The organism is Carboxylicivirga marina (assembly GCF_016612505.1).
GTDB classification, from domain to species: Bacteria; Bacteroidota; Bacteroidia; order Bacteroidales; family Marinilabiliaceae; genus Carboxylicivirga; species Carboxylicivirga marina.
Genome location: NZ_JAENRR010000036.1, coordinates 1 through 49,350 on the forward strand (window position 1 = coordinate 1; position 49,350 = coordinate 49,350).

Annotated in this window: 44 protein-coding genes and 1 pseudogene; 14 read left to right on the plus strand and 31 right to left on the minus strand. The window is 38.0% G+C overall.

The annotated features are described in order from the left end of the window. Nucleotides 1–312: 312 nt before the first annotated feature. From JIV24_RS14345 to JIV24_RS14360, 4 genes are all read right to left on the minus strand, one after another. Nucleotides 313–708, minus strand: coding sequence for a rhodanese-like domain-containing protein (locus tag JIV24_RS14345; protein ID WP_200465749.1), 396 nt, complete (start codon nucleotides 706–708; stop codon nucleotides 313–315). Nucleotides 709–829: 121 nt separating this feature from the next. Then, on the minus strand, nucleotides 830–2,224 hold the full coding sequence (locus JIV24_RS14350) for an LPP20 family lipoprotein (protein ID WP_200465750.1): 1,395 nt from the start codon (nucleotides 2,222–2,224) through the stop codon (nucleotides 830–832). Between the two features lie 12 nt (nucleotides 2,225–2,236). Continuing rightward, nucleotides 2,237–2,701 (minus strand): regulatory protein RecX, encoded by a 465-nt coding sequence (locus JIV24_RS14355; RefSeq protein ID WP_200465751.1) that lies wholly within the window; start codon nucleotides 2,699–2,701, stop codon nucleotides 2,237–2,239. 38 nt (nucleotides 2,702–2,739) lie between these two features. Continuing rightward, a complete protein-coding gene (locus tag JIV24_RS14360) occupies nucleotides 2,740–4,107 on the minus strand; it encodes an NAD-dependent succinate-semialdehyde dehydrogenase (RefSeq protein WP_200465752.1) in 1,368 nt (455 codons plus the stop codon). Nucleotides 4,108–4,191: 84 nt separating this feature from the next. On the opposite strand from JIV24_RS14360, the gene JIV24_RS14365 reads away from it, so the two are divergent. Beyond that, the gene (locus tag JIV24_RS14365; protein WP_200465753.1) at nucleotides 4,192–5,286 is read left to right on the plus strand and encodes an acyloxyacyl hydrolase; all 1,095 of its coding nucleotides are present in this window, start codon (nucleotides 4,192–4,194) and stop codon (nucleotides 5,284–5,286) included. Here the strand turns inward: JIV24_RS14365 and JIV24_RS14370 are convergent. The 10 genes from JIV24_RS14370 to JIV24_RS14415 form a co-directional block, all read right to left on the minus strand. Further along, nucleotides 5,283–5,735 (minus strand): DUF2147 domain-containing protein, encoded by a 453-nt coding sequence (locus tag JIV24_RS14370; protein WP_234445841.1) that lies wholly within the window; start codon nucleotides 5,733–5,735, stop codon nucleotides 5,283–5,285. The genes JIV24_RS14365 and JIV24_RS14370 overlap by 4 nt on opposite strands. A gap of 77 nt (nucleotides 5,736–5,812) precedes the next feature. After that, nucleotides 5,813–6,085 (minus strand): membrane protein insertion efficiency factor YidD, encoded by a 273-nt coding sequence (yidD, locus tag JIV24_RS14375; RefSeq protein ID WP_394369141.1) that lies wholly within the window; start codon nucleotides 6,083–6,085, stop codon nucleotides 5,813–5,815. Next, nucleotides 6,072–6,473 carry a ribonuclease P protein component gene (gene rnpA / locus JIV24_RS14380; RefSeq protein WP_200465755.1) on the minus strand — a complete coding sequence of 134 codons (402 nt, stop codon included), beginning with the start codon at nucleotides 6,471–6,473 and terminating at the stop codon, nucleotides 6,072–6,074. The genes yidD and rnpA overlap by 14 nt, the downstream gene beginning before the upstream one ends. A gap of 67 nt (nucleotides 6,474–6,540) precedes the next feature. After that, complete coding sequence (locus JIV24_RS14385; RefSeq protein WP_200465756.1) at nucleotides 6,541–7,293, minus strand: uroporphyrinogen-III synthase; 753 nt, start codon at nucleotides 7,291–7,293, stop codon at nucleotides 6,541–6,543. A gap of 48 nt (nucleotides 7,294–7,341) precedes the next feature. Next, nucleotides 7,342–8,379 carry a DUF4271 domain-containing protein gene (locus JIV24_RS14390; protein WP_200465757.1) on the minus strand — a complete coding sequence of 346 codons (1,038 nt, stop codon included), beginning with the start codon at nucleotides 8,377–8,379 and terminating at the stop codon, nucleotides 7,342–7,344. Between the two features lie 53 nt (nucleotides 8,380–8,432). Next, a complete protein-coding gene (locus JIV24_RS14395; RefSeq protein WP_200465758.1) occupies nucleotides 8,433–9,014 on the minus strand; it encodes an LOG family protein in 582 nt (193 codons plus the stop codon). 19 nt (nucleotides 9,015–9,033) lie between these two features. Beyond that, on the minus strand, nucleotides 9,034–9,468 hold the full coding sequence (locus JIV24_RS14400; RefSeq protein ID WP_200465759.1) for a DUF417 family protein: 435 nt from the start codon (nucleotides 9,466–9,468) through the stop codon (nucleotides 9,034–9,036). Nucleotides 9,469–9,479: 11 nt separating this feature from the next. Then, complete coding sequence (locus JIV24_RS14405) at nucleotides 9,480–10,418, minus strand: glutaminase (RefSeq protein ID WP_200465760.1); 939 nt, start codon at nucleotides 10,416–10,418, stop codon at nucleotides 9,480–9,482. An 8-nt stretch (nucleotides 10,419–10,426) separates the two neighbouring features. Continuing rightward, nucleotides 10,427–11,116, minus strand: coding sequence for a DUF6048 family protein (locus JIV24_RS14410; RefSeq protein ID WP_200465761.1), 690 nt, complete (start codon nucleotides 11,114–11,116; stop codon nucleotides 10,427–10,429). Further along, nucleotides 11,091–11,588 (minus strand): DUF6452 family protein, encoded by a 498-nt coding sequence (locus JIV24_RS14415; RefSeq protein ID WP_200465762.1) that lies wholly within the window; start codon nucleotides 11,586–11,588, stop codon nucleotides 11,091–11,093. The genes JIV24_RS14410 and JIV24_RS14415 overlap by 26 nt, the downstream gene beginning before the upstream one ends. Nucleotides 11,589–11,826: 238 nt before the next feature. On the opposite strand from JIV24_RS14415, the gene JIV24_RS14420 reads away from it, so the two are divergent. The 3 genes from JIV24_RS14420 to JIV24_RS14430 all read left to right on the plus strand — a co-directional run bounded on the left by JIV24_RS14420 (nucleotide 11,827) and on the right by JIV24_RS14430 (nucleotide 16,944). Next, nucleotides 11,827–13,158: a M16 family metallopeptidase gene (locus tag JIV24_RS14420; RefSeq protein ID WP_200465763.1), complete on the plus strand. Its 1,332-nt coding sequence runs from the start codon at nucleotides 11,827–11,829 to the stop codon at nucleotides 13,156–13,158. A gap of 73 nt (nucleotides 13,159–13,231) precedes the next feature. Beyond that, entirely contained in the window at nucleotides 13,232–15,289 is a 2,058-nt protein-coding gene (locus JIV24_RS14425) for a M16 family metallopeptidase (RefSeq protein WP_200465764.1), read from the plus strand. A gap of 164 nt (nucleotides 15,290–15,453) precedes the next feature. After that, nucleotides 15,454–16,944, plus strand: a complete 1,491-nt coding sequence (locus JIV24_RS14430; protein ID WP_200465765.1) for a M28 family peptidase — start codon at nucleotides 15,454–15,456, stop codon at nucleotides 16,942–16,944. 62 nt (nucleotides 16,945–17,006) lie between these two features. On the opposite strand, the gene pgi is transcribed toward JIV24_RS14430, so the two are convergent. The 3 genes from pgi to lysS all read right to left on the minus strand — a co-directional run bounded on the left by pgi (nucleotide 17,007) and on the right by lysS (nucleotide 21,565). Then, nucleotides 17,007–18,656: a glucose-6-phosphate isomerase gene (gene pgi, locus JIV24_RS14435; RefSeq protein WP_200465766.1), complete on the minus strand. Its 1,650-nt coding sequence runs from the start codon at nucleotides 18,654–18,656 to the stop codon at nucleotides 17,007–17,009. A gap of 100 nt (nucleotides 18,657–18,756) precedes the next feature. Continuing rightward, entirely contained in the window at nucleotides 18,757–19,752 is a 996-nt protein-coding gene (locus JIV24_RS14440; protein WP_200465767.1) for an NAD(P)H-dependent glycerol-3-phosphate dehydrogenase, read from the minus strand. Nucleotides 19,753–19,843: 91 nt separating this feature from the next. Continuing rightward, nucleotides 19,844–21,565 (minus strand): lysine--tRNA ligase, encoded by a 1,722-nt coding sequence (lysS, locus tag JIV24_RS14445; protein ID WP_200465768.1) that lies wholly within the window; start codon nucleotides 21,563–21,565, stop codon nucleotides 19,844–19,846. Between the two features lie 191 nt (nucleotides 21,566–21,756). Between lysS and JIV24_RS14450 the strand changes: the two genes are divergently transcribed. The 6 genes from JIV24_RS14450 to JIV24_RS14475 all read left to right on the plus strand — a co-directional run bounded on the left by JIV24_RS14450 (nucleotide 21,757) and on the right by JIV24_RS14475 (nucleotide 30,604). Further along, nucleotides 21,757–22,383: an HAD family hydrolase gene (locus JIV24_RS14450; protein WP_200465769.1), complete on the plus strand. Its 627-nt coding sequence runs from the start codon at nucleotides 21,757–21,759 to the stop codon at nucleotides 22,381–22,383. Between the two features lie 68 nt (nucleotides 22,384–22,451). Next, nucleotides 22,452–23,279: a PorV/PorQ family protein gene (locus JIV24_RS14455; protein ID WP_200465770.1), complete on the plus strand. Its 828-nt coding sequence runs from the start codon at nucleotides 22,452–22,454 to the stop codon at nucleotides 23,277–23,279. Beyond that, complete coding sequence (locus JIV24_RS14460; protein WP_200465771.1) at nucleotides 23,276–25,300, plus strand: helix-hairpin-helix domain-containing protein; 2,025 nt, start codon at nucleotides 23,276–23,278, stop codon at nucleotides 25,298–25,300. Before JIV24_RS14455 ends, JIV24_RS14460 begins: the two co-directional genes overlap by 4 nt. A 75-nt stretch (nucleotides 25,301–25,375) precedes the next feature. Further along, nucleotides 25,376–25,822 carry a C-GCAxxG-C-C family protein gene (locus JIV24_RS14465; RefSeq protein ID WP_200465772.1) on the plus strand — a complete coding sequence of 149 codons (447 nt, stop codon included), beginning with the start codon at nucleotides 25,376–25,378 and terminating at the stop codon, nucleotides 25,820–25,822. After that, nucleotides 25,823–27,037 carry an exonuclease subunit SbcD gene (gene sbcD, locus JIV24_RS14470; RefSeq protein WP_200465773.1) on the plus strand — a complete coding sequence of 405 codons (1,215 nt, stop codon included), beginning with the start codon at nucleotides 25,823–25,825 and terminating at the stop codon, nucleotides 27,035–27,037. Nucleotides 27,038–27,040: 3 nt separating this feature from the next. Continuing rightward, entirely contained in the window at nucleotides 27,041–30,604 is a 3,564-nt protein-coding gene (locus JIV24_RS14475; RefSeq protein ID WP_200465774.1) for an AAA family ATPase, read from the plus strand. Here JIV24_RS14475 and JIV24_RS14480 read toward each other — a convergent pair. Continuing rightward, nucleotides 30,594–31,439, minus strand: coding sequence for a patatin-like phospholipase family protein (locus JIV24_RS14480; protein ID WP_200465775.1), 846 nt, complete (start codon nucleotides 31,437–31,439; stop codon nucleotides 30,594–30,596). The two genes, JIV24_RS14475 and JIV24_RS14480, sit on opposite strands and share 11 nt — an antisense overlap. 407 nt (nucleotides 31,440–31,846) lie before the next feature. On the opposite strand from JIV24_RS14480, the gene JIV24_RS14485 reads away from it, so the two are divergent. Further along, a complete protein-coding gene (locus JIV24_RS14485) occupies nucleotides 31,847–33,100 on the plus strand; it encodes a TonB-dependent receptor domain-containing protein (RefSeq protein ID WP_200465776.1) in 1,254 nt (417 codons plus the stop codon). Nucleotides 33,101–33,270: 170 nt separating this feature from the next. On the opposite strand, the gene queA is transcribed toward JIV24_RS14485, so the two are convergent. The 5 genes from queA to JIV24_RS14510 all read right to left on the minus strand — a co-directional run bounded on the left by queA (nucleotide 33,271) and on the right by JIV24_RS14510 (nucleotide 37,188). Then, complete coding sequence (queA, locus tag JIV24_RS14490; RefSeq protein WP_200465777.1) at nucleotides 33,271–34,320, minus strand: tRNA preQ1(34) S-adenosylmethionine ribosyltransferase-isomerase QueA; 1,050 nt, start codon at nucleotides 34,318–34,320, stop codon at nucleotides 33,271–33,273. 154 nt (nucleotides 34,321–34,474) lie between these two features. After that, nucleotides 34,475–35,188, minus strand: coding sequence for a tRNA pseudouridine(55) synthase TruB (gene truB / locus JIV24_RS14495; RefSeq protein ID WP_200465778.1), 714 nt, complete (start codon nucleotides 35,186–35,188; stop codon nucleotides 34,475–34,477). 29 nt (nucleotides 35,189–35,217) lie between these two features. After that, the gene (locus tag JIV24_RS14500; protein WP_200465779.1) at nucleotides 35,218–36,012 is read right to left on the minus strand and encodes an undecaprenyl-diphosphate phosphatase; all 795 of its coding nucleotides are present in this window, start codon (nucleotides 36,010–36,012) and stop codon (nucleotides 35,218–35,220) included. Between the two features lie 14 nt (nucleotides 36,013–36,026). Then, a complete protein-coding gene (locus tag JIV24_RS14505) occupies nucleotides 36,027–36,278 on the minus strand; it encodes a DUF3098 domain-containing protein (RefSeq protein WP_200465780.1) in 252 nt (83 codons plus the stop codon). Nucleotides 36,279–36,309: 31 nt separating this feature from the next. Next, nucleotides 36,310–37,188 (minus strand): cell division protein FtsX, encoded by an 879-nt coding sequence (locus JIV24_RS14510; protein ID WP_200465781.1) that lies wholly within the window; start codon nucleotides 37,186–37,188, stop codon nucleotides 36,310–36,312. A 173-nt stretch (nucleotides 37,189–37,361) separates the two neighbouring features. On the opposite strand from JIV24_RS14510, the gene JIV24_RS14515 reads away from it, so the two are divergent. Then, the gene (locus JIV24_RS14515; RefSeq protein WP_200465782.1) at nucleotides 37,362–38,585 is read left to right on the plus strand and encodes a glycosyltransferase family protein; all 1,224 of its coding nucleotides are present in this window, start codon (nucleotides 37,362–37,364) and stop codon (nucleotides 38,583–38,585) included. Here JIV24_RS14515 and JIV24_RS14520 read toward each other — a convergent pair whose 3' ends face one another. From JIV24_RS14520 to JIV24_RS14550, 7 genes are all read right to left on the minus strand, one after another. Further along, nucleotides 38,586–39,953, minus strand: a complete 1,368-nt coding sequence (locus tag JIV24_RS14520; RefSeq protein ID WP_200465783.1) for a polysaccharide deacetylase family protein — start codon at nucleotides 39,951–39,953, stop codon at nucleotides 38,586–38,588. Between the two features lie 11 nt (nucleotides 39,954–39,964). Beyond that, entirely contained in the window at nucleotides 39,965–40,585 is a 621-nt protein-coding gene (locus JIV24_RS14525) for a methyltransferase domain-containing protein (RefSeq protein WP_200465784.1), read from the minus strand. Then, entirely contained in the window at nucleotides 40,586–41,590 is a 1,005-nt protein-coding gene (locus tag JIV24_RS14530) for a GNAT family N-acetyltransferase (RefSeq protein ID WP_200465785.1), read from the minus strand. 18 nt (nucleotides 41,591–41,608) lie between these two features. Beyond that, nucleotides 41,609–42,556, minus strand: a complete 948-nt coding sequence (locus tag JIV24_RS14535) for a sulfotransferase (RefSeq protein ID WP_200465786.1) — start codon at nucleotides 42,554–42,556, stop codon at nucleotides 41,609–41,611. Between the two features lie 5 nt (nucleotides 42,557–42,561). Continuing rightward, on the minus strand, nucleotides 42,562–44,025 hold the full coding sequence (locus JIV24_RS14540; RefSeq protein ID WP_200465787.1) for a lipopolysaccharide biosynthesis protein: 1,464 nt from the start codon (nucleotides 44,023–44,025) through the stop codon (nucleotides 42,562–42,564). Between the two features lie 10 nt (nucleotides 44,026–44,035). Beyond that, complete coding sequence (locus JIV24_RS14545) at nucleotides 44,036–44,725, minus strand: FkbM family methyltransferase (protein WP_200465788.1); 690 nt, start codon at nucleotides 44,723–44,725, stop codon at nucleotides 44,036–44,038. Between the two features lie 372 nt (nucleotides 44,726–45,097). Then, a complete protein-coding gene (locus JIV24_RS14550) occupies nucleotides 45,098–47,341 on the minus strand; it encodes a helix-turn-helix domain-containing protein (RefSeq protein WP_200465789.1) in 2,244 nt (747 codons plus the stop codon). A gap of 158 nt (nucleotides 47,342–47,499) precedes the next feature. Here JIV24_RS14550 and JIV24_RS14555 point away from each other — a divergent pair, with 158 nt between their 5' ends. Next, on the plus strand, nucleotides 47,500–48,015 hold the full coding sequence (locus JIV24_RS14555; protein WP_200465790.1) for a YkgJ family cysteine cluster protein: 516 nt from the start codon (nucleotides 47,500–47,502) through the stop codon (nucleotides 48,013–48,015). 62 nt (nucleotides 48,016–48,077) lie between these two features. On the opposite strand, the gene JIV24_RS14560 is transcribed toward JIV24_RS14555, so the two are convergent. Next, nucleotides 48,078–48,908, minus strand: coding sequence for a solute symporter family protein (locus tag JIV24_RS14560; RefSeq protein WP_200465791.1), 831 nt, complete (start codon nucleotides 48,906–48,908; stop codon nucleotides 48,078–48,080). Nucleotides 48,909–49,152: 244 nt separating this feature from the next. Between JIV24_RS14560 and JIV24_RS14565 the strand changes: the two are divergent. Next, nucleotides 49,153–49,350 (plus strand): annotated as a pseudogene (locus tag JIV24_RS14565) (IS5/IS1182 family transposase); the annotation flags it as partial.

A 49,350-nucleotide genomic window follows, 5' to 3' on the forward strand; every position in this document is an offset into this window, starting at 1 on the left:
TAGGTGTAATTTTATTCACACTCTCGTGAAAAAATTATGATTTTGAAAAAGCGCTTTGGAGAACCTGAGTTGTCACTCGAAAGTAGTAATTTATACATGTGATTATTATTAATATTTTAAATAGAGTTATCCAAAAATAATAATTGCAGCATGTAATTATGTCTTTGACGTTCAAATGAAAAATGGGAACATAAAAAAAGAGAAGCCTAATGCAAAGTATGTAACGGCTTTGAACCGGTATTTAGAATGAAAATAAATTATTTTAAATACAAACTAATGAAACCAACTGAATTATGGGTGAACTTTCGGTTCTTATTTGTTTAATGATTTGTTATCAATAGGCAAGTCATTCCGTCGCCATGAAATTAAACCGCCTTTTAATTCGATGATATTGGTATAGCCAAGCTTACACAGTGTTTCAGCAGCCGGTTGTGTACGAATGTCTTTTTCGCAATAAATAAAAATGGTATCGGTTTTTGGAAGCAAGCTGGTTAGCTCAAGTAAGTCATTCTTTTCTGGAGCTGGCAGGGCATTTTTAATGCGGTATTGGGCAAACTTTTCAGAAGGTCTGACATCAATAATTAACGCCTGTGGATGTTTTTGTGTAAGCGAATAGAATAATTTCGCATTCACACGTTTTGAGCTTTGTGACTGACTTGTCAGGCAGTTCATCCATAATAATCCGATTAATAATAGTATTGATTTCATTAGTTTGGTGTTTAAACCCGAATTTACGGTTTTATCTGTCAATGGTTACTAAAAAAGCCCGAAGTACATATGCTTCGGGCTCTTCAGTTTATCTATTGTCTCATTTTTGAGTGTATCTTTTTTACATATCAACTTGTTCCAAACGCGGTTCAATGCTCTTTTTAAATTCTTCAATTAATTTAATGCGCGAATCTTTAAGGGCATATTCAAAGTTACCAGGGCGCATGCCTCTAATACCATTAAGGTTATCGGCAAATATTTCGGTTTGGCTTTTTAAATCTTTAATGGCAATGTTAAAGTCGGCAAACACTGTAAATACCGAATAACCATTTCCTTTTCTCTCATCGCCCGATACAAAATTAGAGCTGATTTTTACAACAAAATCTGCCTCGTCCATATTACTTGTGAACGTAAAGAAATTCTCGTTGAGTTCCGTTTTTATCATGCCCGAAAAAGCCCCTTTATCATCCAGCTCGCCAAACACTTTTTCTTCGCTAATAAGATAGGCTTTTGACTTTAATACCTCAATGGCAATACCAATGCTTGGCATTTGCTTTGGAGGAAAGAATACCTGTAATAAGCGCCTTACTTCTTCATCAGTTTCGGATTCATCGATGTGTTTAAAATCAAAGGCAGCTGTAATCTCCTGCAATTTTCTTTTTGAAATTAAACGGGTTATTGACACTGATGTGTAACCATCAAGGTTTGTTTTGCTTTGCGATGATAAAACACCTTCACCTTTTGTAAACTCATATTTAAGCGGAAATCCTGCTAAAGGTCGTTTTTCGCCATTGTTACCTACAAACGATGCATTAACGGCAATTGGCACTTCAAGCTTTTTCGAAAATTGAATCTGGTATTTTGTTTGCACAGGAATTAATTCAATGCGTCTGAATGCATCCTGAATTGTACTGAATATCTCAGTTCCTACATTGTAGGTGCCATCGACTGTTTTGTACGTTAAATCTTCCTCTAAATGGTCTTTTAGGCTAATGGCGCCTTTAGCCAGATAGTTTAATGCTGAGAAGGCATCGTAATTTCCCATGGCTTTTTTAGCATCTGATAAATATGAGCTTGCCATCATTTTTGCTTGGTCAAGCTTCATTTGTTTAGCTCGGGCATATTTCTCCTTCGAGAGTCGTGTCATCACCCAGTATTCCTTACGATTTTCCCAGGTTAATACCTCGTAGCCTTCGAGTGTTTGCTCAACAGATGCTTGTAATTTCGATTCGTATGATTCTTTGTACTGATAATCTGTTTCAATCTTTTGCAATACCGAGTTGGAGGATATGTTGACTTTTATTTCGCTACTCATTTGTTTAAGTGCAGAACCTCGTGCTGATTGTCGATAGTCTACTTCACTACCTTGCTTGGGCTCCATGGCAATGCCAATGTAATAAGCCGGATCATTGGGGCGTTGTTTTACCCATGCTGGTTTTCTTTTGGCATCAATATTTGATGATAACAATAGAAAAGTGAGAAGTGCTAAAAGAGTAAGGCTTGTTTGTTTCTTCATGATGTTTATGCTTCAGGTTATGTCATTTAATAATTGATCGATGGCTCTAAAAACGATATCGGGCTCAAAGCCTCTTGACTGTGCAAAACGTGCTAAAGCGGCTTTTGTTTGCCAATAATCTTTATTTTTGATTTGCTGCTTTTTGCTATGCAATAATTCTGCCAGCTTTTCGGTGTATTCAGCTTCGTTTATCTGTTCCAGGGCATCTTCGATCAGGTTTGATGAGATTTGCTTACCTCTTAGCTGGTAGCGAATTTTAATTTTGCCCCAATTGTTAAAGCGAAATTTATCGCGTACATAATAAGCAGCATATCGCTCATTGTCAATAAACTTTTCATCGATTAACCATTGAAGAGCTTTGTCTGCTTCTTCGTCAGATAAATCCCAATTTACCAGTTTTTTTTGAATATCAGCACTGCAGTATTCTTTGCGCGAACAGAGGGCTGCGGCTTTATTAATGGCTTGGCGATAATCCATGCGTTAGCTTAACAAATGAAAGTGAAAATTGTAAATACCTATTTAATGTATACGCCTTTAATATTCATAAATTCCATCATGCCATGGTGCGATAATTCACGTCCGTAGCCACTTTCTTTGACGCCTCCAAAGGGCATACGCGGATCGGAACGAACAAAGTCATTTACAAAACAACAGCCAGCTTCCAACTCATATTCGGCAATGCGTTGGCCTTTTTCGATATTCTGAGTAAAAACGGCTGCTCCCAAGCCAAAAACTGTATCGTTGGCAATGTGAATCGCATCAGCTTCATCTTTAGCACGAATAAGCGATGCTACTGGCCCAAAAAGTTCCTCATGATATGCTACCATACCTTCTTGCACATCGCCCAGCACAGTGGCCGGATAATATGCTCCATCGCGATTTGGAATATAGCCTCCGGTTAATAATTTTGCACCTTTATTGACACTGTTTTCTACCTGCCGATGAATGTCCTCACGGAAGGTTGAACGTGCCATTGGTCCCATGTTCTTACTTTCGTCAAATGGGTCGCCAAGTGTGATGTCTCTCATCTTATCAGTGAACTTCGTCGCAAACTCATCATAAACTTCATCAACAATAATAAAACGCTTGGCACCAATGCAGCTTTGACCGGCATTTAAAATACGGCCAGCAACGCAGGCATCAACAGCTTCGTCAATGTTGGCATCCTTAAGTATCAGGTAGGGATCGCTGCCGCCTAGTTCGAGCACACATTTTTTGAGATGTTTGCCGGCAGTTGCTGCAACAGCTTTACCGGCAGGCGTGCTGCCTGTTAATGTCACGGCTTTAATGCGCTTGTCACCAATAATTTTCTCGACTTTGCTGCTGCGAATTAATAGTGTACGAAACACATCTTTTGGGAAACCAGCTTCCACAAATACATTTTCAATGGCCAGGGCACAACCAGGAACATTAGAAGCATGTTTTAACAAGCCAACATTGCCAGCCATTAGGGTAGGAGCAGCAAAGCGAAATACTTGCCATAAAGGAAAGTTCCAGGGCATTATAGCTAAAATCGGACCAATTGGTTGCATGGAAGCATAGGATTGTTGAGCTTCTGTCTGGATAGATTCTTTTTTTAAGAATTCAGGCCCATTTTCGGCATAAAACTCACACACCTTAGCACACTTTTCAACCTCGGCCCGTGCTTCGGTAATATTCTTGCCCATTTCAACGGTAATGTTAAAAGCCAATCCCTCTTGCTTATCGCGTAATACTTGGGCTGCTCTTAATAATAGTTCACTTCGTTTGTTAATGGATTCCTTTCGCCAGAGTTTATAAGCCTGGAAGTTGGCCTCAATGGCATTGTTTATTTCGTCCGAATGGAACTCTTCGTATTCTCTAATAACTTCTCCGGTAGCCGGATTTATACTTTTTAAAAACATGCTTTTTCTGATTATAGTAGGCTCCTTAAAAGTACGTCGGAAAAATGAACCTAAAAAGATATTTGTCGGGAAATTGGCTGTATTATGTCTTATATTGGTAAAATGACCATGCCTAAGTTGAATATATATTTATCGATGCAGTTGTTTCTTATGTCAGTAATTGGTATTACGGCTATGGCACAAACGAATCAGTCAGAAGCTCCTGTATTTTATGCTTCATCGCTTTACTATGGCAAGTTTCAGGTGCATACCAAGTCATTGTATCCATACAACGGTACCAATCCTTATGGTGTTGAATTCGAAATCAGTCGGTTTTTACTATCGGAGAATATTCGTGAACGCTTTGGTACATTTATAAAATGGGGAATTGGTTTAAACTATGTGAACTTTGATCATAGTGATTTAGGTTACTCAATATCGAGTGTGGCCTATATTGAACCTTTTATAAAGCCACGTGGTCGCTGGCGTTATTCATTAAAGCTTGGTAGTGGATTAGCCTATATGAGTCATCCATATGATGAGATTAGTAACCCCCAAAATCTGACTTATAGTACTCGTTTTGCTTTTCCGTTGTTTGGTGGCTTTAGTGCTTACTATTTTATACGTAAACAATTGGCAATTAAAGTCACGGCATCTTTTCAGCATATTTCTAATGGCGGCATAAAACAACCAAATTTGGGTATTAATTATCCGGTCTTGGCACTAGGCGTGGAGTTTACTAATCAGCACTACACGATACCTCCTAAAAAAAAATTACTACAGTATAACAAAGAAACACGTCTGGATGTGTTAGTTGGCTATTCTCTTAAAGAAGACACAACTAATACGAATAATCAGAATGTGGTAACTTTATTTATTAATCAAAACTGGCAGGTATCGCGTATTAATGCAATTAATGTTTCGGCAATGTTTGAGTATCATCAGCTAGCTGATAGTTATGGAGAAGCTGAGCAGTGGAGTGTTGCTCCGTTAGTGGGTAATGAGTTTTTGTTAGGTCAATTACGCTTTGGACAGCAAATTGGTTTATATATTATGAAAGGGGCTAAAGCTCCCAACGATGTATTACAGAATTATTATTTGAGGTATAAAGTAAACTCCCGCTTAATGGCAGGAGTTAACTTAAAGGCACACGGGCGTGTTGCCGATTATCTTTCGTTTCAATTAGGACTTATGTTTTAGGCATCGCCTGTAACTCGTGTCCAGCTTACTTTTTTACCAATTAAAGAAAAGCCTATATAACCTTTCACTTGAAGCTTGTTGGGATTGCCATCGAACCACATGTAGCATTTGTAAGTATTGCCACTTTTAGGATCGTAAATGGTACCATCATTCCATTCTTCTTCATCCTCGTCAAATTGAAAATTCTTCAACAGTTTAAGCCCCATTATTTTCCGCTTTTTGAGATCTTCATCTGGGTTATGTTCGTCTAGTTTTTCAGAACCATCCTCTTCGGTAGGATCTTGTAACCAAATGATTTCACCTGTAAAAGAGCCATCATCATTTTGTGATATTTCTACTTTTGAATCACCATCTTGCGTTAGCCAGGTTCCTACAACTTTAGTATTCTTTTGACCAAATGAAGCTAGGGAAAGCACCATAAGTGCAATGCTCAATAAATATTTTCTCATCATCAACTAAATATCATTCAACGTAATCTTCAAAAAATATTGGCTGACAATATAATAAAAATAATAAAAGGAGAAATTTAAGGAACAGGATCATGGCCATGTCCGCCCCATGGGTTGCAACTTAGAATGCGCTTGATGGAAAGATACAAACCTTTAAAAGGGCCATGTTTTCTGAGTGCTTCAACAGTATATTGCGAGCATGATGGTGTGTAACGGCATGAAGCGCCAAGGATTGGTGAAATAAACCATTGATATAATTTCACAGGTATGAGTAAAATGGCTACCAATCCACTTTTCAGAATATGAATGAGTTGCCTGAAGAAATTGATAAACCAATTATTCTTTCTCACGGCATGTGTCTTTAATTAGTTTATTAAGTGCTTTCTTCATGCCTTTTTCAACTGATGCATAATCGAGTATTTCAGTTGGCAGATAGATAAAGGCAACAGCTATATTAAGACCGTTTTTTTGTAAAGAAGTAATGAATTCAGTCTTGTTCAATCGGTAAGCTTCGCGTGAAAGACGCTTTAGTCGATTACGCTTGTAAGCGCGCTTAAAACGCTTCTTTGACACACTAATTAATACTTGTGCATTTGCAGTATCTTCAGCATCAACTCGAAGGTAAGATACACGAAATGGATATTTGACAAACGATTGTCCTTTAGTAAAGAGCTCCTGTATGGTTGTACGACTACACAGGCGTTCGTTTTTTTTTAAGGTAAATCGTTGTTGTTCCATTTTATGAAGATAAAAAAATCCTCTCTGCCAATGACAAAGAGGATTTATCAGCCTCAGGCTGAATGTTTTATTTTTGTCCTTTGTTAAATTTCTTGATGTATTGCTCCAAAGCCATCGTCATTGATGGTGCCTGTGGCATTGGTGCTTGAATATCAAGTCGTAAACCAGCATCTTTAACTGCTTTGGCAGTAGCAGGTCCAAAGGATGCAATTTTTGTATCGTTCTGAACAAAATCAGGGAAGTTTTGCATTAATGATGCAATACCCGACGGACTAAAGAAAACCAATACATCGTAATTAACATCTTTTAAATCGCTTAAGTCGCTGCTTACGGTGCGATATAAAATTGCTTTCGTGTACTTTACTTTAGCTTTGTTTAATAATGTCGGAATCTCCTGCTTGTGAATATCTGACAAAGGCACCAAGTATGTTTCATCTTTGTGCTTTTTAACCACATCAGCCAGGTCGGCAAATTTCCCTGTCGAATGGAAAATTTTACGTTTCCGGTAAACGATGTACTTCTGCAAATAGAAAGCCGTAGCTTCTGAGATACAAAAATACTTCATGGTATCAGGTACCGTCACACGCATTTCTTCAGCAATGCGGAAATAATGATCGATAGCCGTTCTACTTGTAAAAATAACTGCTGTGTGGTCAAGTATATTAACCTTCTGCTGCCTAAACTCCTTTGCAGGAACCGCTTCTACCTGAATAAAAGGTCTGAAATCAACTTTCAAATTACTTTTTTCAGCCAAATCAAAGTAGGGAGATTTGGGTGTTGAGGGTTTGGGTTGTGAAACCAGGATTCTTTTAATCTTCAATGTACTTCATTTTAAATTCAACTAAACCTTTACCTCATTTACTATTCCCTAGTATATCATTACTTTAATAAGTATTGACAAGGGTAAAATTTCTAGGGCACAAAAGTACAAAAACATATAAAATATTGAAAGGGCACTATGTAAAATTATTTTCGCACCACGAAGTAATTGTATTACATACATGATAATAAATAACGCTAGCCCTGCCTTTATAAGGAATGTGGCGGTTAAGTTATCGACGTAAGGAACTACGCAAACAATAGGCAAACAGGCGATGCCAAACACCTTACTTAGCATATTTGCATTAAATAAGTACTCTTTTGTAGCTTGCTGAACGTCAAAAACGGAGGCAACAAAGCGGTATAAAATGTTTTTTAAAAAGAAATAAGCAACGATTCCGGCATTGACTAGTAAGTAAAAAACAAATGAGCTGACATGTTGAGGACTTTTACCCCCAATATGCGCAAATTCAAATATGAGCAAAGAAGTGGAGAGAAAAAATAAAATGGTTAAGGCCCATGATGGTTTCTCATTTTGAAGATTGGCCGTTGAGAAAAGTTTGGAGGCCGATTGCTGATATCTGATCGATGAAAATAAATCGTTTAAATATTTGCCGGCGCTTAGTTTAACAAATCCAGCAATAATAAGAGCCAATAAAATAAAACCCGACATCCAGTCTTTAGAGCCATCAAACTGTGAACCTTTACGGATTTTCACAGGAGGAGGGGGAACACTAACTTCGCTTTTTAGTTCCTTTATAATGCTGTCTTTCTGTTCTTCAATAACGTCGCCTTGATTGGGACTTGTTTGCGCAGAGTAGGCTGTCTCAGGGCTTGAGTAACTATGAGCAGATACCTGATCATCCTTTTTAAGGTTGAAGAAAACAGAATCTTTAGCTGACCAAGTGCGGTATGCGGGTGGTTGAGCTTTTACTTGTCGTTGAACCTGAAGATGCTTAGGTTCTTTGACTTCTATTTGCTGAATGGGAGTGCGCAAGCTTTTAGCAGTCGATAAAGAGTCTTTATTGACAAGCTGTTGATTTTCCACACTTTGGGTGTGTTGATATGTAAATGCTGTTTCCCCCATCAAAAGCAATTTCAACAAAAGTAAAAAAAAAAGGTAGCCTTAGCACCACTAATTTATTTTACTGCGGCAAACTTAATGGCATCTTCGCTCCATGCAGGAATATTATCAATAGCCTTACATACATCACTTGACGAATTGGCAACATGCCATAGGCTCTTGTGTTCTTGTCGCATAAAGTCTTCATCAATCATTGTTTCAAGCGCTTTTATCAGATGATTGAAATAGCCGTTGGTGTTAACAATGATGATGGGATGTTGAATTTGACCAAGCTTTTTTAGTGACAGTACCTCAAAAAGCTCTTCATAAGTGCCAATACCGCCCGGAAGTACTACAATAATATCACCTTCATCAACTAACATTTTTTTTCGTTCGGCCATGTCATTGACATGTACCATGTCTTTTACGCCTTTGTGCTCCCATTCTACTTCAACCATAAAATGTGGAATAATGCCTTTGACTGTGCCATTTAATTCAAGAGCTCTGTTGGCCAGGCTTCCCATTAAGCCAAGCGCTCCACCACCATAAACGATTCCATAATTATTTCTGACCAGCTCTTCGGCCAACGAGGCTGCTTCGTTGATATATGTTTGATTAACCTTTGGGCTTGATGCACAAAAAACAGTTACATGCTTCATTGAATTTCAATTTTGTTAGTTAAGCGGAATCGCCTGTACACCACAATGCTGCACCAAGCAAAACCACATCCTTTAATATGCTTTGCCCATGTTTAGATAACTCTGGAAATCCATAATTGGCTTCCCAAACAATTGATGAGCTAAATATGGTGGAAACACTGATGAGTAGAATAACAGAGGCTGCAAATCCGCCCCAAAAGGATACCTTTCTGGCAACTGGTTTTAATGTAATTAACAATCCAATGGCCATTTGTAAATAGGCAATTAGTTGTGAAAAGGCATAAGAAGTGATGTATTGTAACATCCAGCTAAATAATGATGAATTGGATAGAACCTGTTTTAGATAATCAGCTTCACTATTGCGTAGCTTCATTAAACCCAGCCAGATAAAGGTTATGGCAAACCCGTATCTCAATACAAATTGACCGAAGGTCTTAAATGTTTTTCCTATCATTATTTCTTCTGTTAAAAGATTGATATACCTGTTTTTGTTGTAAACAGTTCGAGTGCCTTCACGCCAGCCAGCGAGTTGCCATATTTATCGAGTCCGGGACTCCAGATACAGATGGATAATAAACCAGGAATTATCGCCGCAATGCCACCTCCAACACCACTTTTGCCAGGTAAGCCAACTCTAAATGCAAAGTCGCCAGCAGCATCATATGTGCCACAAGTTAGTAACAGTGAATTTATGCGTTTAGCCTGACTGGCAGATAAATATCGGCGATTGTTTCGCGGATGAACACCGTGGTTGGCCAGGTATAAAAAAGCTCTGGAAATATCCTGACAATTCATGGATAAAGAGCAGTGTCCGAAATAAAAGTCAAGCACTTCATCAACGTCCGATTCAATATTACCATAGCTTTTCATAAAATGCGCAAGGGCTGCATTTCTATGGCCAAATGATTTTTCAGACTGCAACATGGCTTGGTTGAGCTGAATGTTTTTATTGCCTGCCAGCTCACGGATGTAATCTATGATTAGGTTGAGTGAATCTTCGGTATTGCTAACCACACAATCGGCTACCACAATGGCACCTGCATTGATGAAAGGGTTTCTGGGTTTGCCATTTTCGTTCTCCAGCTGAACCAACGAATTAAAAGGATTTCCAGAAGGCTCTTTACCCACTCTTTTCCATAAGTCATCTTTAAGTATTGAAAAGGCTTTAGTTAAGCTAAATACTTTTGAAATACTCTGAACCGAAAAGTTAGTAAGTGCATCACCTACGTAATATTCACTACCATTAATTAAACTGATGGATATACCAAATGCCTGCTTATCTGCAGTGCCTAACTCCGGGATGTAATCAGCAACCTTTCCTTTCGAAAGTAATGGGCGTATTTCATTAGAAATTTCTTCTAAAGTATTCTGCCAATTATGTAATGGTAAATCATGTTCAATCATACCATTTATTATTTCTTTTTAAAGGGTATCTGGTATTCAAGAGTATAGGTAAAGCCCATATTTGAAGAGCGATCTCTGCTACCATAACCTGGAATGGAATATGGTTCTTGAGCATTGTCTTTTCCTACGTTGATGATAGTTTTGAAGCGAACAGACCAACCCATGTAAAAGTTTTTCAGAATTTCTGAGCGTAACCCAAATACAAATTCTCCCCAATGTGAGCCAACAGTTGATGAGCCAAGAGAACCATTAGTATCGCCCCAGTATTCTTCTTTTATGGTATAACGCGGGCAGCTGTGCTCCTGAATGGCAGCGCCATACCTAAAGCCAAGCAGAATATTATCGTTATTGCCTAATTCTTCAACCTTAAAAATGTTATAATCAATACCAGCGCGAATAAAACTACCATTTGATGTATAGGTCATTTCATCAGTATCTAAATCCACATTTTCATAACCCAATTCAGAAACCACTTGCCATTTTCGGTTAATCGTGTAGCGGGCATTGGCTTCAACACCAAAGCGTTCGTTGGCGAATAGATGTGTAATGAAAGGTGCCAAATCAATACCAAATGATATACCTGGATTACCTCTGTTTGCAAGTTTTTTTTCTTCCTTGCTTAATGGTTCTTCCTGCTGCTGCGCTACTAATACTATGGGTAGTAGTAATAGGCTAAGGCTCAATATATATTTTGACATTTTCTAGATTTTCGTTATAAATAACTGTAGGTAGGTCAATCGTTACTGAATCAATTAAGTTGATGGTGTAAATAACCGTATCCAACCTTAGGTTATATGAAAAGCCACAATCTCCCGACACATAATTAAGTTCGCGTTCGTAAACGAACATTAATGTATCGTATAAATCACTGGCTACGGTTTCCTCTCGAAGAATAAATGTGCTTGTATCACGGTTAATGTCCGTTGGCAAAAACATTTTAGAAACATCGGCGCTATCAATTAATAGACCTTTATCAAGTTCAGTTATCGGATCGATACCCCATAAGTAGATGCCACTAAGTGTAGTATCTTTTGCTTCTCCGGATGTGGCTGAATAGAGCCCGGATTGTATGGCACTTTGCCCCGACAGGCATAAACTACTACTGTCGCACGAAGCCAAGGCAAATATTGAAATGGCCAAAAGAAACGGACTGATTATTTTTGTTTTCATGCAATTAGCTTTGTTACAAAAATAGCATGAAGGAATAACAATGGTGTTATACGCCTCAAAAAATATCAGAAAAATTGCAAAACGTTCACTGTGTACGAATTCGTACAGAATTTTGTTCATAAATGAACGCTTGTTGAATATAGTTAAAATTGATAGTTTGTTGATAGTCAAAAAGTAGTTGATTTCGGTCTGCTAATTGATAACAAGCGGACATTAACTTAAACTTAGAAGTTTGAATATGAAGAACCGTTTTTTATTATTGGCTCTTTCGCTTTTTTTAGCCGGTGTTGGCGCAGTTGATGCTCAATCGAATAAAATTAGCTTTGAAGAATATGATTTAGATAATGGCTTACACGTTATCTTACATCAGGACAAAACGACTCCAATTGTTACTGTGTCGGTAATGTACCACGTGGGATCTAAGAATGAAAACCCAGAGCGTACCGGATTCGCACACTTTTTTGAGCACTTAATGTTTGAAGGAACCGAAAACATTCCAAGAGGCGAATACTCTAACTATGTTGAACGTGCCGGTGGAACACTAAATGCCAATACATCTAACGATCGTACTTACTACTACGAAATTCTTCCATCAAACCAGCTTGAAATGGGTTTATGGTTAGAATCGGAAAGAATGCTGCATGCTAAAGTGGATTCAATTGGCATTCAAACACAAAAGAAAGTAGTTATTGAGGAGAAAAAACAAACTGTTGATAGCCGCCCTTATGGTACCTTATTGCAAGAAACCATGAGTCGTGCCTTTAAAAAGCACCCTTATCGCTGGACTGTAATTGGCGAACCTGATCACATTCGTGCGGCCAAAGATGAGGAGTTTATGCAGTTTTATAAAGAATTCTACGTTCCAAATAATGCAGCATTAGTTATTGCTGGTGACATTGAAATAGATGCTACCAAAGAACTAATCAATAAGTACTTTGCCAGTATACCTAAAGGAGAAGGTGAAATTTACCGTCCGCAAATTGTGGAACCTGCTTTGGGTGGCGAAGTGCGCGATACCATTTTTGACAATATCCAGTTGCCTTTAATTGTACAAGCCTACCGAACACCTGCAATGGGAACTGATGATTATTATGCATTAGACATGCTTTCAACACTTTTATCTGGTGGAAAAAGTTCACGCTTGTATAAGTCATTGGTTGATGAACAGCAAAAGGCTTTGGAAGCTAGTTCGTTTGCATTACCTTTTCACGACCCAAGTGTTGCATTAGCTTATGCTTTACCAAACATGGGAGTGGATTGTGCCGATCTTGAAGCCGCTATGGATGAGGAAGTAGCGAAAGTGCGTAATGAACTTATTTCTGAAAGAGAATATCAGAAACTACGTAATCAGTTCGAGAACTCATTTGTTAAGTCAAATGTGAAACTGGCTAAACGAGCTGAGAACTTAGCAACCAATTACACCTATTTTGGCGATGCTAACCTTATTAATACAGAGCTTGACAAATATTTGGCAGTAACACGCGAAGATATTAAACGTGTGGCCAACAAGTATTTTGTTGAGGATAATCGTGTTGTGTTATATTATTTGCCAAAATCACAACAGAATTAATCATAATTAGAGATAGATTACTGATTATAAAAAGATAAAGCCAAGCTACTTGGCTTCAAAAAAACAAAACAGAATGAAGAAATCAGTTTTATTTATACTGGCAATCTTAGTTGCTTTTAACATAAGTGCTCAACTTGATAGAAGTACACCTCCAAAGCCTGGGCCTGCTCCAAAAGTTAATATTGGAAAAGCCAAAACCTTTGAATTAAAAAATGGTCTTAAAGTTTTTGTTGTTGAAAACGATAAAGTTCCTGTTGTATCGTACACGCTATCATTGGATCTTGATCCATTAGTAGAAGGTGAAAAAGCCGGATACGCAAGTCTGGCAGGCGACTTAATGAGTGCAGGTACTACGAATCGTACAAAAGCTGAAATAGATGAGGCAGTTGATTTTATCGGTGCCAGCCTTAGTACACGTGCTTCCGGCATGCAAGCTTCATCGCTAAAGAAGCACTCTGATGAATTACTTGACCTAATGACAGACGTTTTATACAATCCTTCTTTTCCTACCGAAGAACTTGAGAAGTCTCAAAAGCAAATGCTAACCGGACTTAAATCTCAAAAAGATGACCCTAAAGCCATTGACTCAAATATTAAAAGTGTTTTACGTTATGGAAAGAATCATCCCTATGGCGAAATCTTAACTGAAGAATCAGTGCAGGCCATTACAGTTGATGATTTAAAATCGTATTACAATACTTATTTTCGACCAAACATAGCATATCTGGTTATTGTTGGAGATATTTCAGTTAAAGAAGCAAAGAAACAAGCCAAAAAGTACTTTGCCAGCTGGGAATCGAAAGAAGTACCTACATATAAGTACGACATGCCAAAAGCCTTTGAACAGCCAAAGGTTGTTGTTGCAAATAAAGATGGTTCAACACAGTCAAATGTTTCATTGTCATATAATATCAATTTAAAACCTGGTCATCCTGATGCCATTAAGGCGCGTGTGATGAATCAAGTACTTGGAGGCGGTTCATTTAGTGCCCGCTTATTCCAAAATCTTCGTGAGGATAAAGGTTTTACTTATGGTGCATATTCGTCATTAAGTTCAGATGAATTAGTAGGTTCATTCAACGCAGGTGCAAGCGTTCGTACAAGCGTTACCGATAGTGCCTTTACCGAAATCATTTATGAGATGAAGCGTATGCGTACTGAATTGGTTCCAAGCGATGATTTACAGTTGGTTAAAAACTCCTTAACCGGTAGTTTTTCTCGTTCATTGGAAGACCCTGTAACAGTCGCTCGTTTTGCCCTGAATATAGAAAAGTATAACCTGCCTGAGGATTATTACGAAACCTACCTCGAAAAGCTAAATGCTGTTACACCAGAAGATGTAAAAGCAATGGCTGATAAATACATTACACCTGAGAATGCTTTAATTTTAGCCGTAGGAGATGTGCCAAACATGAAAGCCAGCCTCCAAAAGTTTGCTAAAGATGGCAAGGTGATGATGTATGACTTCTATGGAAATGAAGTTAAGGCCATGCCTCTTCCAGCTGATTTAACGGCTGATAAGGTTATTAAGAATTACATTGATGCCATTGGTGGTTCTGAAGCTGTAACAGCTGTTACTGACTATGTTTTGGAAGGAAGTATGAGTGTTCAAGGTATGGCATTGAACATGAAAATGTACAGTCGTCGTCCAAATCATCAGTGTGTTGAAACCTATATGCAAGGTAACCTTGTATCAAAGCAAGTGTTTAATGGAGAAGCCGGTAAAATGGTGAGTCCAATGGGTGAACAAAAAATCGAAGGTGAAATGTTGGAAAACATGAAAACTGAATCGATTCTTTTTCCTGAAACTCAATATGCCGAATTAGGTTTTAAATTAGAGTTATTAGGCGCTGATAATGTGGATGGAAAAGATGTGATTAAAATGAAAGTGGTTAATCCATCAGGAAAAGAGCAGACTGTTTATTTCAGCCGTACATCTGGTTTAAAAGTGAAAGAAGTAAGCACTACACCGCAGGGTACAATGTCAAGCACATTTATTGAATATGCTGAGGTTAATGGTGTTAAGTTCCCTAAAAAGATGAACCAGTCAGTGGGACCACAGTCCTTTGACATCGTGTTTGAAACAATTAAAGTAAACGAAGGAATTGACGCAAATAAGTTCGATATCTAATACATTGGCATGGAAGAGGTATCGATGCAATCATAGTTTTACAAATCTGATTTATTATTTCGGACAAAGTTAGATTGATAGTTTGAAGATTGCTAAGTTGAAAAGGCAGCCATTTGGTTGCCTTTTCTGTTTTCATTACTTTTCCCTTCATTAACTTAAACATCATGAGATATACATTCTTAAGCCTTTTGCTGGCTTGTCAATTGCTTTCGGCGCAAACCGAAGAAGAATTATTAAAGCATTTTCATAGTATAACTGCTAATGAGGTATTCGCTTATGCCAAAACTTTATCAGAGCCTGAGTATGATGGCCGTTTGGCTGGTAGTCCCGGTTATACCAAATCTGCCGAATGGGTGACGGCTCATCTAAAAAAATGGGAAATTCAACCTGGCTATGGAAATTCGTATTTCAAGCATTTTCCACAGGATTATACAACGGTAAAGAGTGCGGGCAGACTGTCGGCTACCCTTATTGATATTAAGGGAAATGCCATTGAAAAGAAGTATTCGTTTCCTGAGCATTATTATCCGGGTTCCAATTCGGCAAGTGGACAGGTTGAAGCAGAAGTCGTTTATGTAGGGTATGGCATAACAGCACCCAAGCACCAATACGATGATTATAAAAATGTAGATGTTAGTGGTAAGATTGTGATGATTGAAACGAGGCATCCAAAGCTCAAAAATGCATCAGAATGGAATGATTGGGTAGACTATGCAGGCTCTTCTATTAAACTGTCAAATGCGGTTAAACACGGTGCATTGGGAGTGCTGTATATTTCTAAACTGGCCAGCCCTGGCATGAAATATCATAAAGAATTAATTTATTGCCATATAGATGAAAAACTGGCAGAAGAATTATTCTTTGCTCGGCAACTAAATTATAAGAAGGTTAAGGAGGAATTAAAAGAGAAGAATAAACCGCAAAGCATTTCGCTTAAGCATGTTGTGAGTATTGCTGCAGACACAGAATATCATCCGGACGGAAGCTATGCTAATGTTATTGGTATTATTCCAGGTTCCGATCCGAAATTAAAAGATGAGGTTATTATGGTGGGAGCGCACTTAGATGGACAAGGCAATCTGGGAGAGTTGTTTCCTGGAGCTCTTGATAATGCATCAGGAGTGGCTGATATAATGGCAGCAGCTCGTGCTTTATCAAATTTGCCGGCACCCAAACGCACCATTGCTTTCTTCTTTATTGGTGCTGAAGAGAAAGGTCTCTTGGGAGCTTTAGAATATGCAAATGATCCTTTATTCCTGAAGGATAAAACGGTCTGCTATATCAATCTTGACATGGTTGGTAATGGTGCTGGCTTGTACTTTGGAGGTGGACAATCTTTCCCCGATATTTTCACTCATTTTGAAAAAGCGAATGAGCAGTATATTCATCGACCTTTAAAAACCAACTATTTGAACAGAGCTTATAAAGGACGCCCACGAACAGATGGCATGGCACTTAGTCAGCATGGTTTCAGAGCCTTGAGTGTACATTGCACCGACCGCGTTAAAAAGCTGTATTATCACCATCCGGCAGATACGCCTGAAACTCTTGTTCCTGAAATTATGGAAGATGTAAGTAAGTGGCTATATCTGGGTTTATATTCGCTCGCCAATGCAGAAAGCATAGATTTGAATGAAAAACTAAAGGCTGAATAAACAAAAAGGCTCGGAAATTTCCGAGCCTTTTTGTTTTGTTATCCAGTGATTTAAATCACTTATTACTTCTTCATCTCTTTATAGGCATTCACTAAGCCATTGGTTGATGCATCATGAGAAGTGACTGCTTCATCACTCTGTAGCTCGGGTAAAATAGCGTTAGCTAATTGTTTCCCTAATTCAACGCCCCATTGGTCAAAGCTATAGATGTTCCAGATAATTCCTTGTACGAAAATCTTGTGTTCATACATGGAAATTAAAGCGCCTAAAGTACGAGGATTCAATTCCTTCATTAAAATAGAGTTGGTAGGAATATTACCAAGGAATACTTTGTAAGGAAGCAATGCTGCAATTTCTTCGTCTGATTTGCCAGCCGCTTTAAATTCAGCAGTTACCTGTTCTTCAGTTTTACCCACCATCATGGCTTCTGTCTGCGCAAAGAAGTTAGCCAGTAATTTTGGATGATGATCGCTTAATGGATTATGACTCTTAGCAGTGGCCATAAAATCACAAGGGATTAATTTTGTTCCTTGATGAATTAACTGATAAAAGGCATGCTGACCATTGGTTCCAGGTTCACCCCAAAGGATTGGACCAGTCTGGTAATTTACTTTCTCACCATTACGGTCAACATATTTACCGTTACTTTCCATATTTCCTTGCTGGAAATAAGCTGAGAAGCGGTGCATGTATTGGTCGTAAGGTAAAATGGCCTCTGTTTCGGCACCGTAGAAGTTGTTGTACCAAACACCAATCATGGCTAAAACAACCGGTAGATTACTCTCAAAAGGGCATGTTTTAAAGTGGATATCCATCGCGTGAGCACCTTCCAGTAATTCACGGAAGTTATCGAAACCAATGCCACATGCAATGCTTAAGCCAATAGCCGACCATAATGAGTAACGGCCACCAACCCAGTTCCAGAATGCGAACATATTGGCCGTATCAATACCAAAAGCAGCAACTGCATCAGCGTTTGTTGATAAAGCTACAAAATGCTTTGCAACGGCTGCTTCATCTTTTGCTGAATCAAGGAACCATGATTTTGCTGAATTAGCATTGGTCATCGTTTCCTGAGTCGTAAAGGTTTTTGAAGCAATGATAAATAGTGTTGTTTCCGGATTAACTGATTTTAAGGCTTCGGCAATGTGCGTGCCATCCACATTAGATACGAAATGTAGGTTGACGTTTTTCTTGTATGGCTTTAATGCCTCAGTGACCATTAATGGGCCTAAATCGGAGCCACCAATGCCAATGTTAACAATGTCAGTAATGGCTTTACCCGAATAGCCTTTCCACTGACCTGAAATAACCTTTTCAGAGAAAGTCTTCATCTGGCCAAGAACGGCATTTACATCAGGCATAACATCTTTGTCATCAACCATAACTGGTGTATTGCTACGGTTACGTAATGCGGTGTGTAATACTGCACGGCCTTCTGTTACATTAATAGCTTCACCGGCAAAAGTACTTTCAATGGCACTTTTTAGTCCGCACTCTTCTGCCAACTTAAATAGTAATGATAGCACTTTGTCATCAATGCGGTTTTTGGAGTAATCCAAAAGAATGTCTTCAAAACGCAATGAATATTTGTTAAAGCGTTCGCCATCTTTGGCAAAAAGGTCTTTCATGTGCGTGCCATTGAACTCGGCATAATACGCCTCAAGCTCTTTCCACGCTTTGGTAGTAGTTGGATTAATACCTGGTAACATGTTAGTAGTATTTGTTTGTTTGTATTGATTCTTTTTGAAAAGATGTTGCCATTAGCTGGCTGCTATTAGCTTTATATCAATTGTGTTGATTGATAATCGTTTAACGCAGATGCTCCGTTAATAATCGTATCTCCATCGATGGTGATATTTTCTCATAAATGATGTTGTAAACAGCCTCGGTAATTGGCATGTTAACTTTATATTTATCATTTATCTCATGGATGCTTTTAACCGCATAATATCCTTCTGCAATCATCAGCATTTCCATTTGAGCGTATTTTACCGAATAGCCTTTCCCAATCATGGTACCAAACATGCGATTGCGACTAAACTGCGAGTAGGCGGTCACTAATAAGTCGCCAAGATAGGCTGAACTCTTAATGTCGCGAGTAATCGGATGAACCGTATCAACAAAACGTTTCATCTCCTGAATGGCGTTGGAAATTAACACGGCCTGAAAGTTGTCGCCATAAGCAAGTCCGTGGCAAATACCAGATGCAACAGCCATAATATTTTTTAAAACAGCAGCATATTCAGTACCATAAATATCATCCGATATGGTCGTCATGATATAGGGCGTTTTTAAAAAGGCCGAAAAGGCTCTGGCACGCTTTACATCCTGACAGGCAATTGTCAGGTAAGACAGTCGTTCTAGTGCCACCTCTTCAGCATGACAAGGACCACTAATAACGCCTATGGATTCTGTAGGTACATCATAAACCTGATTAAAATACTGGCCAATTATCAGGTTTTCATCAGGCACTAAACCTTTAATTGCAGAAACCACAAACTTATCGTTCATCGGTTCAGTAAGGTGTTCGGTGGCTGATTTTAAAAAGGCCGAAGGAATAGCCAGAATAATGATATCTGACTCTCGTACAACCTCATTGATGTCTGTTGAGAAATTGATTTTATCCGGATTAAACTCAACACTCGTCAGGTAATTGGGGTTGTGCTTATAGCGTTTAAAATCATCAATGTGTGACTGGTCTCGAAAGTACCAGTTAATGGATGGCACATTATTAAAAAGCATCTTAGCAATAGCAGTTGCCCAGCTTCCGCTACCGATAAGGCCTATCCTTGATGATTCATCCATAAAGTGATTTGTTTAGTTTGAAATAGTGAGAGATAAAAATAAGACAAAAAAGGAAACATTGCCTTTTTTGTCTTATCTAATTAATCGTTTATTAAGCTAACCAGGCTTTGACATCGTCTTGCGATGGGTTTTTTAAGCCTAGTTTATTCTTTTTGTTGTAGCCACAAAGGTCTTGGAAAAGTTTCGTAGGTTTCACTTCTTTTAAAGCATCTACTTTGCTGTAACCCAATCCGCGAACTACTTCAATCCATTCAGGAACAAGGCCAAGTTCAGCAAATTTCTCATCGCTATCAGGCAATACCTTCTTTTCTGGACGCATTTGAGGGAAGAACAGTACATCTTGAATTGAATCCTGACCAGTCATAAACATGGTTAAGCGGTCGATACCAATTCCCATTCCCGATGTAGGAGGCATACCATATTCCAGTGCACGAACAAAATCCATATCAATAAACATGGCTTCGTCATCACCTTTTTCAGATAATTTCATTTGCTCCTGGAAACGTTCTAGCTGGTCAATTGGGTCATTCAACTCGGTGTATGCATTACAGAGCTCTTTACCATTTACCATTAACTCAAAACGCTCAGTTAATTCTGGATTATCACGGTGCTTTTTACACAGCGGTGACATCTCAACAGGATAATCAGTAATAAATGTTGGCTGTATCATGTGGCCTTCACACTTCTCGCCAAAAATTTCATCAATCATTTTTCCTTTACCGAATGTCTCATCAATTTCTATGTGTAAATCGTCACACACTTTGCGAAGCTGCTCTTCATTCATGCCGTTAATGTCAATGCCAGTGTGCTCTTTAATGGCATCAATCATGGTTAAACGGCGGTATGGGGCTTTAAAATCAATTTCATTGTCACCAATGGTTACCGTTGTTTTTCCATGAAGAGCTAAGGCCACTTTTTCAATCATGGTTTCGGTAAACTCCATCATCCACTTATAGTCTTTGTAGGCTACGTAGATTTCCATCACCGTAAATTCCGGGTTATGAGTTCGGTCCATTCCCTCGTTACGGAAATCTTTGGCAAACTCATACACACCTTCGTAACCTCCAACAATTAATCGCTTTAAATATAACTCATTGGCAATACGCATGTACAATGGAATGTCCAGTGCATTGTGGTGAGTTATAAATGGGCGTGCCGATGCACCTCCTGGTATTGGCTGAAGAATTGGTGTTTCCACTTCAAGGTAACCGGCACCATCAAACATGTCGCGCATGGTTTTGATAATCGTACGGCGCTTTTCGAATACTTCTTTAACCTGCGGATTAACGATTAGATCAACGTAGCGCTGACGGTAACGCATTTCCGGATCGGTAAATGCATCATATGTTTTGCCATCTTTCTCTTTAACGATAGGTAGTGGTTTAAGTGATTTACTTAAAATCGTTAACTCTTTTACATGCAGGGTAGTTTCACCCATTTGTGTTTGAAAAACGAATCCTTTAACACCAATGATATCACCCATATCCAAAAGTTTTTTGAATACAGTATTGTAAAGTGTCTTATCCTCATCAGGGCATAAGTCATCGCGATTCAAATAAATCTGGATACGCCCTTCTGAATCCTGAAGCTCTGCAAATGAGGCTTTACCCATAATGCGTCGGCTCATGATTCGACCTGCAATAGTCACTTCCTGAAGGTTATCTTTTTCCGGATCAAATTCCTGTTTTATCTCAGTTGACAGATGAGTGGTTTTGTATTGTGCTGCCGGATATGCGTTAATACCCAGTTTGTTTAGCTCCTCTAAACTTTTTCGTCTGATAATTTCCTGTTCGCTCAGTTCCAACGTACTCATTCTATTAATCTATTTTTAGAACATTACTAAAATGACAGATGTATCTGCCAACCGTTATTTTTCGCGTCTTAATTGCGCAAAAAGTTTTGCAAAGATAATGGTTTTCATCGAATTTGGTATTTTGTCATTTATAAGTTCATTTGTAATTACTTAATTTAACGCCTTGATGCGTAAATGTTAAAAAAGAATACATGGATATGGTTGATTTATCGACGGTTGATGCTTATTTGTTTGATTTGGGAGGAGTGATTGTTGATATTAGTCCTGATGCAGCGATTGATGCTTTTAATAAATTAGGCTTAAAGAATTTGCATGAACAGATAACACTTGGGCACCACGAAGGATTGTTTAAGAAATATGAACAGGGCGCTGTCTCGACGAATGAATTTATACAGCAGATTCAAAATATGCTTCCTAACCAGGTTAGCGATCAGGAAATTATTGATGCCTGGAATCAAATGTTGGTATACATGCCAAATGAGCGTGTGGAAATATTAGAGCGATTAAGAGCAAAATCACCCGTCTTTTTGTTGAGCAACACCAACGACCTGCATCGAAATAAGTATGTTTCAATGGCTGATGCATACGATAATGTTGAGCCGATTTTCACTAAGGCTTTTTATTCGTACGAGATTGAGATTAGTAAACCGGACCTTGAATCTTTTCAATATGTCATCGATAACAGTGATTTAATTCCTGAGCGAACCTTGTTTTTAGACGATTCGCAATTGAATTTAGATGCAGCTAAAACACTTGGTTTTCAAATAGTTTTAGTTTCAGAGTCAAATTCAATGGTAAATATATTTAGCAAAATGTAATTCTATGTAGTTTCTGCTTGACATTAAAGATTAAGGTTAATAATTTTATTGATAAGATAAATTATGACATGACTAAATCAACCTTAATCCTTATTGTTGCGCTTTTAAGCCTGAACTTAAAATTGCATGGGCAATCGTTAGGCTATTCCGGGCCAGTGAGTTCTTCGCTGGCATATGTAAAAGTATTTGATGATTCTCATTGGGCCAGTCTTAATAATGTTGCTAACCAGGCACATGTAAAATCGCTGTCTGTTGGTGCAGCTTATCAAATGCGATTCAACCTTAGTGAGCTGAGCTCACGTGCTGCCACTGCTATAGTGCCAAGTCGTTTTGGGAGTTTTTCAGGACTGGCGATGCAAAGTGGTTTTTCAAAAAGTAACTACAATCGATATGCTGTTGCATACAGTCGTTTATTTGGTAATTCCATCAGCGCTGGTTTTCAGTTTAATTACATGAATCATCAGATGCAATCAGCCGATCGGGCTGATGCTTTTTATTCAGCATTCGGATTGGGGTTTAAAACAACAGAAAGCATCAAGGTAGGCGTTTATATTCAAAATCCCGAACAAAGTAAATTAAGTTATCAGGATGAAGCGTATGCGTTACCAACATTTTTTAACGGAGCAATTAAGTATTCTATTCCACACAAATTCTTCGCGATTTTTGAATTAGAAAAGGAACTGGAATATGATGTCGTTTATAAAACTGCTATTCAGTTTAGTTTTAATGACAAGCTTTTTGTGCGAGGTGGTGTGCGAGGTAAACCGGTTGAAATTACCTTTGGTGGAGGCTTTCAACTAGTTGGCTTATCAATTGATGTGGGTTTTTCACATCATCAGCAATTAGGAATGACATCGGGAGCAGGATTGGCCTATTCATTTAAGCATAAACAATGAATATGATAAGGTCGTTTGTTTTAACCATTTGTTTGTGTATATCAACTAGTGTTGTTGCACAACAAGACGAAGATTTGCAAAAGATGATTATCGATATGCTCGAAACCATGGCCGATCAGAAAATTGGTAACGCTAATTATGAAGAGCTGGTTAATGATTTGGTCAGTTTATCTCAACATCCCATCAATCTTAATGAAGCCGAAAAAGAGGAACTTGAACAATTGTTTTTCTTAAGCGATCTACAGATTGAAAACATCCTTTTCTACCGCTATACCAATGGGCAATTATTTTCTATTTATGAACTACAGGCTGTTGAAAAAATGGATAGTGAAACTATTCGTTATTTATTGCCATTCGTAACGGTTGCGCCTGTTGAGCAAAAGGTGAAGATGCGAGTCTTTGGTAATATCATGTCGCGTATGCAAAGTACGATTCAAACCCCTGTGGGGTATTTAGCAAAAAATGATAGTACCTCGGCCGCATTTTTGGGTTCAAAAGAAAAATGGATGATGCGGGGACGAATTAAATATGGAGATAAGCTAGATGCAGGTTTTACTTTGGAAAAAGACCAAGGCGAACAGGCGTTTCCTAATTATTTTCCAGCAGCCGATTTTTCATCCGCTTTTCTTCGGTTTAACAAGCCCGTAAAGTTTATCGATAGTTGGATAATTGGTGATTACCGTTTGTCATTTGGACAGGGAGTAGGCGTGTGGACCGATATGGCATTTTCGAAAAGTACCGAAACAGCTCAGCTCAGGCGACGGGCAAAAGGCATCAATGCCTATACATCGGTTAATGAAAGTTCATTTTTAAGAGGTTCAGCGCTACGATTTAAATTTAGAGGTTGGTCCTTCTCGCCATTTGTTTCTTATAAAAAACGCGATGCTTCTTTCGTGTCCGATTCCGTTAATGATATGCTTGTTTCATCATTGCAAGAAACTGGTTATCATCGAACAGCAACTGAATTGACAAACCGGATGGTAATTAAAGAAAAGGTTTATGGTGCTCAAACTGCCTACAAGCATCATTTATTTCATATCGATGCCGGATATGTTAATTGGCAAATCGACGATGCGATCGAAGAGAAGACACATCTGAAAAATAAATATCGTTTCTCAGGAAACAAGCAGGAATGCCTTTGGTTGGCACATTCGATTTTTTTGCACAAGCTAACTGTTTTTGGAGAGGTGGCAATTCAAAACTTAGATGATTATGGAGTTTATCAAGGAATCACCTATAATCCTGGTTTCGATGTGGTTGTTTCGTTGGCTTATCGAAAGTACAGTAAAGGGTACACAGCCATTCTTTCTAATCCATTTTCTGAATCATCAACCCGAGGAGGTGAGTCCGGTGTTTTTACATCCATTCGCTTAAAACCTGCCAGTCGATTAACGATTAAAGCATTTACCGACATGTTTCAATGCGATTGGTTGAGGTATAATGTGTATCGACCCTCTGAAGGGTTTGAGTGGTTTGCTCAGGCTAATTATGATATCAGTCAGCAGCATTTGGCTTACGTGAGGTATAAATCCACACAAAAGGAAATAAATAGTAGTGTGAATTCTGCCTTGTATCAGGTTATTTCATATCAGAAAGATAATATACGTTTGTTTTATGCCTATCAGCCAAGTGATAAATGGCGATTTCAGACACAATTTGAGCAGGCAATTTACAGAGAAGAAGTTTCATCCAAAGGTTGGATGGCTTTTCAGGATGTCAAATATACGTCAGGAAAATACCAGGCAGCCTTGCGTTATGTTTTGTTTGATATTGATGACTACAATAGTCGTATTTATTCCTACGAACCTGATGTGTTGTATGCATTTACCATACCTGCCTACATGAATAAAGGTACGCGTATTATTCTTAACCTAAATGTAAAGCCGATTAAAAATCTGCGAATTTGGGGGCGTGTGGCACATACCAATTATACAGGTCTTAAGCAGATTGGCTCGGGTCATCAACTTATTGAAGGGAATCAGTTAACGGAGTGGAAACTGCAACTTCAATACCGATTTTGATAATATTTCAATTGTTATTGCCTTATAAAAAACAAATGATTTGCTATTTTTACAAGGCTAATAAATCACCTGCACATGGAAAAGAAGATAACTACAGCCATTGACGCTTTTTACAATGGTAATAATTGCGCACAATCCGTTATTAAAGCTTATGTTGAAGATTTGCAATTCAATGAAGATCAGGCATTAGATATGGCTCTTGGTTTTGGTGGAGGAATGGGTAAAATGCAAAAAGCATGTGGTGCTGTTACGGGGGCTTACATGGTTATTGGCTTACATAATTCCAAAGAAATTCAGGACGTTGACGAGCGTAAAACAAAAACGCCAGAGATGATTCAGTTATTTCGAAAGCAATTTTGTCAACGTCATCAAACCGATCAGTGCGTACATCTATTAGGTTGCGATATTCGAACCGAAGCCGGTCAGCAGTTGTTCAAAGAAAATAACCTAAAAGAAAAGGTGTGTTCCAAATGTATAGAATCGTCTATTGCTATTTTGGAAGATATGTTTAAACAAGACTGAATGAAAATACTGCATACGTCTGATTGGCATATTGGACAACGATTACATGGGAATGATAGAGAAGAGGAGTTTCAGCTTTTTTTTCATTGGCTTAAGGATTTAATTGAAGAGCAGCAATTCGATGTATTGCTCATATCGGGCGATGTATTTGATGTCGGTTTTCCATCAAACGGCGCGTTAAAGCAGTATTATCAGTTCCTCACTTCATTAATTGGAAGTTGCTGTAAGCAGATAATTATAACCGGTGGAAATCACGATTATATCAGCACTCTTGAAGCACCATCAGATGTGCTTTCTGCCTTAAATATTCAAGTAATTGGGGGTGCTCGTGAGAATATTGAAGAAGAGCTGATTGAAATTAAAAGTAATGGTCAGCTACAGGCCGTTGTGGCAGCAGTTCCATTTTTGCGTGACAAAGATATTCGCTTGATTAATGCTGGCGAATCCTATGAAGATAGCATCAAAGCCATTAATCAAGGTATTATTAAGCATTATCAAAGACTTGCCGAAGAAACAAAAGAGTACAATTGTCCTGTAATTGCCATGGGACATTTATATGTGCAAGGAGCAGGCTTATCAGAAAGCGAGCGTGATATTCACATTGGCAATCTCTCCGGATTAAGTGTTGATGCATTTCCTAAAGAGTTTGATTATTTGGCGTTAGGGCATATCCATCGTCCGCAAAAGTTAAATGCCGAGGGTACTGTTCGCTATTCAGGATCTCCTTTGCCACTTAGTTTTTCTGAACGAGCCGATAACAAGCAAATTATAGCTTTGGATCTAGATCGGGATGGTATTAAACGTATTGAAGAGATCAAAGTGCCTGCTTTTCGGAAATTAATCAGTTTTAAAGGTTTGTTTGATGTTGTGGCTGATGAGTTAAAAGCTTATCAGGGGAAATCTGATTTGACAGATTGGGCCGAGGTAGCCATTGAAGAACTGGTGATGAATCCTGCCTTGCGAACCGACTTTGAATCCTTGATTGAGTCCATTAATCGCTCTGATAACGGATTGTTAGTTGTCAAACCAACCTTACGCTTTACTGGTGATGAAGTTTCTCAAGAAGAATCGCTTCAGAATTCATTGGCCGATCTGCAAGTTGAAGATGTTTTTGACAATCTGCTCGAAAGCAAACATATTCTAAATAAGGATGAGGTATCAAAATCTTTTACTGAATTATTAGATGCTTTTCATCATCAAACAGAAAATGAATAGTTTATGAAATTACTCCAGCTTCGTATAAGAAACCTCAATTCTTTAAAGGGCGAACACAAGGTTGATTTCAGCGACGGACCATTGGCCGAAACAGGATTGTTTGCGATAACCGGCCCCACTGGAGCAGGTAAATCAACCATTTTAGATGCCATCACACTGGCGCTGTATAATCAAACACCAAGAAGCGGTTCAGTATCAAAGAATGACATTAACCGATTTGGGAGTATAATTACCCGAAATACCGATGAAGCATGGGCGCAACTCGATTTTGGGATAAATGATAACATCTATCGCTCACATTGGAGTATTTCGCGCAATCGAAATGGTAATTTGCGCGACTATTCATTGGAATTATCAAAACAACAAACAGATGGAGCATTTGTGGCACTTGACCTTAAAAAGGGGGAAGTGCCCAAAGAAAATGCCCGGTTAATTGGTTTGAATTTCGACCAGTTCTTGCGTTCCATTTTATTATCCCAAGGTGATTTTGCCAGATTTCTAAAATCCAACGCTAATGAGCGCGGTGAACTTCTTGAGAAAATTACAGGAACAGACATTTATCGAAAACTCGGACGTGCCTGTTATGAACGACGGGGAGTTGAGCTAAAAAAACTGGAGCATCTAAAAATACAATTGGATGGTATAGAGCTATTGTCTGAAGAGGAATTATCTGCCATTGAAAAGGAGGTAAAGGAGCTAACAAATATTAATAAGCGAGAAGACGAACAGATTACGTCAATGCGTAAACAATTACTTGTAATAACGGAACAAAAACGACTGTCATCTAATTTAATAAAGAATCAGAATGCAAAGCAACTTCTTGAGAAAGAACTTGCTGCTTTTGAGCCTGAATTAGAGAAGTTAAAACAGCACGAACAAGTGCTACCCATTAAAGCTGAAATATTAGCTGTTGTTCAGGTTCAGAAAAGCCTACGTGATAAGCAGCTTGATAATCAGCTCAATGAAAAGCAATTGGCCGATAAAAAACTGGCGTTGCAAATACAGAAAAAGCAGCTGGAAGCATCGGAAAAGGACATTGTTTCGCACAAAGAGAAGGTGCAAAAAATGCAACCTGTAATTAAAGAAGTGCGGAATATTGATTCAGAGCTAAAGGTTGCCAAAAATGCCCGAAAAACACTTGAAGAGCAAAATGCGGCTCTTGGAAAACAGGTTAATGAAATTCATGCAGAGGTGGCACAAAAGGAAAAAGTGCTGCTGGAGTGCGAGAAAGAAATCATTCGCTTAAAAGTCGATCTGGAGAAACATAAAACGATTGAAAAAGCTGGCGATCAAATACCACTGTTAAAGCAACAGGTTGAGGCGATGCAAACAGGGCAGCAGGCTCTTATTGGTCACGTGAAACAGATGGAAGCGTCACCAACTCAAAAGAACTTGCTGGAATCAACGTACAATGCAGAAAAATATACCATACTAAAGGCTGCTGTTATGCAAAGTCGAATGTTTATTGATGAGAAGAAGCAGCTGTTGACTACCGAGGGTTCAGATATTGAGAACTTAAGAAAAAGGCATCAAAAACTTCAGGAACAAAGCCAGGTTGTTGATCAAATCCATCTTGCCAGTAAGGAAAAAAATGCGATTGAGGATGAGAAGAACGGTTTAAGTAAAGAACGTGATGAGAGTAGTAAAGAGCTTGAAAAAGAGTTAGTAGCATTTGGAAATGTTAAAAAGGCTATTGAAATAAACAGTAAGCACATTCAGGAATTATCTATTCGACGTGAACGTGAACTGTTGGAAGCGAAATATATTGATGCCCGACAATTGCTAAAGCCTGATGAAGAATGTCCCTTATGTGGATCGACGCAGCATCCCTATGTTGAAAATTACAAGGAGAAAGCCGATGATGTAGATATTCAGCTAAAAACAAAGATTGAAAATCAGGATGATCTGATCATTAGAGAGAAATCATTGTTGAAGCAGGTTTCGGGATTAAATACCAGCATTGAAAGTGTAGGAAATCAGCTTAAGGTATTAGATATTAAATCAAAAGCATGTGCTAATGAAATAAAAAAGTTAATATCAGATAACTCAATTATATTTGAAGATGCAAGTGTAGAAGCAGTGCTCACTTACCAAATGAAGCTTAAAGATGATTTGCAGAAACTATCAAAGCAAATTGTGATAAGTGAGCAATTAGAGCGGGCTATCATTCGTAATAAAGAGTTTGAAATGTTAAGCTCCGAACTAAAGGCATTACTGCAGTTGGGGAACGAACTTGACGAGCAGTTTTTAAATTTGGGATTTGATACAAAAAGCCAATCATATTCTGTAGTAGTCCAGAAGTTGGATGATAAATATAAAAACATCGTTCTGATTAAAGAGCGTTTGCTTGAAACTGAAAAGAACCAGCTGACAACAAAGGAATCATGGAAAGAGTTAGGCAAGCAATTGAAAGTTGTTTTAAAGGATTTCGCCGAGCAAAGTGAAAAACTAAACGAGTTAAAAGAGGAGTTTGAAAGTAAAAGTTTTCACCGCAAATCATTATTAGGTGAAAAGCTTCCTGAAACTCTGGAGCAGGAGTTGTTGGTTGAAAAAGAATCGCTTGAAAAAATTTATAATGGTCAGTTAGTCAATGTAAAAGAGTTATCTACATTAATTAAAAGTTTATTAAATAGGCAAGGTGAGTTAGCTGAGTTGATCAAGCAAAGTAAGGAGCAATGGCTTAAAAAAGATGTTCAACTCAATGAAGTATTGAAAGAAAAGAAACTTTCATCAGGTGAACAGGCATTAAGTTATTTGTTGGAGGAGAATGTTGCGGAGAAAATTAGGAAAAGGCAATATGAACTGACTAAGCTCAAAACAGAATTAAGTCATTCATATACGGAGCTTAGCGATGCTCTGTTAAATATCAAAGCAGACTTCGAAAAAATTGAAATTACCGAGGAGGAATTAAAGAAACTGCTAGAAAATAAAGCCTCTGAGCAAAAAGTACTTTTAGGTAAAAGAGGAAGTTTAATCGAAAAACTTGTCAACGATAAACGAAGTAAAGAGAAGCAAAAAGAGAAAGTGGCTGAGATTAATAATCAGCAGAAGGAATTTAACCGATGGAACGAATTAAGTAGTTTGATTGGTGATGCAGCCGGTAATAAGTTCTCTCGTTTTGCTCAGGAACTAACTCTGCGACAGGTGCTTCATTTGGCCAATAAACATTTAAAATTACTCAGTGACCGTTATATTGTTAAGCATGTAAAAGATGATGGTTTGGATGAGCTATTTATTGTTGATACTTACCATGGAAATGCAGAAAGGTCGGTGAAAACCCTGTCAGGTGGCGAAAGTTTTTTAGTGAGTTTGTCACTGGCTTTGGGCTTGTCCGATTTGGCTGGGCAAAACACGATGATTGGCAGTCTGTTTATCGATGAGGGCTTTGGAACACTTGACCAAACAACTCTCGATGTGGCATTATCAGCATTGGAGAAACTGCAGAGTGAAACCAACAGAACCATTGGCATTATAAGTCATGTGCCTGCACTAAAGGAGCGGGTAACCACACAAATTGAGCTTAAAAAAGATGCATCTGGTTATAGTACTTTAGAGCTTAGGACTTAAGGTCTTTTAAGAGTTCATCAGCTTTTTTGTAGCCTAATTCGATCTTTTCTTCAGCCCGATGGAAGTCAAGTGTGCCACAAGCATTGCGTTCAATCTCAATTAGATAATCTGGTGGATAAGCAGCTAGTTTTTGACGTGCAATGGTGTTTTGCATGGCATCAAATGCGCTGTCTGCAATCTCGTACATACCCGATTGATTTCCTTTCGTAGCCTTCACTGACTTATTCAATAAACTGAATCCATTAGAAGGTTCAGTGGGTTTATGAACTAGTTTATCTGAAGCTGGTTTAGCGCCGAGATTAACCGCAATGATCAAGTCAGTATTGTCGCTAAAAACCGGTGCGATAGGTATGGGGTTTAATACACCACCATCGATTAATTCAACGCCATCAATAACAATTGGGGTAAGAAATAGTGGCAATGAAATCGATGCCCTGATGGCGTCAAACAAATTCCCTTTGCTCAGCCATATCTCTTTTTCATTTTTTACATCAGCAGCAACGGCCGTGTATTTGATTGGTAATTCTTCAATGGTACAATCGCCCAGCATTTCCTTAAGTTTGTTGATAAGCTTGTCGCCTTTAATCAACCCGCTTACGCCCCATGAGATGTCCATGTATGAGGCAATGTCAATGATATCAAGATTATCGACCCATTCCTCAAACTTATCCAATTGGTCCGATGCATAAATGCCTCCAATTACCGAACCAATGGAGCATCCCGAAATTGCCTTAATTTGATAGTTGTGTTCTTCCATCCAGCGAATAATACCTATATGAGCAAGACCTCTGGCACCACCACTACCAAGCACGAGTGAAACTGTTTTTTGTTTCATCAGAATAAATTATAAGATGATGTAAATCGATTATTAAGATAAGCACTATATCGATAAATGTTGGCAGAATTAAAACTTTTTAATTGTTATACGTATAGAAGGGAAGGACGAATTTAAGTATTGATATGACATTTGTTATAAGTACTCGTTTACCTATTTCATTCGTCAGGTAAATAGGGGCTTTAGTCACATTTTTTTTGGACTTAGTGTCGAGAAATATATTTTCGCCCGCAATAAAGAAAGAAGAAGGTTACTTTGGGGAAGGTAATAAGCTTTGGACGATATACTCATTGGGATTAACAGTGTAAATCACATATGCTTTAAATGTATGATGATTGCTTTACAGTAGTTATACTGATGAGTTTACTATGCCGTTAATCTCCTGAAATCCTCCATAATAGTTTGTCTTGCCCACTGATAATGTTGATAATGAGCAAATCAACCTACAGGCAGAATATGACTGGAATTTAGGTAAGGTTAGTATTCGTCCGGGTGTCAGTTATCAATCCATGTCATACGACGATACGGAGTATATTGCTGAAATAGGTAATGGTTACTTAAATAAGGAGCGTACAATTGACATTTTGGCTGGTAGTGCGCGCGTTGATTATCGCCCAACCGATAAATTGCGATTTGTAGCTGCTTTGCGTGCAGAGCAATACAACCATCCTGATGATATATATGCATCGTGGCAATTTGTAAGTTCGTATAAAATCAACGACAATAACATTATTAGAGCTGTTTATTCGCGAGCTAATCAATCATCATTTTTGGTAAATACCTATTCGAATTATACCTGGAATGTTGCTAATATGCCATATCCGCGTGTGATGCAGTTCCATGGGGATCCAAATCATGATTTAAAAACCATGGACATGATTGAATTAGGTTACCGCACACGTCCGACTAAGAATTTGCTGATAGATATTGAGGCATTTTACAATGTGTCGGAAGGTTTTGGTGCATTAATGCCAACCTATACTGATTATGCTATTTATAACCCTCTGGATGTGATTATGGGGCAACCTGCAATTGCACGTCCTGATTCGATCAATATTCAGTATTTAAATCTTGAATTAAAATCGAAGCAGTTAGGTGCCAGTATCAGTATTGATTGGGTGATTAATGAAAAGTTAGTAGCTAATGGCCATTTAACTATTCAGCAGACGAAGTTGGATAATTATCAGCCATTAAACAGAAATGATATTGTGGGGCATCAGGCTGTTGAAGCCGGAACAAATGCACAGATAGAATTAGCTGCCTGGGGGCAGAAGCTGGTTAATGGTGAAATTACGCCTGGAGATGTACCAGCAATAATTAAGGGGACATCAACAAGCTGGCCCGCAACAATACACAACAACTATGAGCACCAATCAACGCCATCTTATTTTGGAGGTTTGTCATTGACTTATCGTCCAATAAAGAAACTAGAGATTTTACCTCAGGCTTATTTCTATGGCGAGCAAGTGTTAGAGAATCAGTACAGTACTGAAGCAATTGAGGGTAAATTTTTACTTAATGCAAAAGTATCATATAAAGCCAATAGTAACCTTACTTTCTATATTAATGGGCGCAATATCCTGAATATGGATGCAAGGGAATTTGCTTTTATGGATGAAATTCCGGGCATGGTGCTCGGCGGACTAAACTTTAAATTCTAACGAGAATTTAATCCTGTGAAATTCAGGAACACACACATCTTAATGTTAAAGCTGCTTCATTTGAAGCAGCTTTTTTTATTGAGCTCGAATTGTTGGTTCTTGATTTTAGGGCATAAAAAAAACTGCCTTAAAATAGTTTTCAAGGCAGTTTTTGATGATATATGATTTAATTAGATAATCAACATGGCGTCACCATACGTTCCAAAGCGGTATTTTTCTTTAACAGCCACATCGTATGCTTCCATAATAAAATCGTAACCTCCGAAAGCAGCCGACATCATCATTAATGTGGATAATGGTAAGTGGAAGTTAGAAATCATTGAGTTGGCTACCTGAAATTCATAAGGAGGGAAAATAAACTTGTTAGTCCATCCTTCAAATGGTTTTACGTGACCAAAGGTTGAAACAGAGCTTTCTAATGTGCGCATCACCGTTGTACCAACTGCACAAACGCGTTTCTTACGATCTTTGCCCTGATTAATGATTTTAGTCGCATCTTCTGTAATAAAGATTTGCTCTGAATCCATTTTGTGTTTAGTCAAATCTTCCACATCAACCTGACGGAAGTTACCCAAACCTACATGCAATGTGATTTCAGAAAAATCGATGCCTTTTATTTCAAGGCGTTTCATTAGTTCGCGGCTAAAGTGCATGCCAGCTGTTGGCGCTGCTACAGCTCCTTCGTGCTTGGCATAAATAGTTTGGTAACGCTCTTTGTCTTCGGGCATTACCTCACGGTTAATGATTTTTGGTAGCGGCGTTTCACCCATTCCGTACAATGTTTCCTTAAATTCTTCATAAGAACCATCGTAAAGGAAGCGTAATGTACGACCACGAGAGGTAGTATTGTCAATCACTTCGGCTACTAAATTATCATCGTCGCCAAAATATAATTTGTTACCAATACGAATTTTACGTGCCGGATCAACTAAAACATCCCATAAGCGTTGTTCGCGATTAAGCTCACGTAGCAAGAATACTTCAATCTCAGCACCTGTCTTTTCCTTGTTTCCATATAATCTGGCCGGAAATACCTTAGTATTGTTAAAAACCATTACGTCCTGGTCGTCGAAATATTCGATCACATCTTTAAAAATGCGATGTTCAATTTCTTTGGTCTGTCTGTTTAAAACCATTAAACGTGACTCATCACGATTGTCGGCAGGATGCAGGGCAATTAGCTCTTCCGGTAAATTATACTTAAACCTTGATAACTTCATATATTGTTCGTTTTAACTAATTTGCTGTTGTACAAAACAAAGAAAATCACCTTGCGGCAGGGCAAGATGACCGATTTCTTTATAGTAGCTTGTTTATAACGTGATTAAAGTTAATAATTTGCGTTTAACAGGCGTACCTTATACGTGGCATTTTTTATTTTGTTGCAAAAGTAGCAAGATTTTTTTCAAAATCCACAATTGAAAGGGATTCAGATAATTGATAAGGCCCTATTCGTGTACGAATTAAGCCGCTCAGATGTGCTCCCGAATCTAGTTCATAGCCCAAGTCGCGCGCCAGTGAACGAATGTAAGTACCCTTGCTACATGACACATCTAATTTGAGATTATTTTTATTCCATTCGATTAATGTGAGCTTGCTAATCGTGATTTTGCGGGCTTTTAATTCTACTTCCTTTCCTTGTCGGGCCAAATCGTATGCTTTTCTGCCATTAACTTTAAGGGCCGAGAACATAGGCGGTACCTGTTCAATTTCACCAGTTAAAGATTCAATTGCGGCATCCAGCATCTCTTGAGTGATGTGTTCTGTAGGAAAATGTTTATCCGGTTCAGTTTCCCGATCAAAAGAAGGTGTGGTGGCACCCAGGCTTACATCAGCCAGATACTGTTTATCCATGCCCAAAAACTGGTCGATCTGTTTGGTGCCCTTTCCGGTGCATACAATAACCAGTCCGGTTGCTAATGGATCAAGTGTGCCTGCATGGCCTACTTTTATTTTCTTGATGCCTAAATAACGCTTTAAAGAGAAGCGAATTTTGTTAACGATATCAAACGATGTCCATTCTAAAGGCTTGTTAATGAGGAGTACCTGTCCTTCACGAAATCGTTCTTCACTGTATTCAATCTTCATTGTTGTTGAGCAAAATAATGAATCGACATTTAAAAATATAATTGATGTACGATGGCAATAAAACCAACGATGGCACAATAGATAGAGAAATAGGTTAATTTACTGTTCTTAACCAGTTTAATCATCCAGGTGCAGGCAAAAAGGCCAGTAACAAAAGCTGCAATAAAACCAACAATAACTGGTATAGCTGGAGTTCCAACCGTGGTAAAATCGCTATCCATAAGGTCTTTGGCCATTTTTCCTAATATCAATGGTACCACCATTAAAAAAGAAAAGCGGGTTGCTTTGCGACGATCGATACCCATCAATACACAGGTAGATATAGTAGCGCCAGAACGAGAAATGCCAGGTAAAATTGCCAAGGCTTGCGCTATTCCAATAACCAAAGCACTCGAAAAGGTAACGCCTTTCTTTGTTTTCTTAGCCTTATCAGCAAAAAATAACAAGCCTGAAGTGATAATCAGCATAAAGCCAACTAATAGGATTTGATTATCAAATAACATCTCCATTTCACTGCTAAAAGCGATGCCAACAAAAGCTGCCGGAACCATCGAAATAATTATTTTTACTGAAAAGGCCGTTTGCTTATTCCACTTGAATTGAAACAGGCCGGTTAATATCTTCCATATTTCGCGACGGAAAACAACAATGGTGCTAATGGCTGTGGCGCCATGCAACATAACTGTCATAAACATGCTTTCTTCGGCAATGACTTTATCGCCAAAAATAGCTTTGGCAATTTCGAGGTGTCCGCTGCTACTAACAGGCAAAAATTCAGTTAATCCCTGGATAATTCCAAGAATCAAAGCTTCTAAAACTCCCATAAATCAGAATGTTATTATTTGTCGGCTTTAGGTTTTTTCATAATGGCATAAATCTCAAACATAAAGCCAAATAACACCACAACTGGTGCCAGAGTAATGCGTCTGAAACTGAAAATTTCTTCATTAAAAACTGTTGGGTCATCACTACGGCCGCCAATCATTAATACAAATCCTAAAATGATAATGGCAAAACCAATAGCCAGTAATATGTAGTTTTCTTTAGCGAGAGCAAATTGAAACTTTTTATCCTCTTCCTTCTTTGACATTGTATCTGTTTTAATTTTTGTTGGATGGATATTAGAAATATAAATCGTCGGTGCGTAAGTTCAGGTATTTATTAACCGCAAAAAAGGTAGATAAAAAGGTTATAAAAACCCCCAGAACAATAACGATACCAAATAATATAAAGATTAAATCAATGTTGTTGAAGCCAATAACGCCTGCTAATTCTTTACTGCTTAGGTAAATCATCGAAGCCAGTAATGAAATGGCTAATACTGATCCTACAAAGCCATGTAAGACACTGCCCAGCAATATTGGGCGGCGAATAAAGCCTTTTGTAGCACCAACTAATTGCATGGTTCGAATTATAAAACGCTTTGAATAAACTGATAGGCGAATGGTGTTGTTAATAAGGGCCACGGCAATTAAAAGAAGCATAATAGCAAATCCAGCCAATACCAGTGCAATTTTCTTGACATTCTGATGAACCAGATGAATAAGGTTCTTTTGGTAGATAACTTCTTTAACTTGTGGAAAATCCAGAATGACTTCTTCTACTTTGACCAGGCTATCTGGATTGGCATATTCGGCAAATAATTTTACATCAATGGATGATAATAAAGGGTTGTAACCCAGAAACTCAACAAAGTCTTCCCCTAATTCTTCGGTTAACTCTTCAGCGGCTCTGTCTTTATCGATGTATTCGGTTTGTTTGATAAACGGTGAAGTGCTCAGTAATTTTTCTAACCTTTTTACTTCAGCTTCACGAGCATTGTCTTTTATCAAAATTGTAAAACCAATGTTTTCTTTTACGTAAGTCGATAGCCTTTGAGCATTTAGGAATAATAGTCCTATGATGCCTAACAAAAACAAAACCAACGCAATACTAATGGTTGTTGTAATGTAAGAACTGCGCAGTTTTCGTCCGCTTGTTATTTGTTTATTACCTGTCATCTTTAAGAATTAGTGCAAAAATATAAAATGCCTTTAGAAGAGTTGGATAAGATGGCAATTAATCTTTGAATTAACAAAAATTAACCAAACTTGATGTCGCTTGATTTACAGCTCTTATTGCTGGAGTTATGCAAAGATTTTGCACTTTTGTGATACTTTACACAATGTGAGCTATGAGTTACCGACTGGTTAAGATAACATCCTATTACAAAGACTTTTTGAGTTATTATTATAACAGTAACCCAAAGGTTAATGAATTAAACTATGATGAGCAGCATGCGCATTTAATGAAACAGCGTTTTGCCTGGTCTGATGCTTATGCTTTTGCATTTAACCAAATGTGGTATGAAGCATCGGAGATTGTGGCCAATGCCCGTCCTATGCAAGAGCAGTGGTGTGCTGATAATGGTGTTGAGCATGGCTCTGATAAAGAAATACTGGTCGCTCAACTAAAGAAAATGCAGCCCGAAATAATCTGGTTGCAAGATAGTTATTCGTTCAATGGTGATTTCGTCCGTTTTTTAAAGAAACAAATCCCAAGTATCAGGCTGGCCATCGGAAACTGCTGTTCACCTATTACTCCTCAGTTTTATCCCGATTTTAAGGCTTTTGATTTAATCACTGTTTGTGCGCCTTATTTTAAAAATCTGCTTGAGGAAAATGGATTGCCTAAATGCATTGTTATCCCGCATGCTTTCGATGGAAGAATTTTAAAAGAGTCAAAGTCAGATTTAAAGAAAAAGTTTGATTTCTTATTTACAGGTTCTCTTATCCTAGATCAAAACTTTCATAAAGAACGGATTAAGTTGTTGGAACAATTAGTTGATGAGGACTTGGATATAAACTTGCTGATCAACCTGAATACAGATTCGTCAAAAGGCATTTATGCGCGGCAGGCAGCCTATTTAGCGAGTCATCTACTAAAGAAATCAGGGTTAAATATAATTAATCAGAAGGTCAATGGTTTGAGTAAGGTGAGTAAGTTGCAATTCTTTCCGCGAGCCTCTAAAGTTAGTAGTGCATTAAGGCAGCAAATAAAGCCTCCAGTATTCGGGAAGGATATGTTTAGAGAGATTTCGCGATCGAAAATATCATTTAATATCCATGGTGATATTGCCAGCGATTTTGCGGCCAATATGCGAATGTACGAAGTAACGGGAATGGGAAGTTGCCTTTTGACAGATTGGAAAAATGATTTAGATAGTTACTTTCGCTCAGACGAAGTAGTTGCTTATAAATCATTGGATGAAGCAAAAGAAAAAATTAGTTATCTACTCCAAAATACTGATGAGTTAGAAACAATAGCCAGTAGGGGACAAAAACGAACCTTGTGTGAACATACTTTTGAGAATCGAGCTGCTATTATTGATGAAGCAATAAAAAAGCTATTGAAATAATTAAACCTTTGACAAGACATCAATGCCAGTTACCGATTCTGGATTCTGATTTGATATACACTCAAGCTGTTCAGCAAAGTATTTGTTGATGCCCGGGTATTCATACTCATCAAAATTGCAATTGTGCCAAAGCAATACCATGAGTCCACCAAACTTTTTTATTTCATCAATTATATATTGAAATGAATCCTTCATATTATTGAAAGATAGATTTCTATATCCAAATAGTGTTGTGTCCATTATTGAAAGAGGAAACTCCCAAATAGACAGCATCTGATTGGCATCATGGTCGAATGGTTTAAACGGATAGCAGTATGAATTACGAAAGCCTTCATGCTCCGCAAAGCCCATTGTGGTATCGTATTTAATGCCTGCGTTTTGTTGAATATTGAGCGTCGATGGATAATGAAACTTTAAGAAGTGCTGACGCGTTCCTGTAATGGTTGTGTTGCTTGCTTTTTCCAATCGTTGTTTGGCGTTAGCTATAGCTTCCTGGTTTGTGGCGGTTTTAATTGAACCATGAAGTCCAATCTCACACTTGTCATTTAAAAGCTTGGAAATCAAATTTTTAATCCTTTGTTCTTCAAGGTGATATTTAGCGTCGTGCGGCGAACCATCGCGGTTTAAAAAGTACCACACAGATTTAAAATCGTATTGCTTTTCAAGTTTACGTAAGTCGTCAAAATTCCACCACGGATCGGGTTTGTAGCCCGGGAAAATGCTTGGAAGGATGGCATTAAGGGCTGCTTTCTTTAAGCTAGTTTTATCAATGTGTGCTTTTTTAATGCCGGCTAGCTGCAGAAATTTGTAGACCGTTTCGCGCCAATGGTAATAATCCACACGATCTACATCATGCGTGAGCATAAAACCGAAATTTTCAAACATGCGTTTTCGTTCAAATGCGATGTTGTGTTTCTGGCTGAATTGCTCAATGGCATCAATTATGACTTCGAAATAATAATTGACAATAGGTTTACGCACCATCTTAAGTTGGTGCTGGATTGAGTTGTTGTACTTAAACCGTCCCATTGAATCGGATATGTCACTCAACGTTTCCTGATAGCCACTTAGTAAGTAAAAAGCAGATTTAAGTATGTCGTGATGAAAGATGATTGAATCATTTTCCCACTCAAACAACTCTTCCTTGTCGTTATTAGGAAAAAGAAGAGGGATGTCATTTCCCTTGTAATGCACCGTCTTTGCAGTGCTTAATGATTTGTTAGATGCTTTAAAAACAATTTTATTTTTAGGAATACTATCGTTATCACCATAAACCAATGAATCTTTAATCGATTTGTTTAGATGAAGGTGTTGGCCCAGATGAAAAAGGACATATTCGTATTGTTGTATATTTAAAGCAGCTTCCATTAATTTTAAGGTTATTCAGTTGATAAAACAAAAAAGTGTTGTGAGAATTTTCTGCAATCATTAATTATTTTAAAACCTTGTTCTGTAATATCTTGTTTAATCTTATTGAAGCGATACTTTTGATACCCAATTTCCCAATGGTGATGATTTGTGGTTAGTTTGTTGCGGCGTGTGGCAATCTGAAAAGCAATGCGACCAAAAACGTGAAGCCTAATATCAAAATCAAACCATACCTTAATGTTAAGTGGCATACTAATGATGAGCTTCTTTACGCCACTATCTTTAGCTTTCTTTAGCGCCAACATGTATTCATCGTAAGGTATGTGTTCAAATACTTCAAAGGCAAGTATTGTGTCAATGTTGGCAGGTAAATCATCGCTCACAATATTGGCTACAATATCGGGTTTCTTATCTGCATCAATATCCATTGAGATGATATTGTAATTTTTACTCTTTAAATAGTTGTAGGTAAAGCTACTGCCTATTCCAACCTCAAGTATCGATTCTTTATGTTCAACGTGTTTCTGTATTAAACTCTGTTGAAAATGATAATACTGCCAGTGGCGTTCGTTTTCAAGTTTATGAATCCACTCGCTTGAGTACTGATATTTCTCGTTTGCTTGGGGCTGCATCTATTTTTGGGTTAGTTTTTTAAGTCTAAGGAGTAATTTAAATATTTGGCCACTGTCTTTTGCAACATGGTAATATGGCTCGGCAATAAAATTAAAACCCGATTTGTATTTAGCAATGCTTGGTGTATTGGCACCTCTAAAATCGTATGTTTTTACACCTTTTTCATGGAGCATTTCAAATATCTTATAACTCAGCAACTGGTTAAGACCGGTATTAAAATACTCTTCGTTTCCGCCAGCCTGAAAGTCCACCGCTATTTCCGAATTGAGAACAAGAACTCTGGTGGCAATGGCTACATCATTTAGAAAAATGTTACAAACAATGGCTTTATTAAGCTCTGAAAGTTTTGTTAATAAGCTGATAAATTGCTCTTTGGCCAATATGTGTGGTTTGTTGTTTTTCTTAAGTGAGCGATCAATTAAATCGTAACTCAATTTCATTTGTTCCTGAGAGCTTGATGAATCAAAACTATAATTCAGCTTTTGAGCTTTTTTAATCTTGTTTCGAATATCAGGGTTAAATTCAGAAAGTAATTGTTCCGGTGACTTAATTGCACCCCTGTAGGTATACCTGATTTCTTCAGAATAGCCATTCCATTGGAGTGGTCTGATGTCGGTAGTGGCACAATTTAGGGTAAACTCAACATGTGAATATTGCTGTTCGAGAAAATTTGTGAATTCTTTGATGATTTCGAAATAATGGCTCTCTTTTTTAGATTCTAGTTTTGTATCACGTGTCAAGATGACCATGTAATTATCAATTCCCAGCAGATTGACAATGAGTTTATATTTTCCAAATTTCACACGGTATAAGTATGCGAATCCGGCAATTAATTCATCATTTTTGAAACAAGCAACAATCTCAAACTTTTCATTGGAAGCTTCACAATAGCTGCTAAACCAGTCGCTGCTCATAAATGGGCTCGGTTCCGGCACTTTTGCTAATAATTGTTCCCACTTCGGAAATTCTTCTTTATCAAGTGTTTTAAACGTGTATTTACTCATCGTCTAAGTTCAAAGTCTTTATTGCATTGATAGATTACTGGTGTGATTTTCCCAGTCAAGCTGCTCAATATAATTCTTAATTTTCACAAAGGTAGCATCATCCAAGCGTTGATTGTTGCTTATATTAATCTCAATTGAATCAGCAAAAGCACGCTTGGTACAATCAATGTGTTTTGATAAATGTTCAATAATAGTTTCATTTAAAGCTTCATAATCGATGACATTAACCTGTTGTTCTTCAAATAGCCTTAAGTCTTTATGAATTTGTTTCTCAATCAGATATATTTGCCATACAATCTGTTCAAGTTCATCGTCCATTTGGGCTAATAAGGCATGCTCTTTAGGTTTGATGCTCCAAACTTCGTTGGCAGGTGTGTTACTTTTGCGTTTTCCGAGTAATATGGATTGTGCCACATACAGAGGATTGCGCTTGATGTAAATAATTTTTGCTTCCGGAAAAGTTGTTTTTACAAAAGGCAAGCGCACTGAAAAGGATAAGTTTTTGAACAGAATAGGTTTATCATACCTGTTTGTAATCGCCTGAAGCAATTCTTTTATCTGGCCAATGCTTTGCGTATTCATCTCATCAAGCTCGATGTAATGGCGATCCCTTGGTAGCCATTTATACCAAAATAATCCTTCATTGGGCGCATGCAAGCCCTTTGTGTTTCCGTGATTTGATGATGAGCTATTGTGCGACTTGTTACCAAATATTTTCTGGCTGAACCAAAAACCGATATATGGATTGTTTCTGGCCATATTAATTAAATTATCAATGTATAATACATCTAATTTTTGGGTTAAAGCCTGATACAATATGGTTGATCCGGTTCGGGGAGGTCCAATAATAAAAGTGGGAGCATGCCTCATTTTATTGGCTGAATAGCGTTTTATAAGTGGCCGCTCAATAAGGTTTAACAACCATGATGAGTATTTAAATAGTCTTCGGATAATGAATTCGCCCATGCCGCTTATTTTTTGGATAATACTTTTTTCCCAATTCGAATCATTTCGGTGATTTCTTCGGGCAGGATGATTTTTAACACCATAAGGGCTCCTACAAATATACCGGCCATTAGTAGTTTTATAACGATGGCTACAATGATATTATCAGGCAGTATAAAGCTGATCAAAACCAGGCTAATCCATAGGATGATCATTTTTAAGGAAGCTTTCAGGTCAAAAGCAATGCTTTCTGATTTGCTGGCTTCGATATAAAACCAAATGGCAGCAATTAATTGCACCAGCATTGTTGACCATGCAGCACCAATTTTCCCTATTGGAGGCACCAAAACAATGTTTAATACCAGGTTTAAGATGCCGATTATTATAAGGATTTTTGAAATAATCTTTGTGCGTTTGTGTTTGTGCAACGGCAGTGTAAAAAAGTTCCTCAAACCCGAGAAAATCAATCCTAAGATTAAAATTGGTGTAAGAAATATACCATCGTTATAAAAGTCATCACCCGCCGAAACAACCCAAAGGATTTCTTTTGAAAACAATACAATGCCCAGACCTGCAATGGTGATTATAATTAAAAAGTAGCGCTGAAGGCTTTGAAACACCTTCTCGTTATCGGCATTGCGAAATGACTGGTAGTAATAAAATGTGTAAGCCGTTAAAAAAGACGAGATAAAAACCATGTCGAGCAGATTGGCTACTTTAAAAGCCAAGCCATAACTACCCGATTCAGCAGGATTAAAAAACTGATTGATGATATGTCTGTCGCTAAGGTTTAAGAATGTGGTTAGAATGGCTGAGAGCGCCAAAGGTAAGCCATAAGCAATCATTTCTTTTAGTAAAGGAGTATTAAAACTCAGCTTAAAATGACTCTTAATTATCGGAATTAAACCTAAAAAAGTGAGTGTGTTGGCAATCATTTGAGCTTTAAATGCGCCCTCGAGTCCTTCCTTTTTAAAGTACAGGAAATACACGGTAAACAAAATGGTCATCAGCACATTAATAGTGCTGTGCTTGGTTTGTGCAGCGGCCCGTTGCTTGAGTTTTATCAAAAGGTAAGGCATCTCTTGAAACATGCGAAACAAGCTTGAAATCAGGAAGTAGATAAGCACTTGATGGCTGACTTCGTACTTTAAGATGACTTGTGAGTATCGAAAAAGAGCAGCTGCAAATATCAATAATACGACAATTGAAATGCTGTAATTAAAAGCAATGGCAGTGGTAAACAATGATTTTTTCTGAGCTTTATCGGCCATGTCATTAAACCATCGGGTAAAGCCACTTTTAACCCCCCATCCTGACGATATCATTGTCAGCATAAAGATGGTTTCAAGAAGTGTCCACACACCAAATTCTTCTGTGGAAGTATAAAAGGTAATTAGCGGTAAAATGATGATACCACTCAATTTCCTGATGGTGTTGCCAATGCTATATATGGCAGTGGTTTTAAATACCTTATGGGTCGATTGCTTCATCAAACAACTGTTACTTTTTAATAAAGGAAATTTCCTCGGTTAAATCGGAGATAGCAAATACTTCGTAACCATGTGCCTTCATTTGTTCAATGGCATTCTTTGTTTTGTTATTGCCATTGGGATAAAGACGGTGGTGAAACTCAACAAGCACTTGCTTTATCTCGATGCCCGAAGCTAGTATGTTGGGTATAACATCGTATTCGGCCCCTTCAATATCCATTTTCAACAAATCAATGTGCTGATGCTGTTTATCTTTAACAATGTCAGCAAGCGTTTTTACCGGTACCGATATTTTCTGTTGCTCATCGGTAATGCTGTTGCTACTGAGGCTGCCAGATACATGGGCATTGTTTTTGGGCAAAAAGAAATCGATGTTACCACTCTCGTGACTTATGCCAAGGGGTTCAAAGATAAATTGTTCTGAATTTACGTTCTTTCTCACCCAATCAATAGATCTTGGTGTAGGGTCGAAGCCATGAACTGTACATTTGCATTGGTTCATTAGTTGCTGGTCAAAACTAATGTCTTCGCCAATGCCAAAAGAATACACGATTGAATCGCTTTTAAGCAAATTGGTATGGACAAAGAATCCTCCATTTTTAGAGCCAAGCCAATCTGATTCAATGTGAATGCTCTTTTTTATAAATGGAGATTTGCCTCTCAATGCCCTGTAAATATGAAGTAGCTGTTTCTTTAGCATGTTGAATCGAAACTATAAGTTTAAAGCAAAAGTAATAAACTATCTCTTTGAAAGATGCCTATTCTAATGCTTAAGTATATTACCAATTGAAGTTTTTTGAAAAATAGATATTCAATTATATTCTTACGGCATAAAATTTGCTTCGTATCGGGCCTAACTTTAACGCTAATTTTATGAAGAAAGCTAACCCTAACAAGTTGGTCAGCCTGATGAAATCACAAAATTTTCCGCAGGTAATGTTACTGTATCAACTAATAATTTTAATCATTATTACATTAATACTGATATTCTAACAACCCCTTAACCAATAAATTCTGCCTCTGCTTACAAACTTTCCATTCATAGATTCCTGATTTAGCAGAGGTGGAATTTTTATAGTACTCCATCTGATTGCATCCATGCTTGCACATATTTAATCTCGGGATACGAATATTCGTATTTCAGGAATTTTCGAATCTCAGATAAAGCCGTTTCATTGCATTCTTCAATCCCTTTTTTTATGGATTCACGCGTTTCATGATCGATAAAATCGTTAAGTGACAAAATGTTTTCTTTGATGCAGCGAGCAATGTGCGACTCAATGGTTGTTTTAACCAAGCCACGTTCTTTAGCGATGGCATCAACGTCATTACCTTGTTTGTAGAGCGCACAAGTAATCAGATATGTGGCCACTTTGGGCGTTTTTACCGCCTTGTCTTTTAAGGTCTTACTTTTGCGTTTCTTTTCTTCAGGTTGTTTCTCCAGCTCAGGCTGGTCAATGTCTTCTTTATTAACGTCTAATCCTTTAAGTGATGATTCGAGTAAGGTTTTTGCTTTATAAATGTTGTGTAATAAAGCATAATATTGAGCTGCCAGGTCTTTAAGCTCAGTCATATAGGCTTTCACACCTTTCAATTCATTAACAGTTTCGAGATGCTCAATGATGTTCGAATGGCATTTTTTAATTGGCGGCTGAAAGTAGGCAACAGCCTTATCAATGCGTTCAATAAGGGTTTCAACATAATCATTGGCACCCGATTGTACAATTCGATACACTTGCGCTCGAAAGCGATTACCAACATTTTGCAGAGGCTCAGTTTCTTTCAGCAATTTTTCGGCCCATGGCTTGAACTGCTGTTTTTTTGAACGCTTCTCGTCTTTACTATAGCCTTTCAGATGTTGGTGCAACGAAACTATCAAGTCATTAAAATCAAAGGCCTTTAATACAAAGTCATTGAAGTATTTTTGAGATTCTTGTTGAAGAATTGGCTGTAACTCGGCAGGGTTCATTTTCTGACTAACAAAGCTTCTTAATGAATCATCCGCATCAATGCCCTGTTTCGGAATTGGTGTTTTTAATACCAAGCCATCCAGGGATGTAAGACGTGATAAGGCCACATAAATTTGACCAGCTGCAAAGGCCTTGCCCACATCAATAATGGCTTTTTCAAACGTTAAACCCTGACTCTTATGAACTGTAATAGCCCAGGCCAGTTTAATGGGGTATTGGATAAATTCACCCACCACATTTTCGGTCACTTCGTTGGTTTCTTTATTGAGCGAATACTTTTTATTTTCCCAGGTATATGATTCTACCATAACCGGCTCTGTTCCATCATTAAAACTAACTTCAATTTCGTCTTTAGTAATGTGGGTAATCGTACCAATTTTACCATTGAAGTAGCGCTGCTGGCCCGAGAAATCATTTTTGATAAACATCACTTGGGCCCCTTTTTTAAATTGCATGGTTTCTTGCAAGGGGTATTGATGCTCTTTAAAATCACCTTTTACCTCAGAGCGAAATGAAAAAAGCTGACCATTTAATTCAGCCAGGCATTCTTTATTTTTTGCATCGGCAATAGCATTGTGGGTTGTCAGTTGGATGTAGCCATCGTTGTTTTGTTGGTTAAAATCCGGTTGATAATATTGATTTAGCAAATTAATATCTTCATTGGTCACCTGGTTATCGCGGAAATGGTTGAGTAAGTCAACAAATGTTTGGTCGGTTTGACGGTAGACTTTTTGCAGTTCAATGTGTACCGGGTGATGATGTTGCAAAACTTGTGCATCAAAAAAGTAAGGGCTTTTATAATAGCGCCTCAGATGTTGCCATTCTTCGTGTTTTGTTACCGGCGGCAGCTGAAGCATATCACCAATAAACAACACTTGCAATCCGCCGAAAGGGGTATTGTGCTGTCGGCGTACATGGCGGCAAATCAAGTCAATGGCATCCAGTAGATCGGCTCTTAGCATACTCACTTCATCGATCACCAATAGCTCCATATTACGAATCAGGTTACGCTTTACCGTATGCATCTGAATGTTCTTAATCAAAGAACGTGGAATATTAAAGTGAGCTAATGTTTGAATTTTTTCAGGGTCAATACCACTATTGTTATCCGGAATAAAAGCGCCAAAAGGCAACTGAAATAATGAATGAAGAGTTACACCACCGGCATTAATAGCAGCTATGCCAGTAGGTGCTGCTACAACCATGTTTTTGTGTGTGTGTTCTTTAATGCGATGAAGTAAAGTGGTTTTGCCTGTTCCTGCTTTGCCGGTTAGGAACACACTGCGACTGGTTGTGTTAATGTATTTAGAAACAAGAGATTGAAGTGAATCGATCTGTGTGCTCATTTGATTAAGGTTAAATAATTGGGCAAGATAAGGGAAAAAAGTGCATGGTGCAAAGTGCTATTGGTTGTTGAGAAGTTACGCTTAAAGATGACATCTTTCTTTGAAGTATTATAGTAAGATGTCATCCTTACAACTAACTTTGTCCAAAACAAATGAATATGGCAACTCTGAACAATTATCAAGCACTACGTGATGAAATAGATTCAAATACGCTTAAATTGTGGGATGAGCATAGCAGCAATATGGCTTGCAAAAAAGGCTGCGACAAGTGCTGCCTTAATTTTGATGTATTTCCAATAGAGTTTGACTTCATAAAACAACAGCTTGAGAAGCTGTATCCGGAAGTGTTAAAACAAGATAAGCCAGAGGAAATAGGAGAGAAGTGTTTCTTTTTGAAGAACCATCAATGCAGCATTTATGAGGCACGTCCTATTATCTGTCGAACACATGGCTATCCATTATTATATATGAATGAAGCGGGCGACCAATGGGGATTATCGCATTGCGAACTTAATTTCACAAAGGTGGATGAAGATTATTTCAATGAGGAGAATTGTTATATGCAAGACACCTTTAACAGCCGCCTGTTTATGATGAACAAGGAATATATTAAAACAACTCATCCCGATAAAGGTGAATTTGATCTAAATCCTTTGGTGAATGTGCTTAAGTAGCTTACAATAAAAAACAGGAGATAGCTTATGCCACCTCCTGCCAATATGTAAAGGCGATTTTTCTAAATATCCTTCTTTTTATGATTGTCCTTTTGCGTTGCTAATGAAACAAATATGAGCGTTAGTAAAGCCAAGGTAAATGAGATAATAGCCGGATTGTCGAGCTGATGTAGGGCATTGTCGGGATTTAGTCCGTAACGATTCCACATCATTGGAGAAGTAAGAATCAGTCCGATAGCAGTCACAATACCCACGACAATAGATGACGCAATTCCTTTAGCTGTTGTTTTTTTCCAGAACAATAACATCAATATGGAAGGTAGGTTTGCAGATGCTGCTACTGCAAAAGCCCAGCCTACCAGGAACGATACATTCATTCCTTTAAAAGCGATACCAAGTATTATTGCAATAATGCCCACAACAAATGCTGAAATTTTACCAGCGAGTACTTTGTTTTTCTCGCTCAGGTTTTTCTTCATATATACATCAATAATGTCATGAGCAATAGCGCCGGTTGATGCTATAATTAGTCCGCTAACCGTACCTAATATGGTGGCGAAGGCAATGGCGGAAATGATAGAGAATAAACCAACGCCAAAGATCTTAGCCAGAAGCGGAGCTGACATATTGCTGCTTTCCATATCTAATACGCCATTTATGGCAGCACCTAAACCCATAAACATGGTTAGGATGTAAAATGTGCCAATTGAAGCAATGGCGACTATGGTTGACTTGCGTGCATCGCGCTGACTAGGCACCGTATAATATCGAATTAATATATGTGGTAGTGCAGATGTTCCAAGAAATAAGGCAATCATTAACGAAACGAAATTCAGTTTTGAAACAGGCGTTGCTCCTTTGCCAATTTTAAACCGGAGCCCTGGTTTCATCATATCACTCCCGGCAGTTTTATTTTGATACCAGACAGTAACCTTGTTTTCACCATCATTAAATTTTAACTGTGAGAAGCGCACAATCTCACTTTGTTCAATGGTTGAAAGAAATTTAAAAGGACCTAAAGGGCCGGTTTGTTCTACTTCCTGGCCATCAACAATTATTTTAGGGGACTTCTATAAATTAAAACTTTGACATACAGATGTGTATTAGTATTTTCAGGCGATAAAATCAGCCGAAAAGATGAATAAATATAAAAGCACCGGAAATAGGGGCCTTTTTGATGAACAAGAAAATGTCACAAAGCTTTCCGCAATTGGCAATCCTTTAGAAATGATTGGTAACGTAGTTGATTTTGAAATATTTAGAGATACTCTAGAAAAAGGACTTTTAAACAAAGAGAAGAAAAGCAATGCAGGAGCCAAGCCATTTGATGTAGTA

What these genes read in the sequence shown, in the direction of transcription:
- rnpA (WP_200465755.1), bottom strand. Translation starts at nt 6,473, where the DNA reads ATGGAACAACAACGATTTACCTTAAAAAAAAACGAACGCCTGTGTAGT.
- JIV24_RS14450 (WP_200465769.1), top strand. Translation starts at nt 21,757, where the DNA reads ATGGATATGGTTGATTTATCGACGGTTGATGCTTATTTGTTTGATTTG.
- JIV24_RS14355 (WP_200465751.1), bottom strand. Translation starts at nt 2,701, where the DNA reads ATGGATTATCGCCAAGCCATTAATAAAGCCGCAGCCCTCTGTTCGCGC.
- JIV24_RS14560 (WP_200465791.1), bottom strand. Translation starts at nt 48,908, where the DNA reads ATGATGAAACCAGGGCTCCGGTTTAAAATTGGCAAAGGAGCAACGCCT.
- lysS (WP_200465768.1), bottom strand. Translation starts at nt 21,565, where the DNA reads ATGAGTACGTTGGAACTGAGCGAACAGGAAATTATCAGACGAAAAAGT.
- JIV24_RS14520 (WP_200465783.1), bottom strand. Translation starts at nt 39,953, where the DNA reads ATGGAAGCTGCTTTAAATATACAACAATACGAATATGTCCTTTTTCAT.
- JIV24_RS14430 (WP_200465765.1), top strand. Translation starts at nt 15,454, where the DNA reads ATGAGATATACATTCTTAAGCCTTTTGCTGGCTTGTCAATTGCTTTCG.
- truB (WP_200465778.1), bottom strand. Translation starts at nt 35,188, where the DNA reads ATGAAGATTGAATACAGTGAAGAACGATTTCGTGAAGGACAGGTACTC.
- JIV24_RS14465 (WP_200465772.1), top strand. Translation starts at nt 25,376, where the DNA reads ATGGAAAAGAAGATAACTACAGCCATTGACGCTTTTTACAATGGTAAT.
- JIV24_RS14505 (WP_200465780.1), bottom strand. Translation starts at nt 36,278, where the DNA reads ATGTCAAAGAAGGAAGAGGATAAAAAGTTTCAATTTGCTCTCGCTAAA.
- JIV24_RS14500 (WP_200465779.1), bottom strand. Translation starts at nt 36,012, where the DNA reads ATGGGAGTTTTAGAAGCTTTGATTCTTGGAATTATCCAGGGATTAACT.
- JIV24_RS14530 (WP_200465785.1), bottom strand. Translation starts at nt 41,590, where the DNA reads ATGAGTAAATACACGTTTAAAACACTTGATAAAGAAGAATTTCCGAAG.
- JIV24_RS14475 (WP_200465774.1), top strand. Translation starts at nt 27,041, where the DNA reads ATGAAATTACTCCAGCTTCGTATAAGAAACCTCAATTCTTTAAAGGGC.
- JIV24_RS14510 (WP_200465781.1), bottom strand. Translation starts at nt 37,188, where the DNA reads ATGACAGGTAATAAACAAATAACAAGCGGACGAAAACTGCGCAGTTCT.
- JIV24_RS14420 (WP_200465763.1), top strand. Translation starts at nt 11,827, where the DNA reads ATGAAGAACCGTTTTTTATTATTGGCTCTTTCGCTTTTTTTAGCCGGT.
- JIV24_RS14370 (WP_234445841.1), bottom strand. Translation starts at nt 5,735, where the DNA reads ATGAGAAAATATTTATTGAGCATTGCACTTATGGTGCTTTCCCTAGCT.
- JIV24_RS14555 (WP_200465790.1), top strand. Translation starts at nt 47,500, where the DNA reads ATGGCAACTCTGAACAATTATCAAGCACTACGTGATGAAATAGATTCA.
- sbcD (WP_200465773.1), top strand. Translation starts at nt 25,823, where the DNA reads ATGAAAATACTGCATACGTCTGATTGGCATATTGGACAACGATTACAT.
- JIV24_RS14365 (WP_200465753.1), top strand. Translation starts at nt 4,192, where the DNA reads ATGTCTTATATTGGTAAAATGACCATGCCTAAGTTGAATATATATTTA.
- JIV24_RS14515 (WP_200465782.1), top strand. Translation starts at nt 37,362, where the DNA reads ATGAGTTACCGACTGGTTAAGATAACATCCTATTACAAAGACTTTTTG.
- JIV24_RS14405 (WP_200465760.1), bottom strand. Translation starts at nt 10,418, where the DNA reads ATGATTGAACATGATTTACCATTACATAATTGGCAGAATACTTTAGAA.
- JIV24_RS14390 (WP_200465757.1), bottom strand. Translation starts at nt 8,379, where the DNA reads ATGGGGGAAACAGCATTTACATATCAACACACCCAAAGTGTGGAAAAT.
- JIV24_RS14360 (WP_200465752.1), bottom strand. Translation starts at nt 4,107, where the DNA reads ATGTTTTTAAAAAGTATAAATCCGGCTACCGGAGAAGTTATTAGAGAA.
- JIV24_RS14410 (WP_200465761.1), bottom strand. Translation starts at nt 11,116, where the DNA reads ATGTCAAAATATATATTGAGCCTTAGCCTATTACTACTACCCATAGTA.
- JIV24_RS14415 (WP_200465762.1), bottom strand. Translation starts at nt 11,588, where the DNA reads ATGAAAACAAAAATAATCAGTCCGTTTCTTTTGGCCATTTCAATATTT.
- JIV24_RS14350 (WP_200465750.1), bottom strand. Translation starts at nt 2,224, where the DNA reads ATGAAGAAACAAACAAGCCTTACTCTTTTAGCACTTCTCACTTTTCTA.
- JIV24_RS14460 (WP_200465771.1), top strand. Translation starts at nt 23,276, where the DNA reads ATGAATATGATAAGGTCGTTTGTTTTAACCATTTGTTTGTGTATATCA.
- JIV24_RS14480 (WP_200465775.1), bottom strand. Translation starts at nt 31,439, where the DNA reads ATGAAACAAAAAACAGTTTCACTCGTGCTTGGTAGTGGTGGTGCCAGA.
- JIV24_RS14345 (WP_200465749.1), bottom strand. Translation starts at nt 708, where the DNA reads ATGAAATCAATACTATTATTAATCGGATTATTATGGATGAACTGCCTG.
- JIV24_RS14535 (WP_200465786.1), bottom strand. Translation starts at nt 42,556, where the DNA reads ATGGGCGAATTCATTATCCGAAGACTATTTAAATACTCATCATGGTTG.
- JIV24_RS14525 (WP_200465784.1), bottom strand. Translation starts at nt 40,585, where the DNA reads ATGCAGCCCCAAGCAAACGAGAAATATCAGTACTCAAGCGAGTGGATT.
- JIV24_RS14425 (WP_200465764.1), top strand. Translation starts at nt 13,232, where the DNA reads ATGAAGAAATCAGTTTTATTTATACTGGCAATCTTAGTTGCTTTTAAC.
- JIV24_RS14545 (WP_200465788.1), bottom strand. Translation starts at nt 44,725, where the DNA reads ATGCTAAAGAAACAGCTACTTCATATTTACAGGGCATTGAGAGGCAAA.
- pgi (WP_200465766.1), bottom strand. Translation starts at nt 18,656, where the DNA reads ATGTTACCAGGTATTAATCCAACTACTACCAAAGCGTGGAAAGAGCTT.
- JIV24_RS14400 (WP_200465759.1), bottom strand. Translation starts at nt 9,468, where the DNA reads ATGATAGGAAAAACATTTAAGACCTTCGGTCAATTTGTATTGAGATAC.
- JIV24_RS14455 (WP_200465770.1), top strand. Translation starts at nt 22,452, where the DNA reads ATGACTAAATCAACCTTAATCCTTATTGTTGCGCTTTTAAGCCTGAAC.
- queA (WP_200465777.1), bottom strand. Translation starts at nt 34,320, where the DNA reads ATGAAGTTATCAAGGTTTAAGTATAATTTACCGGAAGAGCTAATTGCC.
- JIV24_RS14550 (WP_200465789.1), bottom strand. Translation starts at nt 47,341, where the DNA reads ATGAGCACACAGATCGATTCACTTCAATCTCTTGTTTCTAAATACATT.
- JIV24_RS14440 (WP_200465767.1), bottom strand. Translation starts at nt 19,752, where the DNA reads ATGGATGAATCATCAAGGATAGGCCTTATCGGTAGCGGAAGCTGGGCA.
- JIV24_RS14540 (WP_200465787.1), bottom strand. Translation starts at nt 44,025, where the DNA reads ATGAAGCAATCGACCCATAAGGTATTTAAAACCACTGCCATATATAGC.
- JIV24_RS14395 (WP_200465758.1), bottom strand. Translation starts at nt 9,014, where the DNA reads ATGAAGCATGTAACTGTTTTTTGTGCATCAAGCCCAAAGGTTAATCAA.